Origin of the sequence: Microcoleus harperi Pol14_C6, assembly GCF_036701295.1 — a bacterium.
In the GTDB taxonomy this organism is placed as follows: Bacteria; Cyanobacteriota; Cyanobacteriia; order Cyanobacteriales; family Microcoleaceae; genus Microcoleus.
Genome location: NZ_JAUBQN010000037.1, coordinates 9,967 through 60,904 on the forward strand (window position 1 = coordinate 9,967; position 50,938 = coordinate 60,904).

Annotated in this window: 46 protein-coding genes; 25 read left to right on the forward strand and 21 right to left on the reverse strand. The window is 44.8% G+C overall.

Annotated elements, in window-relative coordinates:
- Positions 1 to 190 precede the first annotated feature (190 nt).
- The gene (locus QUA27_RS21400; protein WP_333070283.1) at positions 191 to 1,168 is read left to right on the forward strand and encodes a class II fructose-bisphosphate aldolase; all 978 of its coding nucleotides are present in this window, start codon (positions 191 to 193) and stop codon (positions 1,166 to 1,168) included.
- 174 nt (positions 1,169 to 1,342) lie between these two features.
- On the opposite strand, the gene QUA27_RS21405 is transcribed toward QUA27_RS21400, so the two are convergent.
- A complete protein-coding gene (locus QUA27_RS21405; protein ID WP_333070286.1) occupies positions 1,343 to 1,933 on the reverse strand; it encodes a Uma2 family endonuclease in 591 nt (196 codons plus the stop codon).
- 291 nt (positions 1,934 to 2,224) lie between these two features.
- Between QUA27_RS21405 and QUA27_RS21410 the strand changes: the two genes are divergently transcribed.
- Positions 2,225 to 4,435 (forward strand): Tex family protein, encoded by a 2,211-nt coding sequence (locus QUA27_RS21410; protein ID WP_333070288.1) that lies wholly within the window; start codon positions 2,225 to 2,227, stop codon positions 4,433 to 4,435.
- A 90-nt stretch (positions 4,436 to 4,525) separates the two neighbouring features.
- Positions 4,526 to 5,098, forward strand: a complete 573-nt coding sequence (locus QUA27_RS21415; protein WP_333070290.1) for a Uma2 family endonuclease — start codon at positions 4,526 to 4,528, stop codon at positions 5,096 to 5,098.
- A 119-nt stretch (positions 5,099 to 5,217) separates the two neighbouring features.
- On the opposite strand, the gene QUA27_RS27640 is transcribed toward QUA27_RS21415, so the two are convergent.
- Complete coding sequence (locus QUA27_RS27640; RefSeq protein WP_510175267.1) at positions 5,218 to 5,403, reverse strand: DUF8622 domain-containing protein; 186 nt, start codon at positions 5,401 to 5,403, stop codon at positions 5,218 to 5,220.
- A gap of 12 nt (positions 5,404 to 5,415) precedes the next feature.
- The gene (locus QUA27_RS21420) at positions 5,416 to 6,495 is read right to left on the reverse strand and encodes a PIN/TRAM domain-containing protein (protein WP_333070291.1); all 1,080 of its coding nucleotides are present in this window, start codon (positions 6,493 to 6,495) and stop codon (positions 5,416 to 5,418) included.
- Between the two features lie 375 nt (positions 6,496 to 6,870).
- Here QUA27_RS21420 and hemW point away from each other — a divergent pair, with 375 nt between their 5' ends.
- The 4 genes from hemW to QUA27_RS21440 all read left to right on the forward strand — a co-directional run bounded on the left by hemW (position 6,871) and on the right by QUA27_RS21440 (position 10,870).
- Positions 6,871 to 8,238, forward strand: a complete 1,368-nt coding sequence (hemW, locus tag QUA27_RS21425) for a radical SAM family heme chaperone HemW (RefSeq protein WP_333070293.1) — start codon at positions 6,871 to 6,873, stop codon at positions 8,236 to 8,238.
- A gap of 225 nt (positions 8,239 to 8,463) precedes the next feature.
- Positions 8,464 to 8,682 (forward strand): hypothetical protein, encoded by a 219-nt coding sequence (locus QUA27_RS21430; RefSeq protein WP_333070294.1) that lies wholly within the window; start codon positions 8,464 to 8,466, stop codon positions 8,680 to 8,682.
- Positions 8,683 to 8,836: 154 nt separating this feature from the next.
- Complete coding sequence (locus QUA27_RS21435; protein ID WP_333070296.1) at positions 8,837 to 9,109, forward strand: DUF1830 domain-containing protein; 273 nt, start codon at positions 8,837 to 8,839, stop codon at positions 9,107 to 9,109.
- Positions 9,110 to 9,304: 195 nt separating this feature from the next.
- Positions 9,305 to 10,870, forward strand: coding sequence for an FAD-dependent oxidoreductase (locus tag QUA27_RS21440; protein WP_333070298.1), 1,566 nt, complete (start codon positions 9,305 to 9,307; stop codon positions 10,868 to 10,870).
- Positions 10,871 to 11,112: 242 nt separating this feature from the next.
- Here QUA27_RS21440 and QUA27_RS21445 read toward each other — a convergent pair whose 3' ends face one another.
- Entirely contained in the window at positions 11,113 to 11,979 is an 867-nt protein-coding gene (locus QUA27_RS21445) for a lipid kinase (protein WP_333070301.1), read from the reverse strand.
- Positions 11,980 to 12,202: 223 nt separating this feature from the next.
- Here QUA27_RS21445 and QUA27_RS21450 point away from each other — a divergent pair, with 223 nt between their 5' ends.
- A complete protein-coding gene (locus QUA27_RS21450) occupies positions 12,203 to 13,495 on the forward strand; it encodes a HEAT repeat domain-containing protein (protein ID WP_333070302.1) in 1,293 nt (430 codons plus the stop codon).
- Between the two features lie 112 nt (positions 13,496 to 13,607).
- Here QUA27_RS21450 and QUA27_RS21455 read toward each other — a convergent pair whose 3' ends face one another.
- Both QUA27_RS21455 and QUA27_RS21460 read right to left on the reverse strand, forming a co-directional pair.
- Positions 13,608 to 17,009: a PAS domain-containing sensor histidine kinase gene (locus QUA27_RS21455; protein ID WP_333070304.1), complete on the reverse strand. Its 3,402-nt coding sequence runs from the start codon at positions 17,007 to 17,009 to the stop codon at positions 13,608 to 13,610.
- Between the two features lie 328 nt (positions 17,010 to 17,337).
- The gene (locus tag QUA27_RS21460) at positions 17,338 to 17,490 is read right to left on the reverse strand and encodes a hypothetical protein (protein ID WP_333070307.1); all 153 of its coding nucleotides are present in this window, start codon (positions 17,488 to 17,490) and stop codon (positions 17,338 to 17,340) included.
- A gap of 132 nt (positions 17,491 to 17,622) precedes the next feature.
- On the opposite strand from QUA27_RS21460, the gene QUA27_RS21465 reads away from it, so the two are divergent.
- The 7 genes from QUA27_RS21465 to QUA27_RS21495 all read left to right on the forward strand — a co-directional run bounded on the left by QUA27_RS21465 (position 17,623) and on the right by QUA27_RS21495 (position 24,413).
- Positions 17,623 to 18,597 carry a LysR family transcriptional regulator gene (locus QUA27_RS21465; RefSeq protein WP_333070308.1) on the forward strand — a complete coding sequence of 325 codons (975 nt, stop codon included), beginning with the start codon at positions 17,623 to 17,625 and terminating at the stop codon, positions 18,595 to 18,597.
- A gap of 93 nt (positions 18,598 to 18,690) precedes the next feature.
- Positions 18,691 to 19,755, forward strand: a complete 1,065-nt coding sequence (locus QUA27_RS21470) for an anthranilate phosphoribosyltransferase family protein (protein ID WP_333070309.1) — start codon at positions 18,691 to 18,693, stop codon at positions 19,753 to 19,755.
- 137 nt (positions 19,756 to 19,892) lie between these two features.
- Positions 19,893 to 20,498, forward strand: a complete 606-nt coding sequence (locus QUA27_RS21475; RefSeq protein WP_333070311.1) for a molybdenum cofactor guanylyltransferase — start codon at positions 19,893 to 19,895, stop codon at positions 20,496 to 20,498.
- 56 nt (positions 20,499 to 20,554) lie between these two features.
- A complete protein-coding gene (locus QUA27_RS21480) occupies positions 20,555 to 21,730 on the forward strand; it encodes an aminotransferase class V-fold PLP-dependent enzyme (protein WP_333070312.1) in 1,176 nt (391 codons plus the stop codon).
- Positions 21,731 to 22,156: 426 nt separating this feature from the next.
- Complete coding sequence (locus QUA27_RS21485; protein WP_333070313.1) at positions 22,157 to 22,504, forward strand: DUF6717 family protein; 348 nt, start codon at positions 22,157 to 22,159, stop codon at positions 22,502 to 22,504.
- A gap of 14 nt (positions 22,505 to 22,518) precedes the next feature.
- Complete coding sequence (locus tag QUA27_RS21490; protein ID WP_333070315.1) at positions 22,519 to 23,868, forward strand: LCP family protein; 1,350 nt, start codon at positions 22,519 to 22,521, stop codon at positions 23,866 to 23,868.
- A 20-nt stretch (positions 23,869 to 23,888) separates the two neighbouring features.
- Complete coding sequence (locus tag QUA27_RS21495; protein WP_333070317.1) at positions 23,889 to 24,413, forward strand: pentapeptide repeat-containing protein; 525 nt, start codon at positions 23,889 to 23,891, stop codon at positions 24,411 to 24,413.
- 160 nt (positions 24,414 to 24,573) lie between these two features.
- On the opposite strand, the gene QUA27_RS21500 is transcribed toward QUA27_RS21495, so the two are convergent.
- The 7 genes from QUA27_RS21500 to QUA27_RS21530 all read right to left on the reverse strand — a co-directional run bounded on the left by QUA27_RS21500 (position 24,574) and on the right by QUA27_RS21530 (position 31,846).
- Positions 24,574 to 24,825: a hypothetical protein gene (locus QUA27_RS21500; RefSeq protein WP_333070320.1), complete on the reverse strand. Its 252-nt coding sequence runs from the start codon at positions 24,823 to 24,825 to the stop codon at positions 24,574 to 24,576.
- 28 nt (positions 24,826 to 24,853) lie between these two features.
- Positions 24,854 to 27,211, reverse strand: a complete 2,358-nt coding sequence (locus QUA27_RS21505) for a GumC family protein (RefSeq protein ID WP_333070322.1) — start codon at positions 27,209 to 27,211, stop codon at positions 24,854 to 24,856.
- A gap of 331 nt (positions 27,212 to 27,542) precedes the next feature.
- The gene (locus QUA27_RS21510; protein WP_333070323.1) at positions 27,543 to 27,686 is read right to left on the reverse strand and encodes a hypothetical protein; all 144 of its coding nucleotides are present in this window, start codon (positions 27,684 to 27,686) and stop codon (positions 27,543 to 27,545) included.
- A gap of 560 nt (positions 27,687 to 28,246) precedes the next feature.
- Positions 28,247 to 29,677, reverse strand: a complete 1,431-nt coding sequence (locus QUA27_RS21515; RefSeq protein WP_333070324.1) for an MFS transporter — start codon at positions 29,675 to 29,677, stop codon at positions 28,247 to 28,249.
- Between the two features lie 212 nt (positions 29,678 to 29,889).
- On the reverse strand, positions 29,890 to 30,447 hold the full coding sequence (locus QUA27_RS21520) for a Uma2 family endonuclease (protein ID WP_333070326.1): 558 nt from the start codon (positions 30,445 to 30,447) through the stop codon (positions 29,890 to 29,892).
- Between the two features lie 56 nt (positions 30,448 to 30,503).
- Positions 30,504 to 31,058 carry a hypothetical protein gene (locus QUA27_RS21525; RefSeq protein WP_333070327.1) on the reverse strand — a complete coding sequence of 185 codons (555 nt, stop codon included), beginning with the start codon at positions 31,056 to 31,058 and terminating at the stop codon, positions 30,504 to 30,506.
- 110 nt (positions 31,059 to 31,168) lie between these two features.
- Positions 31,169 to 31,846 (reverse strand): ATP-dependent Zn protease, encoded by a 678-nt coding sequence (locus tag QUA27_RS21530; protein ID WP_333070328.1) that lies wholly within the window; start codon positions 31,844 to 31,846, stop codon positions 31,169 to 31,171.
- A gap of 241 nt (positions 31,847 to 32,087) precedes the next feature.
- On the opposite strand from QUA27_RS21530, the gene rseP reads away from it, so the two are divergent.
- From rseP to rpsN, 3 genes are all read left to right on the forward strand, one after another.
- Complete coding sequence (gene rseP, locus QUA27_RS21535; RefSeq protein ID WP_333070330.1) at positions 32,088 to 33,188, forward strand: RIP metalloprotease RseP; 1,101 nt, start codon at positions 32,088 to 32,090, stop codon at positions 33,186 to 33,188.
- A gap of 177 nt (positions 33,189 to 33,365) precedes the next feature.
- The gene (nth, locus tag QUA27_RS21540) at positions 33,366 to 34,031 is read left to right on the forward strand and encodes an endonuclease III (RefSeq protein WP_333070331.1); all 666 of its coding nucleotides are present in this window, start codon (positions 33,366 to 33,368) and stop codon (positions 34,029 to 34,031) included.
- Positions 34,032 to 34,291: 260 nt separating this feature from the next.
- On the forward strand, positions 34,292 to 34,594 hold the full coding sequence (gene rpsN, locus QUA27_RS21545; RefSeq protein WP_333055623.1) for a 30S ribosomal protein S14: 303 nt from the start codon (positions 34,292 to 34,294) through the stop codon (positions 34,592 to 34,594).
- A 125-nt stretch (positions 34,595 to 34,719) separates the two neighbouring features.
- On the opposite strand, the gene QUA27_RS21550 is transcribed toward rpsN, so the two are convergent.
- Complete coding sequence (locus QUA27_RS21550; RefSeq protein WP_332980099.1) at positions 34,720 to 35,049, reverse strand: DUF8822 family protein; 330 nt, start codon at positions 35,047 to 35,049, stop codon at positions 34,720 to 34,722.
- A gap of 46 nt (positions 35,050 to 35,095) precedes the next feature.
- On the opposite strand from QUA27_RS21550, the gene aat reads away from it, so the two are divergent.
- From aat to leuS, 3 genes are all read left to right on the forward strand, one after another.
- Positions 35,096 to 35,692, forward strand: coding sequence for a leucyl/phenylalanyl-tRNA--protein transferase (gene aat / locus QUA27_RS21555; protein WP_445251533.1), 597 nt, complete (start codon positions 35,096 to 35,098; stop codon positions 35,690 to 35,692).
- A 69-nt stretch (positions 35,693 to 35,761) separates the two neighbouring features.
- Complete coding sequence (locus QUA27_RS21560; protein WP_333070334.1) at positions 35,762 to 37,174, forward strand: HEAT repeat domain-containing protein; 1,413 nt, start codon at positions 35,762 to 35,764, stop codon at positions 37,172 to 37,174.
- A gap of 644 nt (positions 37,175 to 37,818) precedes the next feature.
- Entirely contained in the window at positions 37,819 to 40,374 is a 2,556-nt protein-coding gene (leuS, locus tag QUA27_RS21565) for a leucine--tRNA ligase (RefSeq protein ID WP_333070337.1), read from the forward strand.
- Positions 40,375 to 40,456: 82 nt separating this feature from the next.
- Here the strand turns inward: leuS and QUA27_RS21570 are convergent, their stop codons facing one another.
- Positions 40,457 to 41,260: a helix-turn-helix domain-containing protein gene (locus QUA27_RS21570; protein ID WP_333070339.1), complete on the reverse strand. Its 804-nt coding sequence runs from the start codon at positions 41,258 to 41,260 to the stop codon at positions 40,457 to 40,459.
- A gap of 171 nt (positions 41,261 to 41,431) precedes the next feature.
- Between QUA27_RS21570 and QUA27_RS21575 the strand changes: the two genes are divergently transcribed.
- Positions 41,432 to 42,436: a DNA-methyltransferase gene (locus QUA27_RS21575; RefSeq protein WP_333070341.1), complete on the forward strand. Its 1,005-nt coding sequence runs from the start codon at positions 41,432 to 41,434 to the stop codon at positions 42,434 to 42,436.
- A 102-nt stretch (positions 42,437 to 42,538) separates the two neighbouring features.
- Here the strand turns inward: QUA27_RS21575 and QUA27_RS21580 are convergent, their stop codons facing one another.
- Entirely contained in the window at positions 42,539 to 43,348 is an 810-nt protein-coding gene (locus tag QUA27_RS21580) for an SAM hydrolase/SAM-dependent halogenase family protein (RefSeq protein WP_333070342.1), read from the reverse strand.
- Positions 43,349 to 43,366: 18 nt separating this feature from the next.
- Between QUA27_RS21580 and QUA27_RS21585 the strand changes: the two genes are divergently transcribed.
- Entirely contained in the window at positions 43,367 to 44,215 is an 849-nt protein-coding gene (locus QUA27_RS21585; protein WP_333070343.1) for a DUF3598 family protein, read from the forward strand.
- 205 nt (positions 44,216 to 44,420) lie between these two features.
- Here the strand turns inward: QUA27_RS21585 and QUA27_RS21590 are convergent, their stop codons facing one another.
- The 3 genes from QUA27_RS21590 to QUA27_RS21600 form a co-directional block, all read right to left on the reverse strand.
- The gene (locus QUA27_RS21590; protein WP_333070346.1) at positions 44,421 to 45,098 is read right to left on the reverse strand and encodes a GIY-YIG nuclease family protein; all 678 of its coding nucleotides are present in this window, start codon (positions 45,096 to 45,098) and stop codon (positions 44,421 to 44,423) included.
- A 143-nt stretch (positions 45,099 to 45,241) separates the two neighbouring features.
- On the reverse strand, positions 45,242 to 46,105 hold the full coding sequence (locus QUA27_RS21595; RefSeq protein WP_333070348.1) for an aldo/keto reductase: 864 nt from the start codon (positions 46,103 to 46,105) through the stop codon (positions 45,242 to 45,244).
- A gap of 221 nt (positions 46,106 to 46,326) precedes the next feature.
- Positions 46,327 to 47,121, reverse strand: a complete 795-nt coding sequence (locus QUA27_RS21600) for an ABC transporter permease (RefSeq protein WP_333070351.1) — start codon at positions 47,119 to 47,121, stop codon at positions 46,327 to 46,329.
- 447 nt (positions 47,122 to 47,568) lie between these two features.
- Between QUA27_RS21600 and QUA27_RS21605 the strand changes: the two genes are divergently transcribed.
- The gene (locus tag QUA27_RS21605; protein WP_333070353.1) at positions 47,569 to 48,642 is read left to right on the forward strand and encodes a radical SAM protein; all 1,074 of its coding nucleotides are present in this window, start codon (positions 47,569 to 47,571) and stop codon (positions 48,640 to 48,642) included.
- Between the two features lie 68 nt (positions 48,643 to 48,710).
- Here the strand turns inward: QUA27_RS21605 and QUA27_RS21610 are convergent, their stop codons facing one another.
- Both QUA27_RS21610 and QUA27_RS21615 read right to left on the reverse strand, forming a co-directional pair.
- On the reverse strand, positions 48,711 to 48,941 hold the full coding sequence (locus QUA27_RS21610; RefSeq protein WP_333070357.1) for a hypothetical protein: 231 nt from the start codon (positions 48,939 to 48,941) through the stop codon (positions 48,711 to 48,713).
- A gap of 6 nt (positions 48,942 to 48,947) precedes the next feature.
- Entirely contained in the window at positions 48,948 to 49,328 is a 381-nt protein-coding gene (locus tag QUA27_RS21615) for a hypothetical protein (RefSeq protein WP_333070359.1), read from the reverse strand.
- Positions 49,329 to 49,644: 316 nt separating this feature from the next.
- On the opposite strand from QUA27_RS21615, the gene QUA27_RS21620 reads away from it, so the two are divergent.
- A partial coding sequence (locus tag QUA27_RS21620) for a tetratricopeptide repeat protein (protein ID WP_333070362.1) occupies positions 49,645 to 50,938 on the forward strand: 1,294 nt, incomplete at its 3' end.

Sequence of the window (50,938 nt, forward strand, 5' to 3'; positions counted from 1 at the left end):
AAGAATTCGCAATTAAAATAAACACAAATTAAGCTGAGCTTGCCCTTAAACTTTGATATAATAATCAACATTCAGAATAAATGCTAGCCGAAGAATTCGCAATTAAAATAAACACAAATTAAGCTGAGCTTGCCCTTAAACTTTGATATAATAATCAACATTCAGAAAAGTTTTTAAAGTTAGGTACTATATGCTCGCCTCAACTAGCGAATTGCTGAACACGGCATTGAGAAATGGTTATGCGATCGGTGCTTTTAACGTCTACAACCTCGAAGGAGTAAAAGCCGTCATCAATGCGGCCGAAGCGCTGCACAGTCCTGCTATACTGCAACTTAACCCCAGCACCCTCCAATACGGAAAATCGCCTTTAGTCGCACTGTGCATAGAAGCGGCCCGCAAATCTCTAGTGCCGATCGCAGTACACTTAGATCACAGCACCTCAGAAAAAGACATTCACCTCGGCCTAGGTGCGGGCATTAAATCAATTATGGCAGACGGTTCTTTTTTACCCTACGAACAAAACTTAATATTTAGCCGGGAAATGACTAAATTAGCCCACGCTAACGGTGCGGCAGTTGAAGCAGAAATCGGCAGAATTAGTGGCAGGGAAGACGGTTTGACAATCGATGAGAAAGCCGCAAGAATGACCGATCCCGTAGCAGCAGTAGAGTTTATCAAAGAAACTAAGGTGGATTTTTTAGCCGTAACAATTGGTAACGTTCACGGCAAATATTTAAGCGAACCAAAACTAGATTTTCCGCGTCTGGCAAAAATCCGGGCTGCTGTTTCAGTGCCGTTAGTGATGCACGGTGCTAGCGGTTTGCCGGCATTAATGATTCATCAATGTATTCAATTGGGAGTATCGAAATTCAATGTGAATACAGAAGTTCGCGAAGCTTATATGGACGTGTTAAAAAGTAGCATTTCTTTGTCTGATCCGGATTTGTTGGAAATAATGGAAAAATCTATCAATGCCATGCGATGGGTCATTTCTGACAAACTGCAACTTTTCGGTTCTGTCGGTAAAGCTTATGTGCATCACTCTCCCTACGCGGATGACTTGACCGCAAAGATTACCAGCAACCAACAAACAAGCCACAACAAATCAAGTTTTGATCAAATGTTAAAGCCTGTGTATAGTGAGGCTTTGAGTCTTATGTTGAAGTAAAAAAAACTAAAGTCCTGACTGCGAAACAGTTTTTAGTCAGGACTTCAGTCCTCTCTAACCGTTTAAAAATCGATCGGGATCGATGCCAGATTCCCGCAGCCGCCGAATTAAAGACTGCAATTGAGCTTCTGCTGACTCTGCCTGCTGCCATTGGTGTTCCGCTTCAGTCAGAATTCAATCGCCATCAACATCATACCAGCGCAACCACAGTCGATCGATTCCCTGGAACTCTCCTTGCCACAAACCCAAGCCCAAACTTAGGTCAGCAATCCACACTCGCGACTGGGGCAATTCTAATTCTTGATAGTGTCCGCCCTTCAATTCAAACACTCGCAATTTGTTAGTATAGCGGCTGAAAACGGCATAAATAGGAACCAGCAAAATTTGCTCGTAAACCTCCCATTTTATAAGCGGCAGATCCTTCGTATAAACCTCCAAAACTTGCCCGTTACCTGCAGTGTTTCCCGACTGAGGTGGCAACTTTTCTTCATCGGTATTGTCGCCTAAATCTTCTTTTTCCGTTCCCGGCGAAAGCAGTTCTACAATTACAAAAGGATTCACGCCTTGCTGCCAAGTAACATAACTCATCCGCAGTTCGGAGCGATCGTAAAGTCGGGGAACTCCCACAACTGCAAACCAATCCGGCCGCTTGTGCCAGAGAGTATGATGCACGTCATAATAAAGGTTCATGTCGGTGCCGCTAAATATCTCAGAAGCTGGATAATTCCGAGGTCGAAACGTCAGGCTCAACAACTGCGGCTGCAAATCGTGAAATTATTCCCGCAAACCAGGTTCCTCCGGGTCTTCGCTCGGTAAATCGTACATCGTCGGCAGCGTTTCTCTGGGCGATCGCGGCGGATCGGTTTGCGGCACAGGATATTTAAAAGGCAACATATAATATTGAGAAATGACTGCATTTATGCTAACATCATTTTAATACTTGCCGGACGAGTGCCAACACCCTGTAAAACGTTTATTTCAAACTTTTCTTCCTCTCATTTGTGAAGTAAATTTCACCTCTAAAATCTCAAATCGACGGATCCGAAATTCTGCACTATGATCGACATTCCTCAACTAATTGCTCAAGAACTTTCCATTAATCTATCTCAAGTCAATAATGCTCTGGAACTTTTCGCAGAGGGAGCAACAATTCCGTTTATTGCCCGCTACCGCAAAGAACGCACGGATTTGCTGAATGAAATTCAGTTGCGGGATATCTCAGATCGCTTCACCTATCTGACGGAAATTGAAGAGCGCAAAAAGTCGATTTTAGATACGATTAGCTCTCAGGGAAAACTCACAGAAGAACTGCAAGCTAAAATCGAATCGTGTTTGCAAAAGAACGAACTCGAAGACCTTTATCTGCCTTACAAACCCAAGCGGCGGACGCGAGCCACAATTGCTAGGGAAAAAGGTTTAGAACCGCTGGCAGAATTTATCAAATCTCTGAACTTACCGACGGCTAAACCAGCAGATTTTGAGGCTGAAGCAGCTAAATACATTTCGGAAGAAAAGGGAGTGAAAACAGCAGAAGAAGCTCTCAAAGGTGCTGCGGATATTTTGGCGGAAGCGGTTTCGGAAAAAGCAGAATTGCGCGCTTATTTACGAGAACTTTTGATGAAAACAGGAGTTTTTGTCTCGAAAATTAAAGATGATTTTCCGGAAGGAAGCACCAAATTTGAAATGTACCGCAATTACCAAGTTGCAGCGAGAAGCGTTCAGTCGCACAATATGTTAGCGCTGTTTCGCGGAGAAACGGAAGGAGTCTTAGATTTGGAACTGGCTTTTGATGAATCCGCAGTGATGGCTTATTTGGAAGGTCAGGAAATTAAAACTAGGATACCGGAAGTTAAAGAGTTTTATCGATCGACCTTGAAGGATGCCTTCAACCGACTGATGAAGACTTCGTTAATTACAGAAGTACGATCGCACAACAAAGCCGTCGCTGATATCGAGTCCATCGCCACTTTTGAAACCAACCTCCGCGAGTTGCTGCTGTCGGCGCCGGCGGGCATGAAACCGACACTGGCGATCGATCCGGGATTTCGCACGGGGTGTAAAGTTTCCGCCCTCGATGAAACCGGGCAATTTTTAGAATATCAAGCAATTTTTCCCCACCAAGCAGCCGCCCAGCGACAGCAAGCTGGTAAAATTGTCAAGCATTTAATTGAAAAATATAAAATTGAATTAATCGCGATCGGCAACGGTACAGCTTCCCGCGAAACAGACGAATTTGTTTCGGAAGTTTTGGCAGAAATGGAAAGAAAACCGATTAAAGTCATGGTGAATGAATCCGGTGCATCGATTTATTCAGCAAGCGAAGTGGCGATCGCCGAATTTCCAGACCTCGACATCACCGTTCGCGGCGCAGTCAGCATCGGGCGGCGCTTGCAAGACCCCCTCGCCGAACTCGTGAAAATCGACCCGAAATCAATAGGAGTCGGTCAATACCAGCACGACGTTGACCAAAAACTGCTCAAAAAGAAACTCGACGAAACAGTCGAAAGCTGCGTTAATTATGTCGGAGTGGACTTAAACACAGCCTCCAAAGAACTGCTGACATTTGTGTCAGGAATGACGGCAACAGTTGCCAAAAATATCGTCACTTACCGCAACGAAAACGGCGCCTTTAAAAATCGCCGTCAACTCCTGAAAGTTCCCAAACTCGGGCCAAAAGCTTTTGAACAAGCAGCCGGGTTTCTTCGCATTCGCGGCGGTGAAAACCCCCTGGACAATACAGCAGTTCATCCCGAAAGTTATCCTGTCGTGCAAGCGATCGCCAAGGATTTAGACTTGCCGCTGACAGGAATAACACAAATATCGGAAAAAATCAAGACTGTAAACATCAAGAAATATGTCACAGAGAAAGTCGGAGAACCAACACTCCGAGACATTATTTCCGAACTAGAAAAACCAGGAAGAGACCCGCGCGCCGAGTTTAAATATGCCACTTTCCAAGCAGGAATCAAAGAAATATCCGACTTGCAAGTTGGGATGGAATTAGAAGGCATAATCACGAATGTAGCTAATTTTGGAGCCTTTGTTGATGTAGGGGTGCACCAAGATGGTTTGGTTCACATTTCTCAATTAGCCGATCGCTTTGTAGATGACCCCAAACAGATTGTTAAAGTTGGACAAGTGGTGAAAGTGCGGGTTTTGGAGGTGAATGAGAAGTTAAAGCGGGTTAGTTTGACGATGAAGCTACAAGAAAAACCGCAACCGCAAAATGGCAATAGCGTCAGGCTTCCGGCCCCGCGCCGGCGTTAAAGCTTTGGGGGAAAGCTGAAAAAGGGCGATGGCGTCCCGCCCCGCAAGCTACGGCTACAATTGTGTAATCCTTACCAACCTCAAAATTATATGGTTGCAAGTAAAAGCGACACCTACCTCTCTCCTGAAGATTATTTAGCAGCCGAGAAAGTCAGTCAGATCAAACACGAGTACAGGCAAGGTGAAATCTATGCAATGGCAGGGGCAAGCAAAGCTCATGTCATCATTTCGGGAAATGTGTTGGCACTGTTGAGAAATCATCTTCGGGGGAGTGGCTGCATACCTTACATGGCAGAGATGAAAGTTCGGATTGAGTCAGCAGATTGTTATTACTATCCCGATGTAGCGGTGAGTTGCGATGAACGGGACAGAAATGCTGATGAAGATTTCATTCGCTACCCGCGCTTAATTGTGGAAGTTTTATCGCCGACAACAGCGGCTTTTGACAGAGGCGATAAATTTGCTGATTACCGCACTTCTGAAAGTTTGCAAGAGTATGTATTAATCAATCAAGAAAGAGTTAGTGTAGAGTGTTTTCGTCGGAATGCAGAGGGTTTGTGGGTGCTTTATCCTTACACTCAAGGACAAGAAGTTCAGTTGGCTAGTGTTAATTTTAGCTGTGCGATCGAGACATTGTATGAAGATGCGATCGAGATTACTTGATTTTAATTACTCCTGAATCACTGATATTGATATGATTGAACCGCGAAGACGCGTTAGGCGAAGCCGCGCGTAAGCGCTAGGACGCGAAGGAACAGAAAAGAAGAAGAAGCTGGTAATGGCTATTTTTTCTTGGTGGCTTTCCAAGTGCCGCCGTAGAAGTAAAAAGGATTGTTTTTACTTACCGATTCCCAACATTTAAGACACAGAAAAAACCACTGCCCCGACTCGTCATACCGGGCACGGTAGAGAGTCGGGGCAGATTGGGAACAACGATCGCAATATTTGATTCTGATTGCCCTGGCCATTGTTACTCAGTTTCAAACAATAACGGACTCTTGAGGGCGGGCAAATATCATGCGGCCGGCGCTTGTTTGCAGGGCGCTGGTGACTACGACTCTGGCTTCGCCGCCGACATAGCTGCTTCCTGCTTCTACGACAACCATTGTGCCGTCATCCAAGTAACCGATTCCCTGAGAGGGTTCTTTGCCTTCTTTGCGGATTTTTAGTTCGATCGTATCTCCCGGCAAATAAGTGGGGCGCACTGCATGAGTCAAATCATTAATATTCAAAACCGGCAGTTTTTGGACAGTAGCTACTTTCGATAAGTTGTAATCGTTGGTGAGCAAAATGCCGTCGATCTCCAAAGCGAACCGAACTAATTTTGCATCGACTGTGGCCAGATCTTCGTAGTCAGCCGAGTGAATTTGAATCCGTTCTGGATATGTTTCTTTGATGCGGTTGAGTACATCTAAGCCGCGGCGCCCGCGCACTCGCTTTTGATCGTTGGCTGAATCAGCTACCAGTTGCAGTTCTTGGAGAACGAATTGCGGGATAATAATTTGACCTTCGAGGAAACCTGTTTCTAACAGGTTTTCAATCCGGCCGTCAATAATGCAGCTAGTATCGACCACTTTGGCAGAGGCTGGTTTGAAAGTCCCTTCGGCTACCAACACCGTGTCTAAGCTTTTGGGGTTGATCAGTCGCAAGAAAGCACGGCCGTGGGTGTCGGTCAAACTGACGCCTGTGAAGCCGAACATGACGCTACCCAAGACGGCGACTAGAGGTTTGATGAAGCCGAACTCGCGGGGAATTGGCAGCAGGAATAGCGGAGCCAGCATTAAGTTCGCTACGAGAAGTCCGATGATTAAGCCGATCGCCCGCGTCAGTAACATCTCCACTGGCATATCGCGAACTTGTTTTTCCAGCCGGCGGTAGGTTGTTTGAGCCACTAATCCCATCACGAAGCCGATTAATGCTCCAAAGGAACCTAGTACAGAACTTAAACCTTGTATGTTTGTAACTTGCTGCAGCAGATTGCTCGGCAGGAGTTCGACTCCGTAATAGCCGATGCCTCCGCCTGCGATTATGAATGAGATTATTATGATTGCGTCTAGCATTAGTTCTAGGTTAATGAATTTATTCCTATTATATCTTTCCAGTGCTGATACTTGTTTTCATGCTTTGGTCGGAAATCGCTATATCTACTCAAGGATTCTCATAAACTTATATTTCGGGGTTGTACCCTCTGAGGGATGTGCGATCGAGCTGAGCGGCATTTACCAGGCCGGGCCGAAAACAGGCAGGAGGGGCGAATAAACCGCCCTGCGGGCTGTTCGGGAATTGTGACGGAGGGAAACTGGTACGAGGTTAAACTACAAGAGCCGATCGTTCGCAGGGCTTTTTTGGTAAGAAAATGTCATAATATACATAATTATTCATGATGGTTTAATTAAAACTTTAGATTTGAAGTTGCGCTTTTGGCATGAAATGTAATGAACCCTATCACAGATTATTTAACATTTGAATTAAAAAAAAGTGTGCAAGCGACAAATCTCAGCATTCCCACTTCGGCTTACCTGCACATACCTTTTTGTCGCCGCCGCTGTTACTACTGCGATTTTCCGGTTTTTGTGGTGGGCGATCGCAAAAATGGCGAAAATTCCGGGACAATTGTGCAATACGTTGCCGTACTCTGTCAAGAAATTCAAGAAACAAAAAATTTAGGCGCATCTCTGAAAACAGTTTTTTTTGGTGGGGGCACACCTTCGCTGCTTTCAGTCAGTCAGTTGAGCAATATTTTGGAGACTCTCGACGGCAAATTTGGCATTGCTGCTGAGGCGGAAATTTCTATAGAAATAGATCCGGGTACGTTTACTTTAGAACAGTTGCGGGGATATGCAGCGGCGGGAGTAAATCGGGTTAGTTTGGGAGTGCAAGCTTTTCAGGATGAATTGCTGCAAGCTTGCGGGCGATCGCACTCGGTAGCAGAAATTTTTGAAGCAGTAGAAATAGTGCGATCGGCTGGTATTGTCAATTTCAGTTTAGACCTGATTTCGGGACTGCCGCACCAAACTTTAGAACAGTGGGAAGCTTCCCTAAAATCGGCGGTGGAAATTAGCCCGACTCATCTGTCGAGTTACGACTTAATTGTTGAGCAGGGAACGGCTTTCGGGCGCTACTTTGAAGCAGGCGCACAGCCACTGCCGGCAGATGACACCGCTGCTCAAATGTACCGTTTAGCAAGGGAAATTCTGACGGGGGCTGGCTACGAACATTACGAAATTTCTAATTACGCTCGATCGGGCTATCAGTGCCGCCACAACCGCGTTTATTGGGAAAATCGCCCTTATTACGGTTTGGGAATGGGGGCGGCGAGTTACGTGGAAGGTCGGAGGTTGACCAGGCCTCGCAAAACTCAAGAATATTATCAGTGGGTGCGATCGATCTCTCGCCTCAATTCCTCTGCTACCGAACAACTTGGGGGGGAAACCCAGCCAGATATTGACCGAGAAATTGAACAAAATTTTCAAGTTTCAGAAAATGACGTTTTGTTAGAAACGCTGATGCTAGGTTTGCGTTTAGCAGAAGGAGTTAGCCTGTCGGCGCTGACTCAAAAGTTTACTCAGCAAACGGTTGATAAAATTTGGCGTTGTTTGCAGCCCTACTGGCGGCAAGGATGGGTGGAAATTATGACGGAGGAGGGGGCGATTTCCTACGGGATAGCTCCGCTTCACGCAACTTTAGGCGAGGGCGCGAAACTGCCGCTGTCGGGCAATTTGAGGTTGAGCGATCCCGAAGGTTTTTTATTTTCTAATACAATTTTAGCCGATTTGTTCAGCAAGTTAGGCGAGGATAATTAGCTCTGTCTGAGGAAGTATATCTCAGGGAAGCGCGAGCTTTGCTAAAGCCGGGGCCGTCAATGCGACAAAAGAATATTTAATTGCTCCCTAACTCGATCATCTCAAAAATAATATATTTTATATCGATCCCTAAACAAAACTTAAAAGGGAACTAAGCCTTGAGATAGACGCCACGACTGCATTCCATCCGTCATACTTAAGACTGAACATTTAAAAAGTAATTTAATGAACACTTTAACTATCGAGCGCAACCAAACCCAAAACCAGCCCTGCCTTGTAATTAGCGAGCGCGGGTGCAATCCGGCTTCCAAGTGTAATTTTTGCGGTCACTACCAACAGGCAAGAGGTTCAGTTGGTCACTGTCAATTGTTTAACGCACCTGTTAGGGGAGGATGGAAATCTTGCACTTTAGCACTGCCGGCTTTTGCACCTTCTTGGGAATAGGTGGAAGGCGCTGATGTTTGTCGGCAAAATTTATTAATTAACCCAAACAATGTAAAAAAAACTATAAAAAATTGTGTTTTAATTTGTAATATGCTATATTTGATAGAGACCAGTCGCCGTATCGTTCGCACAATTGCACAAACAAGTTAAAAAAATGAATTTGACACTAAATCAGGTAATTTCTGAAGGTCATACGCGCATTTTGTGTTGGTATCTCAATAATACTAGCAAAGTGCAAATCGCTCGCATTACAAATATTCCTAATTGGTATTTTGAGAGGACGGTGTTTCCGGGGGAACGTTTTTTGTTTGAAGCGCTGCCGGAAGCTCAGTTAGAAGTTTGCAGGAGTGCGGAGACTGGTGCTATAGTGTGCGAGCGAATTTTGTGCGATCGGCTGCGAGTTGAAGAATTAAGCACGGCTGATTGAAGATAATTCCCCAGACTTACCAACCAGAGGTAGAAACCCGGTTTTTTTTCATAAACCGGGTTTCTCTGTATGATTATTTGTATGATGATAAAAACTCCGTGATTCTCGCCACCGATGCCTCAGCCCTGAAACTGTCGCAAATGTTAATCTAAGCTAAATTATAAAAAATCCACCACTGTTTAATACTAAAACCCGATGTCCCTCACCGAACAAATCCTCTCCCAACTGCCAGGAGACGCCCTCGGAGGTCTGAGAAAAGTCGATCGACTCTGGGAAAACCTCAAACAAAACACCGCACCAGCACCCCAAGCAATCAAACACAGCCAACAACCCCTCGAAACCCTCGACTTCGACATAGTTATCGGCGGCGGAACCCTAGGAATATTAATCGGTACAGCCTTAGCCGTGCGGGGTTGGCGAGTAGCCCTGCTTGAACGCGGCATCCTGCGAGGACGCGATCAAGAATGGAACATTTCTCGCAAAGAATTAGACGCATTCTTAGAACTAAATTTGCTATCAGTTGAAGAGATAGAAAAAGCCATAGCCAGCGAATACAACCCAGCCCGCATCAGCTTTGCCAACACCCCCGACATCTGGGTGCGGGACGTACTCAACATCGGAATCGACCCAGTTTACCTCCTAGAAACCCTCAAGCAGCGATTCCTCCAAGCTGGAGGAAAGCTATTTGAAAATACACCATTTAAAACAGCAACCATTCACCCGAATGGAGTCTTGGTAGAATCTGCAAATACCGATACACAACCTGCCACAAATTTATTTAAGACTCGATTATTATTAGACGCAATGGGACATTTTTCGCCCATTGTCCGCCAAGCAAGACAAGGAAAAAAACCCGACGCCGTATGTTTAGTAGTCGGCAGTTGCGCTCGAGGATACCCCAAAAACGACACTGGGGATATATTTGCATCCTTCACCCCAATGCAAAATCAGTGCCAATATTTTTGGGAAGCATTTCCAGCCAGAGACGGCCGCACAACGTACTTATTTACATACATAGACGCCGACACAGAAAGATTCAGTTTAGAAACATTATTTGAAGAGTATTTGCGCTTGCTTCCCCAATATCAAAACGTCGAACTCGAACAGTTAAAATTCCAAAGAGCACTCTACGGATTTTTCCCCTGCTATCGTCAAAGTCCTCTAAAAACACCTTGGAATCGCATACTTCCAGTCGGAGACAGCAGCGGTAGCCAATCTCCCCTCAGCTTCGGCGGTTTCGGGGCAATGGTGCGCCACCTCAAACGATTGACTCTAGGAATTGAGGAAGCTTTGACAAGCGACAGTCTCGACAAAAATTCCCTCGCACTTTTGCAACCCTACCAGCCGAATCTATCAGTTACCTGGTTGTTTCAGCGTTCGATGAGTGCTGCGATGAATCAAAGAATAGACTCCAATCAAATCAATCAACTTTTGGCGGCAGTCTTTAAGGTAATGGAAGAGTTGGGAGAACCGGTACTCAAACCCTTTCTTCAGGATATCGTGCTGTTTCCGGCTTTGTCAAAAACCTTGTTTAAAACAGCAATTAGCCATCCCGGATTAGTTCTGAGAATTATCCCGCAGGTAGGAATAGCTAATTTGCTAGATTGGATGGTTCATTATGTGAATTTAGGAATTTATACGGGATTGCAGCCTTTAGGGAAAGCCGTAGAACCGCAGGTGAAAAATTTAGCACCAGGACACCAATACTATTTCCACCGATTAATAGAAGCGTGGCAATACGGCGCTGGAGGCGATTATTAAGTTATTAATTGTGGCACGGGCATCTTGCCCGTGGCGAATAATGAACAGGCAAGATGCCTGTTCCACAACATAATATAATTAATTGTGGCACGGGCATCTTGCCCGTGGCGAATATATGAACAGGCAAGATGCCTGTTCCACAACATAATTATATATGAACAGGCAAGATGCCTGTTTCACAACATAATTATATATGAACAGGCAAGATGCCTGTTCCACAACATTATATAATTTATGAGTTATCAAGGAGCTATAACTGCTAAAGCTTGGGGAATTACTCGAAATTTTGCAGGCGTGTGAGTAGTTATTTCACCGTCGGTATTAATCGGACGGCGTTTGCTAGTATTAACCTCAAATTCTTGAGCGTGCAAGGCGCGAACGTTAGGCCAACTTGTATGATTTCCTTGCCTCATAGCTGGCAGCAAAGCAATGATTTCCCACCAGTTTTTTGTTTCCAAACTATATAAATCTAGTCGCCTGTCGTCGATTGTGGCATCCTCGGCAACTGTCATGCCACCGCCGTAGTAGCGGCCGTTGCCAATGGCAATTTGAATAGTTTTCACATTAAAAGTTTGGTCTTTTACATGAATTTTTGCTCGGAACGGTCGCGCGGACAAAATTGTCTGCAAAGCAGTAAAAGCATAGGCGAAAACTCCCCAGCGCTGCTTTACGTCTTTAGTCAGCCGCTGGGTAATTTCCACGCTCAATCCCAAACTTGCCACATTAAAGAAATGCTTGCCGTTCACGCAACCCAAATCTATGAACCGAACTTTACCGCTGGCGATTACTTGACAAGCTGCGGATAAATCAGTAGGAATTTCCAGAGTGCGGGCGAGGTCGTTAGCAGTTCCCATCGGCAAAATACCCAAGGGTAACTTGGTGTCTGTCAAACCTTCTATGGCAGCGTTGAGAGTGCCGTCGCCACCGCCGATTATTACTAATTCAACTTGATTTTGGTAGCGGCGAATTGTGTCGGGAAGTTCGCGGGCGTGCTCCGTAGATTCTACAATTAACTCAAAACCCAGTGCTTCTAATTCTACAGTGGCTTGAGATAATAGCTTTTGCCCTTTTCGGGAGTGCTGGTTTACTAAAAGTAGAGCTTTCTTCATTTGTGGATTTTTAATGGGGAATATTGAGTGTTTTTAATTACCAAAAGTATAGCTTGATGGCTTAACTCGATCGCATTAATGCTGGATTTCGATTTTACCAATTATGCTGGATTGACAAAAATGTCAAAAAATGGATAATTGTAACAAAAGATTGCTAAAAAGTATCTTGCGTTCTCCGCTAGCTGCCCTCTACCTAGCTCCTTAAAGAAGTAAAACTAAAATTATGTCTAATTTTTTAGAAGAAGCGCAAGTCGCGGCCGATCGCCAAAACTGGCCTGGGCTAGTCGAATGCTTGCAGCAACTGACAGCTAAGGGCAGTAAGCCGCAGGAACAACACATTTTAGAGCAAGCTGTCAGTTTAGCAATACAAGCTTTGGAATGGGGCGATTTTCAAGACCGCTGGGAAATTGCTAAAGTATTGCCGAATCTGGGAAATGGCGCGATCGCACCTTTAATTGCCGTACTCGAAGACGAAGACGCAGACACGGAACCCCGGTGGTTCGCCGCCCGCATTCTCGGAAAGTTCGATCGTCCAGAAGTGATTCGAGCTTTAGTAGAATTAGTCAAAAATTCCGACGAAGAATTGAGCCAAATCGCCGCCGAAACCCTAGGGAATTTGGGCCAAACAGCCATAGAATCCCTCGCAACTCTCTTGCAGCAAAAAGACTCGCGACAGTTTGCAACAGCAGCACTCGCCCAAATTAGGCGCACCGAAACTATCGCACCGCTGTTGAGCGTAGTCGCAGACTCTCAAGTTGCGGTGCGGGCAGCCGCAATCGAGTCCCTGAGCAACTTTCACGACTCCCGCATCCCGTCGGTGCTGGTAGCAGCACTCAAAGATCCTGCGACAGCAGTCAGAAAAGAAGCCGTGCGAGCTCTTGGTGTGCGCGCCTATTTAGATGCAGAATTAGATTTAGTTAACTTGCTCAAACCTTTGCTTTCGGACATTCGATTAGAAGTTTGTCAGCAAGCGGCGATCGCGATCGGGCGAGTGAAAAGCGATGCTGCAGCGGCTGCTTTATTTGAATTGCTGCGATCGCCAATAACTCCGGCTGAATTGCAAATCGAAACTGTGCGCGCCCTAAGCTGGATGGAAACTGCAACCGCTTTAGCATATTTGCATCAGACATTAATGGCGCCATTTACTAACATACATTATAGTGTTTTTCAAGAGATAGTAACTGTTTTAGGGCGAGTCGAAAAGCCGGAATTAAAAGCTATTGCTGCTGAAATTCTGATTGATTTGTTAAAAACAGGTCATCCGGCAGTGCAGGAGGCAGTTAGCAAAAAATCTTTAGCTTTAGGTTTAGGAAAATTAGGAGATATGAGAGGGCTAGAGGCTCTTATTTCAATGTTGGGCGACGCAGACAGCAGCGTCAGGCTGCACTGCATGGCAGCGCTCAAACAGCTAGGCGCTGCCCAGGCCAGACAGCAATTAGAAAGTTTAGTTAAGCAAGAGAGCCTCGAACCAAGATTAAAACAAGGAATTGCGATCGCATTGCAGGAATGGCAATAAAACCAATAGAGAGCGGATTTGTGGAAAACATTTAAATTTAGGGTGCGCCATAAGCACCTTACGTAGAACTTAAATATTGAATTGTGAACTCAATAACTGAAAAATCAAAACTTTAGCTCTGCTCAATTGGCAGTCGCACTCCGAAAGTCGAGCCGAGTCCTTCCCCAGGACTTTCGGCCCAGACACTGCCGCCGTGGAGTTCCACGAGATGGCGCACGATCGCCAATCCCAGTCCCAGGCCGCCGTAATTGCGCGTAGAAGTGCTGTCAGCTTGGCGGAAGCGATCGAACACAAAGGGCAAAAACTCCTTGCTGATGCCAATTCCCGTATCTCTGACAACGATCGAAACAGAGTGAACCGGAGACGGCCCAGATAACATGGCGCCACCCGCTGCTCCCGGTTCCCCATCTTCCGATAGCGTGATTTCCACGCGACCCGACGGCGGCGTAAACTTAACAGCATTCGAGAGCAAATTCCACACCACCTGCTGCAAACGAGTAGCATCGCCCCTCACCAAGCTCACCCCTTCGCCACAAAAACTCACCAATTCAACTCCCCTAGCTTCAGCATCAGGGCTGAGCGCCTTCACGGCCGTTTCTACAATCCGTGCCAAATCCACCGGGCACAGCTTCAAACACACTTTGCCACTCACAATCCGGGAAACGTCCAGCAAATCCTCAATCATCTGAGTCTGCAACCGCGCGTTTCGCTCAATAGTCTCCAAACCCACAGCCGTTTTTTCCGGACTCAATTTGCGCTGCCGCAGCATCTGGGCCCAGCCCAAAATCGCGTTCAGAGGCGTCCGCAACTCGTGAGAAAGCGTTCCCAAAAACTGGTCTTTAATCCGGTTGGCCTCGTCTGCTTCCCGGTAAAGCCGCGCATTGTCGATAGCCACCGCCGCATCCCGGGCCAAATCCTCCAGCAAAGCCAAGTCGTCCTCCCCGCAGCGGCGGCCCGACTCCCCGCACAGCAGCGAAATCGCTCCCAGCGTCCGCCCGCGAGCGATCAGCGGCACGCAGATTGCCGACAGAACCTGGGATTGGGATCGCAGCACCAACTGCAGTTCCCTGTCTGGCACAACCGCCTCGATCACCCATTCCGGTATTTCTGGGTAGAGCTTCGACTCACCAGTCCGCAGCACCTTTGCTACTCCGTGCCGTCCATGGGGGTCTAGCGGCATACGCCGATCGATTTGCCACAGCAGAGCGACTTTGCTGGGATCTGAGTGAGCAACTGCTTGCAAGCGGATCGAGCCGTCGGTCTCGAGCAAATGCACACAGCACCAATCCCCCAGCGCCGGTACTGTTAAATCTGCCAAACCTTGCAGCGCCTTCTCGTAATCTAAAGAAGCCGACGACAGCAAAGCCAAGGCTTGAGCGCTAAAATAGGCTGTTTGGGCCGATCGCTGGCGATCGTCAATATCAGTACAAGTCCCGAACCATTTGAGAATTTTCCCCTCAGCGTCCCGCACGGGCAATGCCCTGCCCAGATGCCAGCGGTAAGCTCCGTCAGATGCCCGTTTAAAGCGGTATTCCACCTCGTAAGTCTTCCCTGTCTCCACCGAGGTCTTCCAACTTTCTACAGCATCTTCCACGTCATCTGGATGCAGGGGTAGCTGCCACCCCCAGCCTTGAGTTTCCTCCAGCGTCAAGCCAGTATATTCAAACCAGCGCTGGTTGTAGTAGTCGAGCCAGCCGTCGGCCCTGGCCGTCCAAACTATTTGCGGGATAGCTTCAGCGAGGACGCGGTACAACTGTTCGCTGGCTTCGGCTTGGCGACGGGCGGCCTGTTCCCGCGCCAATGCCCAATTCCTCTGTTCTTCGGCCTCTTTGCGAGCGGTGATGTCGCTAATCACGCCGATCCACTTGCAGGGATTACCTTGTTTGTCAAGCACTGCTTTGCCTCGATCGATCCAGTGGAGCAAGCGGCCGCGCTGGCACTGAACGCGGTATTCCTGAAAAAATGGGGCGGCAGAACTGTCTGGCGCACTCAAATACCGATCGACCGCTGCCAAAACTCGATCGCGGTCGATCGGGTGTACAATACTGTTCCAAGCTGCTCTTGTCCTCGGAAATCCGCCTTTTGCGTACTCCAAATGTTCGTCTACGTGACCGAACCACAGCACGATCCCGGTTTCGATATCCCATTCATAAATTAAATCACTGGCACTTTCTGCCGCAATCCGAAACCGCTCTTCAGACTGTCGCAGCACTTCCAGAAATTTAAAGCGTTCCGTCACGTCCAAAACCAGAGACAGCACCGATATCAACTGTCCAGACTCGCTGTAAAAAGCCGAATTGTACCACTCGCAGTGTACCAACGAACCCCACTTATTATAATTCCTGTTGCGAACTACATTGCAGCGATTTTTGGGGTTTTTTAAACTATAAATTGCCGATTCTACCTCTTCAAAATCCCCCTTATAAATAAATTTCCATTCGCTAAAATGCTTGCCTAAAACTTCTATTTTTTCCCAACCAAAAATCTTTTTGGCTGCCGGCGACCAACCACTAATCCGAAAGTTTTCATCCCACTCAATCACCGCTAGGGGGGTATTTTCAAAATGAGAAGTTAGTTTTTGCAGCGCCTCGCGCAGGGATGCTTCTACTTGCTTGCGCTTAGTAATATCCCCAAAAGAAATAGCAATGCCATCGCCCAATTTAACGGTCATAATCCGAAACCAGCCGACAATGCCTTCGCTGTTGTAATAAATCTCGGTGTCGAGGGAAATTCCTGTTTCTATAACTTCGACGTAACGGTCGAACAAATTGTTATCTTTATGGCCGGGCAGCACTTGCAGCAATCGCTTGCCGATTAATTCTTCAGGGGTACTCTGCTGAATTTTTGCCGCTGCGGGATTGACGTATTCCCATTCAAAATCCACAATTGTGGATTCGTCGCGGATGCTGCGGAACACGTTAAATCCGTCTAGAGATAATTCCTGAAAAACGCGGAAGCGTTCTTCGCTTTCTTGCAACTTGTCTACAGCGTCAAGCAGGAGTTCCTCTACTCGCTCGCGCTGTGTTATTTCTACAAGCAATTGCTGGTTAATTTGCTGGAGTTCGCTTGTGGGGGATGGGAAGGAATTTTTAATAGCAGAGTCGGCTTGCGGTCGATCGACCTTTTGGGTTCGCAGCGCCGTATTTCCTGCAAAAGAGGCCGCTCCAGCCATAGCCAAGAATTGAGAAATCCAGGGTATCAGGGACGCTAAAGCCCACAAAGAGATGATAGCGGTTAAGGCGGCGATCGAACTTGACAGCCATTCGCTGGGATGCACCAGCATCCAAACTTGCATCAAGTGAGTTGTCCCGCCCCAGAAAAACCAGGCTCCCAATAGGAGAAACCCCTTACTCAAAGGCACGTCCGGCTGCTTCCGGGCATAGTATGTCAGAATTGCTGGAATTGAATAATAAGCCAAGGCAATTAACACATCGCTGACCGCGTGCAGTCCCATCAACTGGGCTTGCCACTGGCAACATCCGCCTTGCAGAATAAAATTGTGGTTAAATGACATAATCTTAATAAAATGGCAGCATTTCGGCTTTCCTGTGCGATCGATCCTAGTTGCACTTGTGTTGCTGACCCGCTAATTTCTAGTTTATACACAAAAAAACATAAAACAAGAGTGACTTTAGTCCGGGGAGGAAAGTTCATAGCACGCTTTAACCTGCCTGCAATATTCGTACATTTATTGAGAGGTTTAGGGAGAGTGAGGTACTATAATTCCCAAGGATGTACGAAATTCAATGCTATCTTTTGAATTCACAACTGACGTAAAAACAGATCGATTGAACTCACTTGATGAAGGGATTAGTAGAGTGCCGTTCATGGAAACGGTTTAGCTAGAAGCTGGCAATATTCGATAAACTCATCTTTATTGAATCTATTTTTTGATAAGTTTGCAGATTCAGAAATCCTTTCCACATAGGAGAACCGACTTCTACTTGGAGGCTTAGCAATCCTGCCGAAGCAGATTGATGCTTGGAGCGTAGCATCCCCGCCTCTCGCCCCTGAATGAAAACTAATCTGTACCTGTATCAAAGTCTACTAAATTCTGCTACTAAATCGGTTAATGTCACAGATTATCTTCCAGTAAAATTTCTGAAACCATCTCGAATTAAACCTCCATGCGCTTAGAGCAGCTTCAAGCATTTCTTTCAGTTGCTGAAACTGGTAGCTTTCAGCAAGCGGCCCGGAAGTGCGGCGTTACCCAATCGACTATTAGCCGCCAAGTGCAGGGATTAGAAGCGGAAGTGGGTTTGTCGCTGTTTCACCGCACAGCCCACGCGAAACTGACTGTGGGAGGGGAATGCCTGTTACCTCACGCTCGCAAAATATGTCAGACTTGGCAAAATGCTGCTGAAGAATTGGGAGACTTACGGGCGGGAAAGCAGCCGGAACTGTGCGTGGCTGCGATTCACTCGGTTTGCGCTGCTTATTTGCCGCCTGTGCTGCAAAAGTTTTGCCGCGACTATCCAGACGTGCAGTTGCGGGTGACTTCCCTCGGGAGCGATCGAGCTCTGAAAGTCCTCAAAGACGGTTTGGTGGACATAGCGGTGGTGATGAACAACCGCTATTTTACTCAAGCCCCGGAAATGTTGGTTGAGGTGCTCTACAATGAGCCGATCGAGGTGTTGATGGCCGCTAGTCATCCCCTGGCCGAGTACGATCGAGTGCCTTGGCCGGAATTGATTTGTTACCCGCAAGTGGTGTTTAAGGACGGGTACGGAATGCAGCGGATGGTGCAAGAACAATTTGGACGCATCGGTGCTAAACTTCATGCTGTTTTGGAACTCAACACTCTTGATGCTTTTCGGGGTGTGGTGCGACAGGGAGAATTGATTGCTTTGCTGCCGCATTCAGCTTTGGTAGACGCGAAGGGCGATCGCACTTTAGCAGTGCGGTCGATCGCCCAAGAGCGCTCAAATTCCAAGGTTTCCGCGATCGGTCAATTGGCCGCAGATCCGGCTTGGACTCGCGAAGTGGTGTTGGTGACAACTCACGATCGAATGCAAATTCCGCCGATCGCCCATTTCTGGAATCTTGTACGCGAATTTGTGCCGCCACTTGATGTAATCAAGCTAGAAAAATCAGGCAGTTAATTAGATAATTTTGAATTGAATTTGGGGAATTTTAAATTTAAAACGATTCAAATATTACCAATTACTAACTACCAATTACTAACTTCAAAAGTTATGAGTGACGCATTTAGAGAATTGCTGCGAAAAATTGGCAGCGGAGTACACACAGGAGAAAACTTAACTCGTTCCGAAGCAGCAGCAGCCACGCGGATGATGCTGCTGGGGGAAGCAACACCGGCTCAAATCGGAGCTTTTATGATTGCCCACCGCATTAAACGGCCCACCGGCGAAGAATTAGCCGGAATGCTCGATGCTTATGAAGAATTGGGGCCTGTGCTTGCCCCCCCAAACCGAGAAAAAGGGTTTTCCGTCTCTACCGTCGCCGTGTTTGGCGTTGCTTACGACGGGCGATCGCGCACGGCTCCAATTAGCCCAATAACCGCCCTAATTTTAGCCGCCTCAGGCGTCCCAAGCCTCATGCACGGGGGGGATACCATGCCCACCAAGGAAGGCATTCCCCTGATTGAAATTTGGCGCGGTTTGGGAGTAGACTGGAGAAAACTGAGTTTAGAAAAAGTCCAGCAAGTTTTTGACAGTACGGGTTTAGGTTTTGTTTACCTTCCCAAGCATTTTCCTCAAGCAGCGGCTTTAGTACCCTACCGCCGCGAAATTGGCAAACGACCACCTTTTTCCACAATGGAGTTGATGTGGTGTCCCTGTGCCGGCGACGTTAATGTCATCTCCGGCTACGTCCACCCGCCCACAGAAGGTATGTTTCAAAAAGCCTTTGAGTTGCGGGGAATCAAAAATTATACCACTGTCAAGGGGTTGGAGGGAAGCTGCGATTTGCCGCGCGATCGTACTGCGATTATCGGCATTGCTAAGCCGGACACTGAGTTCGAGCGACTGCTTTTAGCCCACGGAGATTACGGTTTTAGCAGCACCAATCCGGCCTTTGAATCAGCCTCTGAGTTATTCAAACAAATGCAGGAAGTGTTGCTGGGAAAACCCTCGGAAGTGATGCAGTCTGCTATCTGGAACGGCGGATTTTATCTATGGCGCAGCGGAGTTTGTTTGGATATGAGTTCGGGTTTAATTGAGGCAGAAAATTTATTGAGTAGCGGTCAAGTCGTGCAAAAACTTGAGGAAGTTAGCCAAGCCGTTAGCGTTTTGAGTTGAGAATGACAGTTGAAAGTTGACAGTTAACCGTTAAGTACTGACTACTGACTACCAGACATCTCCAATAATTATTGTGGAACAGGCATCTTGCCTGTTCAAAACGGGCAATTCTGACGATGACTACTGACTACTGACTAATGACTAACCATAAAATTGCTGTAATTGTGCTTGCCGGTGGGCAAAGTTCGCGGATGGGGAGGGATAAAGCTCTGCTGGAAATTGAGGGCAAATCCCTATTACAGCGGGTGTGGGAAGTTGCCGCAGTTGTAGAGCCAGCAGTTTATGTTCTGACTGCTTGGCCCGATCGCTATCGATCGACCTTAACCGAAACATCACAATTTCTGGTAGAGTACAATCCAGGCTCCGGGCCATTGGTTGCATTGACTCAGGGATTGACAGAAATTGCCGCCGAGTGGATTTTACTGTTAGCTTGTGATTTGCCTTTGTTGGATGCCCAGATTATTCAGAATTGGGCAAGTCAGTTAACAGAATTTCCCCCATCAACTTTAGCAGTTGTGCCTTATCACAATTCGCGCTGGGAGCCTTTGTGTGGCTTCTACCGCCAACAATCTCTGCCCAGTTTGCAAAGTTTTATTGACAAAGGGGGACGTTCCTTTCAAGTGTGGTTAAATCAAATCTCCGCCATCCCTCTACCTGTAGGGGAACGAGAAGCAGTAATGTTATCTAATTGCAATACATTAGAAGAGTTTGAGCAATTAAAAGGTAAAATGGTTGACAGTTGACAGTTGACAGTTAACTGACTAATGACTAATGACTACTGACTAATGATTAATTACTAATGATTAACGAATATTGGTTGCTCGATCGCAATATAACCTTCCTCAATCACGGCTCTTTTGGGGCTTGTCCGATTCCCGTACTCGAGGCGCAAACCATTTTTCGAGAACAACTGGAAAGAGAACCATTGCGCTTTTTACTGCGGGAATTTGAACCATTGTTGGATAATGCAAGAAATCAGTTAGCAGCATTTATTGGTGCGAGTGAGGATGACTTGGCGTTTGTCCCCAATGCGACGACGGGAGTAAATGCAGTTTTGCGATCGCTCTGTTTTTCTTCGGGCGACGAATTGCTAACTACAAATCAGGAATACAACGCTTGTCGCAACACACTTAATTTTGTAGCCGAGCGTACAGGCGCTAAAGTAATAGTAGCAGAAGTCCCTTTTCCAATTGAGTCACCCGACCAAATTATTGAAGCAATAATTAAGTGCGTTTCACCGCAAACAAAGTTAGCTTTATTAGACCACGTTGTCAGCCAAACAGGTTTAATATTTCCCATCAAACAATTAGTCGGCGAGTTAGCTAACCGTGGCGTCGATGTATTAGTAGACGGAGCTCACGCGCCGGGAATGGTAGCGCTGAATTTAGATGAAATTGGCGCGGCTTACTATACCGGAAATTGCCACAAATGGCTGTGCGCGCCGAAAGGTGCGGGCTTTTTATACGTGCGGCGCGACAAGCAAAATGCCATTCGCCCAACTACGATCAGTCACGGTGCTAACTCGCCCCGCGCTGATAAATCGCGCTTTCAATTAGAATTTGATTGGATGGGAACTGTCGATCCCAGTCCCTATTTGTGCGTGCCTGTAGCTATTGATTTTATGGGTTCTTTGTTGAGCGGCGGCTGGCCGGAATTGAGGGCAAAAAATCATGCTTTAGCCTTGGCGGGGAGAAAAATATTGGCAGACAAGTTAGATGTGCCACTGCCTTGTCCTGATGAAATGGTGGGTTCGATGGCGGTTGTGCAACTGGTAGACTCTCAGTCTGATGTGGTTGCAAAGGGAGGAATTCCGCCTTTGCAAGAGGCACTGTGGGAGATTTTTAAAATAGAAGTCCCGGTGATTCCTTGGCCGGATGCTAGCAAGCAGTTGGTGAGGATTTCGGCTCAGTTGTACAATACTTTGCCACAGTATCAATATTTAGCTAAGGCGCTGGTTGAGCTGACGAAAATTTGAGCTGAAGCTTCCCGAAAACAAACATAACACCCAGCTACGAACAGTTATAGGTTTCTAGTTAGGATGAAGTTTTCATACTTTTAGTGAATACAGAGTATTAGTCCTTACTACCAACATAATAATTGTTATCAAACAAGGCACAATTAGAGGGGAAAATTCGGCAAGTAATAATTTTTAACACTTTTTTAATTTGTTACCATTTACCTCAGCTTATAAAAAATTAAAAAAACTGCTCTCAAGCCCCATAGCCCTAGATTTCTCCAATCCGCCCAAGCCCAATAAAGTTTGTAAATAGCCCGCGAAATTTCTTAAGTTAAAACAGGGTTGTCAAATCGGATAGCGCCCAACTTCCGCGCAACACAATATAATGTATCAACATTTGCATTTTCGCAGACAAAACAAAGGAAAGGAAAAGAGGAAAATACCATGTCCAATGCCATGATGGTAATTTACCCCTATCGCGAACAGTACACCTGGGTTTTTGACGACGAGCGAGTCGGACTTGTGCGAGAACCATTTGTTCAGGGCGTCCCGGAAATGATTAACGCGCTCGTCGCAGACATTCCCAATGCCGCTCAAGGTTTCCGACTTTTATTTTCAGCCAATCCATTTCCCGGATATCAAGCAGAAATGCTGTGGTTGAAAGCAGAATACGGCGGTAACTGGTATCGGTGGGAATCCAAAAATCTCGACGGCTGGCTGTGTCCGGCTATGTTCAAATACTTTCCAGAAGCACCGCCCAAGTTTTACTGCAAAGCTGAAAAACTGCAATAACCAACAGCAAGTCAATGAAAAACTTGTCAATTTTTAAAAGAGACTTTGTTACACCAGTCGATCAAACCTCTCGAAAAAAGCCTAAATTCTTCCTGTATATAGTGGGGCTATTTTTCCTAGTCTTCACCGCCGCCATCTCGGCCACAATGGGGGCAATTACTGCCCTGTTAGCTCCCGTGGAACCTCCAATTATAAATAGAGTATTAGAGGCGACTGGCTTTGACTATCTATCCTCTAACCGCTCTGGATATCGCCTGTCGCGGTCAGTTAATATCTTGATATTGGGAATTGACGCGGTGCCGGAAGCTGCAGCAAATGGCCCTAAGATTTTTGAGGGCCGCAGCGATACAATACTCTTATTTCACCTCGATCCTAGAGATAAATCTATTAGTTTGCTTTCTGTTCCGCGAGATACTAAAGTCGAAGTTCCCGGAATTCGCTTCAGCAAAATTGGCGAAGCCAATGCTAGAGGAGGAGCAGCTTTGGCGACGCGATTGGTTAGCAGTATGCTGAACAATACGAAAATAGAACGATACGTGCGAGTCAGCAGCAATGCGTTTCGGGAATTAGTCGATTTAGTGGGTGGAATTGAGGTATTTGTACCTCGCGCCATGTCGTATACAGATAGCGCCCAAAAGTTAAAAATAAACTTAGCCCAGGGATGGCAAACTCTCAACGGAGAACAAGCAGAACAATTTGCTCGATTTCGCAACGATGGTTTAGGAGATATTGGTCGCATTCAGCGCCAGCAATCTTTAATTCAAGCTATTCGGAACCGCCTCACAAGTCCATCAGTATTGGTGCGCTTGCCACAAATTGTGCGATTGATGCAAAAATATGTGGATACAAACCTAAATTATGAGGAAATATTGACGCTGGCAAATTTTGGTTTGCAATTGGATCGAGAGAATTTGAAAATGGTAATGTTGCCTGGAAGTTCTAGTTCAGAACAATCCGATTTGAGGAGTTATTGGATTGTAGATGCGATGGGGCTGGAGCGCATTATGACACAATATTTCAACCAGAGTGTGCCGGATTTTGCACAAGGACGAGTTCGCAACCCAACCGAGTCTGTTTTGCCCAAAAACCTCAAAATATCTGTCCAAAACGCTTCTAGCAAACCGACAACTGCAAAAAACGTTGGTGAATTTCTCACAAAAAAGGGCTTTTTTAATGTATCTGTAGTGCAGGATTCGCCCCAGAAGGAGCGTCAAAGTCAAATTATTGTTCAGCAAGGCGATTTAGAGGCAGCTAATTTACTGCAAAAAGAATTAGGAGGCGGTAAAATTGAAGCATCTTCTACGGGTGAAATCAATTCTGACTTGACACTTCGCGTTGGCGAAGATTGGGTAAAGCGATTTTAATTAGTCATGAGTCAATTACCATGAGTACAATATCTGTGAAAAGTGTTTTCAGAATTTTCCTGAGCCTGTTTGTAAGTTTAGTGTTGGCTTTGGGGTGGGTGCTGCTGAGTGCTACTCCGGCATTTGCCCTGCCGAAAACAAATATTAATTACACAAATATTAATTTGTCCGATCGCGATTTTTCCAACTCGAATTTAGCGGGGGGAACATTTGTCGCTGCGGAAATGCGGGGAACAAATTTTCAAGGTGCTGATTTAACTAATGCCATTTTGACTAAGGGAGTTTTACTAAATGCCAACTTATCAGGTGCTAACCTCTCCGGTGCTTTGGCAGATAGAGTTACATTCGACGGCGCTAATTTGACGAATGCTAATTTTTCCGAGGCAATTATGACTCGAACTCGGTTTTTTGATGCTGCAATTTCTGGCGCAGATTTTACTGACGCGATTATCGACGCTTATCAAGTAACTATCCTGTGCGAAAAAGCAGATGGTGTCAATCCCGTGACGGGAGTTCCTACCCGCGAAAGTTTGGGATGTCCCTAAATATTGACACTTACATGAATTACACAAAAATGGGTTTTACGCGCTACTTATAGCGGTTACTTTTATCGCGGTAAAGTGCGCAGTGCACACCCTAGATAGAGCTTGCTGAATAAAGAGAAAAACGAGATGTTTTATGGATTTGTCAGCGCGGCTGGGGTGGTCAAATGCAATCATTGCTGGTAGGATGGCTCAAAACCAGTGCATCACCACCTGCGATCGTGTACCGAAAAGTCTCGCGGCGCCCCAAGCCCAGCAGCAGACTTTGAACTCCCCAACGGGTGCGCGTTGGCAGCAGATAATCGTTGGGGGAGCATCTCATATTTGTAAAAACACTTGTTCTGACTCCTTCTTTCTGAGTCTTTCCTACTGGCTCCTGTCTCCTGCTCCCAATTCCTACCTTGGGTGCTTTCATTGAGATTCTCCCTCAGCTTTGTGGGGTATCACTCTTTTTTATGAGCTAGTTTGCGGATACGAGACGATGCTGGTGGCAAATTCAAATATTCATTTTTATCTTCAACAACTGAGGCTCTAGATGCTGGATACTTCTTGCGTTTAGGGGCATGATTTGCAACTGTACCCAAGCATGGTATGCCAAAATTTTCTAATTGACTGAAAACTTTTTGAACTACGGAAAAGGGAACCTGCTTAATTGCTACAACCATCAATATGCCATCTGTGCGCGCAGCTAAAAAATTCGTATCTTTACTGTCAACCAGCGACGGCGTATCGTAGATAACTAAGTCAAATTTTGCCTGAAGTTCTTCCATTAAATACTGCATTCCAGATGATGCCAGCCGTCGGGCAGTACCAGGACCAGGGAGACCAGCAGTTAATACAAAAAGATTATCTGTTAGATGCGATCGTTGGATAATTTCATTGGGTTCGTTTTTATGGTCGAGCAAGTTGCTCAATCCCTTGACATTAGGCAGTTCCAACAGCAAGTGCACGCTGGGCGAATGCAAATTCGCGTCTACTAACAGCACTCGCTGACCCGCCAGCGCTGCCACGTGAGCTAAGTTTAAAGCAACGGTAGATTTTCCTTCGCCAATTGTAGCCGAACCAACTGCCAAAGAGCTAATCGTTCGATTGGAAGAAAGAAAGCGGATATTAGTATAAAGAGAGTCAAAAGCTTCTATAAATTCCGCAGCATTTTTCTTATTACCCTCTTTTCCTTCCAGATAAGCATAGGCATTAGCAATAGAAGGCGGCAATTTTCTAGCATTTTTGTCCAGAGGAATTGCTCCCAATAAAGGTGCTTCAACCGCATCTTTAACGTCATCAGCACAGTAGAAAATATTGCGGAACTTTTCAATAAGGATAGCAGCTCCCAGACCCAAAACTAGCGCTCCAACAACTGCCATCATTAATTTGTTTTTAGCTTTCGAGGCAACTGTAATCAGGTTGCCCTTCTCATCTCGCGGTATGCCTGGTTCAGAAATTATTTCCCAAGGTACTTGGCTTTGAGCTGCTTGGACGCGCAGAGTTTCCCGCTGACTTAAAAGTTGATCGCGGGTGCGGGCGGCTACTTCTAATTGCTGTTGCAGTTCGTTGTAGCGGCGGGCTATGGTGGGGAATTCTGTTGCTTGTCGGTTTAAATTATTTTTAGTTTGGGTGATTGCTTGAAGGCGAGCTTCTAAGACTTCAACTTGGTTAGCAGTATCCACCAATTGTTTAATCAAGCCTATGCGAATAGAATTTTGAAAATTCTGAACTTTAGAATTAGCTTGGGTGCCTACTAAGTTTTGCCCCAAAATTCTATCAGTTTGCTGGTTGAGCAAAGCTACTAAATTTGCCCGCTTGCGCTCTAAAGCTTCCACTATAGGGTTAGCCGATTTAAAACGAGCTGTTTCTACAGCAATCTGACCTTCTACTTCCTTAACCTTGGTCAGCAACTCTTTATATTGAGGTTCTTCGCTTAAAGCTGAAGCGGCAATAGCTTCATTTGGTGTAAAATCTAGTTGTTTTTGCAAGTTAGCGTACAGCGTTTTTTGTTCTTGCAGTAGCCTTTGAGTTTCTAACTCTAAAGTTTCTACTGCCCGAACTTGCTCGATTAATTGTGCGCCTTGTTCTTTAGGATCGGTAATCTTTTGCTGCTGCTGTATCACCTGTAACTCCGATTTCAGGTCGTTTACGCGCTTATTGAGTCCCGGAAGCTGGTCTTCAATAAATTTAACACCTTCACCAATCCGAGTCTTGCGTTCATCAAGACTGTACTTTAAATATTTCTTTTTAGTTTCTTGTAAAACGAACTCAATTAATTTAGGGTCATCCCCCATGAAGCGAACTTGCAAAATTTTAGTGAGCGTCATCTGATCTTCTCCCATCCGCAAAACAATTAATTCTTTTTCAAGAATTTTTTCTGTAACTTTTGGATATCGTTTTTGGACTTGTTTTGCAATAGCAGAAAGCATCTGAGGACTCTTGAGAATTTCAAGTTGAGTTGCGTAGTCCAAACTAAAAAAATCTCGATTAGGTACTCCTCCCCCCTCGCTGCGATTGGCGAGAGCAGCGGGGTCAGCAATTCTTGCCTCCGTTGTCACGGGTTCCACTAGCATCCGAAAATCGCCTTGATATGTTTTCTTGCCTCCCTTGATCTGATAAACAGCTCCAGCGCCCACTAGACCTATAATCCCAATAATGATGAGGGCTTGTCGCTGAAAAGTCCTCAACAACGGTTTTACATTCAATCCTTTCTGAGGCTGCGCGCTTAACTCTTCTCCCTCCTCAACGGAAAATTGCTGCACCTGTCGGCTCTGGTTGCTAATGGGTACGATATGAGCGTCCTGTTCTCTTTCCATGTTGACCTCTTGGATATTGTGTGGGTAAAATCAGCTTTCTTCTGCGAGCCTTCGGGTTGATACTTTGAGCATTGGCTTAAGGATATCACACGAAATTATTGGTTGGTCGAGCCCACTTCCTTCTAATAGTTCTCACTCTTTTCACATAGTATACAAAAATAACTAAATCCCTATGCTATGCCCGCGGCAAAAGTTCTTTTACAACTGCTGGATAGTTATATCAGACTGCATTTGAGTCTGCTGCGTTGTGCTTGTATTTAGGGTTTACGGGCGAGGAAGCCAACTTTTTCAGGTGTCGCTCAGCTTCGCGACAGGGAGCTCAATAACTTTACTAAACTTTTACAATTGACCGTAACACCTCAGCCGCCGCTTGTGCTGGTATTGGTTTTTCTTCTATGCCATTTTTCGGTTCGCAGTCAACGGCAGAAGCATATGTTAACTTACTCCTTAACTGACAGGCTAAAACGTTTGACATTTTCTATGTAGATATAATTAGTAACATTCAGCAAATTTTTGGAACGGCAACTAATCGAATCAATTTCCGAGAAAAATCTGTCTCTTCTCTTAATTATAAACTTTTTGAGTAGCTGGGTGACTGTTGAAGTTGATCGGCTTACTCATCGTCCTTCTTATATCACACACTACTCTCAATAGTGTGCGACCGACATAAAATTTAATAATTTGTTTTTTCAAGATCGATCGACATCTCTAACAACTCAAGCATTGTCGGTTTTTCTACCGGGGCGGATGGTGCTGCGCTATTTATGCTTTTTAGTATAAAAACTAGGTTTTTGGGTTCGGGGGCTATTACTAAAACTATCGCTTTTATTCGCCCTCCGAGCAAGTTATAGCAATCCTTTCGGTAAACGCGCAACAGGTTTTTTTATTAACCGATGCAATAAGAAGATGACACATTGTTAAAGAAAAAAAAGAGTTCGCACCGCATGGGAGGATTGCTATTGATCTCGCTAGGGTTAGCTATTGGTAGTTGTTGTTTTTTGATTTTACTAATTACCAACTACTTTTTATTAGCGCTTACTGCTTTTGTGCTTTTCTTTCTCGAAGTTTCAACAAAATTTCTGCATGAACTTCGCGGGTTATGGGATAAAAATATGTGAGAATCATGCCAGCTATTAAAGCAATTGTGGGCAGCGGTCCGATCGCAACTCGAATGGCAAAGAGTGCAGAATCTGGCTGTACGGGTGCCGGCTGTCCGGGAACGGTAGAGAGAAATCCAGCTCTTTCTAATGCTTGGCCTACCAACCACAAACCCACTGCCAATCCGATTTTTTGCAGCAGTACCATAAACGAATAGAAAACGCCTTCGCGTCTTTCTCCTGTTTGCAGTTCGTCGAGTTCGATCACGTCCGGTATCATCGACCAAGGTATTAGATAAGCCGTGGAAACTCCGACACCTGCCATGACTGCTAATAGGTACATCTGCAATACTTGTCCTGGTTGGAGGAAAAACAGTCCAGCTTGGGCAATAATCCACAAACTCATGCCCATAAAATATACGGCTTTTTTGCCGTATCTCTCGCTGACTTTACTCCAAACAAATAGCATGATTAATGCAGTGCCTTGAACTGCGATCGCAACCAAGCTAAAAACGTACTGTGGCTGTTGCATCCAGTTAACAACAAAGTAGGGAATAATAGTAGCAGTCAACTGCACTCCCAGCCAAGAAAAAAGATAAATTCCAATTACGTACAAAAAAGGGCGATTGCTAAATGCAATCTGCAACTGTTCTTTCAGTGGCAAGGATGTAGAATTATCGAGTTCTGCGTTTTCTAGTAGTTGAGCTGCGACGTGCTTGCGAGTTCCCAAAACGCACCAGTACAAAGGTAAGACAGAGATAACTGCAGAGATTGCACCTAAGACTAAATATTGTTGATTCGGGTTTTTGTCAAATACAGCAAAGATAATTAGAGCTAAGATTAATGAAAAGATGCTGCCGCCAATGGAGAAAGCAAATCGAAAACTATTAAGGCTAGTGCGTTCGTTGTAGTCTTGAGTAAGTTCTGGAGTCAGGGCAGTGTAGGGAAGATTGACAGCCGTGTAGGCGGTGTTGAACAAAATGCTGATCGCAACATAGTACCAAAATAACACTGTGTGATCCGTGCTAGGTACAATCCACTGCAATAAGAAGAATATGCCGAAGGGAATGCCACCATATACGATCCAAGGATATCGGCGACCCCAAGGGTGAGAAGTGCGATCGCTCAAAACCCCCACAATCGGGTCGTTTATGGCATCCCAAACCTTGCCTATCACCAAAATATTGCTGGCTAAGCCAGCAGGTAAACCAGCAACATTGGTAAAGAAAACTAACAGGTAAAATGCCAAAACATTAGCGGTAATTGCCGGGCCGAGATCGCCTGCACCGTAAGCTAATTTTGTCGAGAGGCTGAGTTTTGGTCTTCCGGGGTTGTCGGCGGCTGGTTGAGGCGGGGAAATGTTGCTCATAAACTTTGATTTCGGGATTTTTTGGCAGTCACAGTCTTTCCAGTAGGAGTATAACTCGCGCTACGCCCTAATACTAAGTTTTTTGTAGCGATCGGGACAAGCTTGAAGATTTGGTAATTGGTAATTGATAATTGGTAATTCATAGGTTGGTGGGGGCAGGTTTACGAGATTATTGGTCTTAGGCAATTATTCTTAGTAAAACCTGCCCCTACTTAAGGAAAAAGTTGCGAAATCTGAACTTCTATTTCTGGAAATGCCAGCATTGACAAAACATCATCTTCATTAAATACTGTTTCTTGTAGGTAGTTTGCCTCGCCCGGTTCGCGAAAAACATAAACTTGCAGCGTGTTAACATCAAGTATCCAATAATCAGTAATTCCCGCCTTAGCATAAGCCGGTGCTTTCCGCTTGCGGTCTGTTTCTAAAGTCGTGTCAGCTATTTCTATTAATAAGAAAATATTGTCTGGTGCGGGATGAAAATCTTGGTACAGCCGAGGGTCAATTTGCACTACAGCAATATCCGGTTCTGGTTCTGAATTATAACTTAGAGCGATCGGGTCTTGAATGCGAATTAAAGCAAGTCTTGCCAGCAGATTTCTTAGATAGTCGGCGGCACAGAGATTAGTTGCTGCGTGGGGAGAATTTTTTGCACTTATTGAGATAATTTGCCCGTCTATTAATTCGACTCGTTCATCGGGATTGAGAATGCCTGTTTCGGTCATGCGGCGATATTCCTCTACAGTCCAAAAGCGTAAATCTGTTACAGTCATGGCACAATTTCCTTTGGCGATATTATCTATTATCGATTCACATTCTAGTTATTAAATTAATTGGTCAGCAATCTAGATTTAGCTGTAATTGCTCCCACACACCACAAAATAGCATTAACAATTTCCGATCGCTGAATATCTTCTGCGTCTAAAAAACTTGCAAACTCTTCCTCAATATTCAAATGGTCTGCAAAATCATAAAGTATGCGCTTGTATTCAGTTGGCATCGGTATTAAAGTAGCTTTCACTAAATCGAAAAGCGCGTTCAAACAGTTGAGGATAGTAGCTGACTCGTCAAAATCTTCGGCATCGAGCAAGTACAGCGTTTCTGCAATGTCGCAAATAGCGTCTATTTGTGTGGGTGGCTTTCCCAGTTCGCTGACATCGATATTGCACAATTGGAGAGCGTTAATCGCTAGTTCGGGACGGGTAAAAAATACAAGTTGACCGCCGGCTACTAAGGGTGGCTCTTGTTCTCCATAGACAATGAGAGTATATAGATTTGGTATTTCGGTGCTGGGGTCGATCCGGAAACCGAACAGCCACAACAATTTTTCTGTATTTGGGTTCGCTGTTTGCAGTGTTGTTGGGAAAGTTTTTGGTTCTGACATAAATTTTTAATCCCTATAATACGCTCTTAAACTCGGTTTATACGGAAGGTTTTTTGATAAAAATACAGAGAAACCGGGTTTATAAGGCAAGAGTGCGTAATTTTTTTATCCTATAAATTTTGCTGGATTATGTCGCAGCATTCGGCAACCGTTGCTCTTTCTTCCATTGCTGCTACTAGGGCTTCGTAAGCGGATTTGTGGCTTTCAATCAGGTTTTTTGCTCGCAGCAAACCCCAGTTTTGTTTGAGTTGAATCTCGGAACTTGGACGGCGCAGTTGTGTTAAAATTGCACTAATTTTTGTGCGATCTTCTGCTCCTCCTTGTGCGCTGCCGTAAACAAATTTTTCGGCGACTATTCCGGCCATCCATACGGCGCAGTATTGGTCTAAAAGTTGGGCGGAAAGAGTGCCACTTTGGAGTTGAGATGCTAATTGTTCGTCTTCAAATCGGACGCCACCTTGGGCTGTTTGACCTTGTTTAAATGCTTCCCAAGCGTTGAGGGCGTAGCTGGTTACGGGAATTCCTAACAGGTACGCGACTAGGAAGTGTCCGGCTTCGTGGTGAAGGATACGATCGCGCTTTTGTTTGGAAGTTCCCCCCAGCCAATCTAATAAAATAGTCCCGCCTTGACCTTGCCACTGGAAACTGTCAAGAGTGGCTAGCCCCAACAGGCAAAAAGTGGCGATCGCAGGTACGGCTTCTGGCAAGTTGAATAGGGGGCCCAACAATATTGAAATAGTGATGGCAAAGATAGAAATAGCGATAATATTCAAAGAAGTGTCTTTCATAATTGGGAATCGGTAAGTGAGAATTGGTAATGGGTAATTTGTAATAGGGAATTGGTTTTAGAGGTAAACTCAGGTACGATCGCGCGCTCGGTTTGGCAGCGTCGGGTCGATCGCAGTGGTCCCGCCTTCCGACAAAAACTCCACCTTCCAGTTTGACTGAAAATTGCTGCTCCGAAGCCACCGATATTAAAAAGATATTAAAATAAATCAAAGTCAAGTAAAAGTGTTAGTGGAATCCTTCATGTCAGTTTTGGCAGCGATCGCAGTTTTAGGTATCTTGATTGTCGTTCACGAACTCGGCCACTTCCTGGCGGCGAGACTTCAACACATCCACGTCAACCGCTTCTCCATCGGTTTCGGGCCCATCCTCTGGAAGTACCAAGGCCCGGAAACTGAATACGCCCTCCGCGCCTTTCCCCTGGGAGGTTTCGTGGGTTTCCCGGACGACGATCCAGACAGTACAATTCCCCCAAATGACCCGAATTTGCTCAAAAATCGCCCCGTGCTCGATCGGGCGATCGTCATTAGTGCAGGGGTAATTGCCAACTTAATTTTTGCTTATTTCCTGCTGGTGGTGCAATTGAGCACTGTCGGCGCGGCAGAAATGAACTACCTACCGGGAGTTAAAGTCCCGGAAGTCGCCGCAGAAGTCAGTTCGGCGGCGAAACAAGCGGGAATTCGATCGGGCGACGTTGTTCTGTCTGTTGACGGCAAGGAATTGGGCGCTTCCCGCGAAGCAATCAAATTATTGGTCACTGAAATCCAAGATCATCCCAACCAACCCCTAGCGTTGGAAATTCAGCGCCAAGAACAAAAATTTGTGGTGACAGTCACTCCCGAACAGTCCCCCGACGGCAAAGGTCGCATTGGCGTGCAGCTAACTTCTAACGGCACTGTAGTGCGGCAGAGGGCAGGAATTGTAGAGGCGTTTAGCAAGGCCGCCAAAGAATTTGAGCGAATTGTGCTGCTGACGGTTCAAGGTTTCGGGCAGTTACTTAGCAATTTCAGCCAAACTGCCGACAAGTTGTCCGGGCCGGTGGCGATTGTGGCGATTGGTGCAGGGATTGCTAAATCGGATGCTGCGAGTTTGTTTCAGTATGCCGTGTTAATTAGCGTGAATTTGGCTGTGATTAATATCTTGCCTTTACCTGCTTTGGACGGCGGCCAGCTAGCTTTTTTGTTAATCGAAGGACTGCGGGGTAAACCTTTACCGAACCGTATTCAGGAAAATGTTATGCAGACTGGTTTGGTGTTGTTGCTGGGTTTGGGAATTTTCTTGATTATTCGGGATACAGCTAATTTGGCTGGGTTCGATTTGATGGGCAATTTTCGGCAACAGTAAATTAAGGAATTGGGAATTGGGGAAAATTTAAAAGTATTAATTTTTTCTAATTCTCCGCCTTTTTTATTCTCGTATTTACCCAATGGGTAAGGTGCGCACTGCGCACCCTACATTTAGATTATGTGTGCAGTTTTCCCAATGGGTAAGATGTACAGTGCCAGCCCTTGATTTACATTAATGACTCGAAATAAGTTAAGTTTAAAACAAAGATCGCTCGAAATTCTGATTCGCCTCAAACGCCTGTATCCAGAAGCTCCTTGTACTCTCAACTACGAAACTCCGGTGCAGTTGCTGGTGGCGACGATTCTCTCGGCTCAGTGTACGGACGATCGCGTAAATCTGGTAACGCCGGCTTTGTTTGAGCGTTTTCCCGATGCGGTTGCTTTGGCAAATGCTGATATAGAAGAACTCGAAAGTCTCGTGCGATCGACTGGTTTCTACCGCAATAAGTCTAAAAATATTAAAGGTGCTTGTCAGGCGATCGTCAATAAATTTAACAATCAAGTGCCGCAGCGGATGGAACTGCTGCTAGAATTGCCCGGAGTTGCCCGCAAAACAGCTAATGTCGTTCTCGCTCACGCTTTTGGTATTAATATGGGCGTGACGGTAGACACTCACGTAAAACGTTTGACTCAGCGGTTGGGATTGACCGAACATAGCGATCCTACAAGGATCGAGCGGGATTTGATGATATTGTTGCCGCAGCCGGATTGGGAAAATTGGTCGATTCGGTTGGTTTATCACGGCAGGGCAGTTTGTAATGCGAGAAATCCGGCTTGCAATATTTGCGAACTTGCAGATTTGTGCCCTTCTGCTAATAGTTTGGTGTTGCGCCAAGGTTAAGTACAGGCAAGATGCGTGTACCACAAAAATGTTGAGTTATTGCAGATTTGTACTCTTTTGCTAATAGTTTGGTGTTGCACCAAGGTTAAGTACAGGCAAGATGCCTGTACCACAAAAATGTTGAGTTATTGTGGAACAGGCATCTTGCCTGTTGCTAAAAATCTTGTTAACAAAAGAAATAATTCAAATAAAAGAGATCCGAAATCACCAAAATATAGTAAAATAGTAGATTGTGATTTATCTAAGGATATCAACAGATTATGGCTAAGAAGAGCATGGTCGAGCGCGAGAAAAAGCGCCAGCGACTCGTAGACAAGTACGCCGACAAGCGGGAAGACCTGAAAGACCAGTTTGACCAAGCTACCAATCAGATGGACAAAATGGCGATTCACCGCCAACTGCAACAGCTACCCCGCAGCAGTTCGCGGACTCGCTTGCGGAACCGCTGCTGGGCAACTGGACGGCCCAGAGGTTACTATCGTGACTTCGGACTGTCTCGCAACATGATGCGAGAAATGGCTCACGAAGGTCTTTTGCCCGGTGTTGTGAAGTCTAGCTGGTAGTACGAAGAAAGAAGGAAGAAGGAAGAAGGAAGAAAGAAGAAAAAAACTCACAATTAATCGGCAGGATTAGGTTTGGGGTTGATTTTTGTTTCAGACTTATGAGTTAAATTTTTCTCCTTCTTGCTTCACTGACCACAGCATTTATCGATGCCGAGACTTTCGAGTAACAAGTCGCTGACGGCATTGGCGATCGCAAATTCGCCGTAGAAGCTTTTAGAAAAATCATAGGCCTGCATTTCGGTGACGATCGCAATTACGAGGCTGCCCACGTCATTTTCGCCTTCCATGCGCTGGCGGACATAGATTTGGGCAGCTCTTTTAGCTATTTGCTGGTTGGCTGCTTCTGGGATAAACTCGGAGTCTAGCCATGCCAGCAGCGTTTGTTGAAGCCATTGGCCTTCTTGTTCGGGGTTTTTGGCGGGCGGTAAGGTAATAGGTTCGATGATTTCAGACATGATTATTCCTAATTGCTAATGTTGACTTTGAAAAGTTAACTGAGAAATGACAACTGATAAATATATGCAATATGATATACCGACAATTATACAAGGATACGCGCAAGGCTATTTCTTGATGGCAAATGACGGGGAGGAGAGTTTGGGGTGGTATTCGAGCCGGCAGCGGGCGCTGATTCCCCTGGATGAAAGATTTACCTATCCGAAATCCCTGCGTCGCCAAATCAATCAAAATCGATTTTCGGTGGCTGTGAACCGCGATTTTGGGGCGGTGGTTGAGGGTTGTGCCGATCGCGAAACTACTTGGATTTCTAGGGAACTCAAGAAGATTTACTGGGCTTTGTATGAGGCCGGTTGGGCTTACAGCTTCGAGACTTGGTGCGGGGACGAATTGGCGGGCGGTATTTTAGGATTGTCGATCGGCGGTGCGTTTATTGGGGAGTCGATGTTTTACCGAATTCCCGAAGGTTCTAAGGTGGCGATGGTGAAGTTGGTGGAGAGATTGCGCGATCGATCTTATCTACTTTTCGACGCTCAAATGAACAATCCGCACTTGGAAAGATTCGGCGCTTATACTGTTAAAGAAAAACTGTACAACACTCTTTTGCAAGCAGCTTTGAAGCGCCGCTGCTCGCTATTTTGAAAGCTTTGAGCTAATCAGGACTCAATTTTGCGACTGCCAACCACTTTTATTATGGAGAATTAACCGGATATGATATTATCTCTTTATGCTTGGGAGTTTTTTCGGGAATTTGAAAAACAAAAAACGATTGAATTAGATGACTTGATTCAAGTTTACCGGGAACACTGGCGAGATGAGTCTTGGCATGAAGTGTTAGGTTTAATGGCAGGAATGGTGGATGCTAAATTTACCGATGAAGTCCTGGAATACCTGATTGGTGAAAATGGGGAAGCAGAAAAGTTTAGCAATCTATTTTTGGCGGCGGAGTGTGTTTCCGAAGTCAAGAATAGAAATGATATCGCTGCTATTGCTAGTAAGTTGCGCGAGCGAGTCAAAGAGTTAACTAAATACGAAAATAGCAGTGCTTCTACACCTCAAGAAGATGACAACCTAGTTTGGGAAATTCGCAGACAAGCAGTACCAGCACATCAAGAAGATGACAACCTAGTTTATGAAATTCGCCGACAAGCAGTAGCAGCAATTGCAGCAACTTGGAAAGATGACCCGGAAACCTTACCTTGGCTCAAACAAAGGGCTCAATCTGATGATGATTGGGCTGTGCGAGAAGCAGCAGTTCAAGAATTAGCACGGGGGTGGAAAGATGACCCGGAAACCTTACCTATCCTCAAACAACGGGCTCAATCTGATGATGATTGGGCTGTGCGAGAAGCAGCAGTACAAGAATTAGCACGGGGGTGGAAAGATGACCCGGAAACCTTACCTTGGCTCAAACAACGCACTCAATCAGACGATAATTGGGATGTGCGAGAAGCAGGAGTTCAAGAATTAGCACGGGGGTGGAAAGATGACCCGGAAACCTTACCTTGGCTCAAACAATGCACTCAATTTTACTATAATTCGGATGTGCGACGTGCAGCAGTTCAAGAATTAGCACAGGGGTGGAAATATGACCCGGAAACCTTACTTATCGTCCAACAACTGGCTCAATATGATGATAATGAAGATGTGCGAAAAGCAGCAGTACAAGAATTAGCACGGGGGTGGAAAGATGACCCGGAAACCTTACCTTGGCTCAAACAACTGGCTCAATCAGACGATGATTCGGATGTGCGACGTTCAGCAGTAGAAGAATTAGCACGGGGGTGGAAAGATGACCCGGAAACCTTACCTATCCTCAAACAACGCGCTCAATCAGACGATCATTGGGCTGTGCGACAAGCAGCAGTCCAAGAATTAGCACGGGGGTGGAAAAATGAGCCTGGAATATTTGAATTATTGTGCGAGGTTGCTATCCATAATCCCTTCGATCGCAAGTATGATTGGCAAGATAATCCCCGGCAAACAGCTCTTGCAGCTATGATTGAGTTATATCCCGATCGCCCTCAAACTTTAGAACTTGTGCGCGATCGCGCTCAGAACGATCGCGACCAAAAACTCCGCAACTTTGCCCAGAAAAAATTGGCAGAATTAGAACGCCAATGAGCGATATATTCGATCGCAGGTCGCCATTTTTTATAATTTTAGGGACTTGTCTTTGGGTGGGGGCGGGTTTATGATATTATGGGTTTTAAACATAGATTGTTGGTAAAACCAGCCCCGACAAAATTATCAATTACCAATGATAAATTGCGGGTTGAACAATATCGATGTAGGGGCGGGTTTCACCAACAATAATTGCCGAAAACCCATAATCTCGTAAACCCGCCCCCACCCGATGACAAATTAAAAGGTACATTGCTATGCGCTCCAGATAGCATTTAAGCCGGAATAAATGCTAAGAAACCCGGTCGATCGTAGAAATCTGGTTTCAGGGAATTGGGGTTATTTATGCTTTTAGGACTTACGCATCAAGACCAAAGAAACCGGGTTTTTTGCGGTTTGGCCGACTGTAACGAAGTATGCTGGTAAAAACCCGGTTTCTGACCACCCGTGCGTAAGTCTTATTCTTTTCAGCGCGAACCGGGATATTTGGTCGATCGTCCCCAGCTAAAATTACATATACTACAATATATAATACAGAGATTTGAGCCAAAATCCTTGGAGCTCAGAAAAATCAGAATCGAAGCCCCTTGAATGTGTAAAAATACTGAAGCAAACATTACTAAAGCCTGCACGGAGCAATTGTTGTGGATTCCAGATATAACCCCCAATCCATAGAAGAAAAATGGCAGCAGACATGGGCTGAGCAAAACTTAGACCAGATGCCAGAAGATACCCAAAAGCCTAAATTTTATGCCTTATCCATGTTCCCCTACCCGTCGGGAAACCTGCACATGGGCCACGTCCGCAACTACACAATCATCGATGTAATTGCCAGACTCAAGCGAATGCAAGGTTATCGGGTATTGAATCCGATGGGATGGGATGCTTTTGGTTTGCCCGCAGAAAATGCAGCTATCGAGCGAGGAATTCCCCCTGCACAATGGACTTATCAAAACATTGCCCAAATGAAAGGCTTATTTCGCCGCCTGGGTATTTCTTTCGACTGGACAAAAGAAGTTACAACTTGTTCTCCCGATTATTATCGGTGGACTCAATGGATTTTCTTGCAATTTTTAGAAGCCGGATTAGCATATCAAAAAGAAGCGGCAGTTAATTGGGACCCTATAGACCAAACAGTCTTAGCAAACGAACAAGTAGATAACGAAGGTCGTTCCTGGCGTTCCGGTGCCAAAGTTGAGCGCAAATTATTGCGGCAGTGGTTCCTCAAAATTACCGATTACGCCGAACAGTTATTAAACGACTTAGACAAATTGCCAGATTGGCCAGAAAGAGTCAAATTAATGCAAGCCAACTGGATCGGGAAATCAGTCGGCGCTTACTTAGAATTTCCGATTGTCGGGATGGATGAAAAAATCGCCGTTTTTACTACACGTCCCGATACAGTTTACGGCGTCAGTTACGTTGTTTTAGCACCGGAACATCCACTAACTAAGCGCGTAACAACCGAAGATAGAAAAACCGCCGTAGAAACCTTCATCAAAGAAGTCGCCACCCAAAGCGAGATCGATCGCACAGCCGAAGACAAACCCAAGCGCGGCATCCCCACAGGCGGCAAAGCAATCAATCCTTTCAACGGCCAAGAAATTCCCATTTGGATTGCCGATTATGTGCTTTACGAATACGGCACCGGCGCAGTCATGGGAGTACCCGCCCACGACACGCGAGATTTCAAATTTGCCAATCAATATCAACTGCCAATTAAAGTAGTAATTGTGGATGATGATGAAGTTCCGCTGACAGAAGCTTACACAGAACCAGGAATTATGATTAATTCCGAAAGCTTCAACGGCATGGATTCAGTTAAAGGCAAAGCAGCTATTATTCACCATGCCGAAAATGCAGGTTATGGCAAAGCCCGAATCCAATACCGCTTGAGAGATTGGTTAATTTCTAGACAGCGTTATTGGGGCGCTCCGATTCCCGTAATTCACTGTCCCACCTGCGGCACAGTACCCGTACCCCAATCGGATTTGCCCGTATTATTGCCGGAAAATGTAGAATTTACGGGCAAAGGTTCGCCATTGGCAAAGATGGAAGAATGGGTAAACGTTCCTTGTCCGAGTTGCGGCACTCCCGCGAAGCGAGAAACAGATACGATGGATACTTTTATCGATTCATCGTGGTATTTCTTGCGGTATCCCGATGCTCAAAATCAAGAGCAAGTCTTCGATACGGCGAAGACGAACGATTGGATGCCTGTAGACCAATATGTAGGCGGCATCGAACACGCAATTTTGCACTTACTGTATTCGCGGTTCTTTACCAAGGTTTTGCGCGATCGGGGTTTGATCAATTGTGACGAACCATTTAAACGCCTGTTAACTCAAGGCATGGTACAAGCAATGGCATACAAAAATCCCGTTACTGGCAAATACGTTCCCCCAGCAGATATAGACCCCGCAAATCCAAAAGATCCTGAAACTGGCGAAGCTTTAGAAGTCTTCTATGAGAAGATGTCAAAATCCAAATATAACGGCGTTGACCCCTTGCAAGTTATGGGAAAATATGGGGTAGATACGGCGCGGATGTTTATTTTATTCAAAGCACCGCCCGAGAAGGATTTGGAGTGGGATGACGCTGATGTGGAAGGACAATTTCGCTTTTTAAATCGCGTTTGGCGCGTGGTTACAGAGTTTGCTGCACGCCCCCCTGTCACCCCCGGTCAAGCAGTAGAAAATGCTGAATTAAGTAAAATAGAGAAGGATTTACGGCGGGCAATTCACACTGCAATTAAGGAAGTTAGCGAAGATTTGGAGGGCGATTATCAGTTCAATACTGCTGTTTCGGAAATGATGAAACTCAGCAATGCTTTGAATGATGCTAAGTGTAAAGATTCGCCAATTTATGCAGAAGGAATCAACACTTTGATTCGCTTGTTAGCCCCTTTTGCGCCGCATATTGCTGATGAATTGTGGCACAATACTGGTAACAGTGAATCGGTGCATACGCAAACTTGGCCGACTGTCGATCCATCTGCATTAGTTACCGATGAAATTACGCTGGTAATTCAAGTTATGGGCAAAACTCGCGGCACAATTCAAGTGCCTTCAGGTGCTGATAAAGCTGCTTTGGAAAAGTTTGCTCGCGAGTCGGAATTGGCCAAGCGTCACCTGGAAGGTAAGGAGATTAAAAAGGTAATTGTGGTGCCTGGAAAGTTGGTTAATTTCGTGGTAGCTTGAGGGTAAAAGTCGCTACCTGTATGCAACGTATCGTTTCTACACAAACACAACCTAATCCCCTTTAAACACTATCGGGCAACTATTATTTACTGTAAGAGTAGACAAGTTGCCCTTTTTTTACTAGCTTTAAGGGAATTTTAGGATTGTTTAGCGGCGCGTTTTTTAGCCTTACCTTTTCTTCCCATTCTTTGAATTTAGGTTCCAGCATTTCAGGTGTAAGTTTATAAATCTCTTTGAGAGTTATGCCTTCATACAGTCCAATATACCAAGCTTCTACTCGGCGATATTTGTCAAGTATAATTTCATTCAAATGATGGTGAGTAGTGACCCCACCGCTTCTATTGAGAGCAATATTTATTGTTTTAAGTTCGTATTCTTTTCCTTCAGCATCAATAGCATCGTTTCCTTCACGTCCAGGCGATATCCGTAGCCCTAAAAGGATTAATAACTGTAAAGTCTTTCCCCCGTTATCTTGAAAAATATCCGCAATACCATATTCACTAGCCAGATTTTGCAATTCTTGGATGCTTTTCATCGCATTTTCTAGCCGTTTAGCATCTGAAATGCGTTCTGCTTCCGTGGTAACAGCCTCTTCAACAGGCTCTACAACTGACGGAGAAACTGGTTCAGCTATTAGGGTGCTAATGAGAGCTGTACTCTCGTCGCTTTGGCTAAAACTGATTAAATAAGTAGCAGGTACATCGAGTGCTTCAGCTAGAGCGAAAATAACTTCAAAGGATGGCGATCTTTCACCGCGTTCCAATAAGCTGATATAGTCAGTAGTCTTGTCTATGAGTTCTGCTAACTCCTCCTGTGTCATCCTTTTTTCTCTGCGTAACTGACTTACCTTGGCCGCAAATTGTTGTCTGGCTTCTTTGTAATTCATACCCCTCACAATTCATAAAAACGAACTGAAAGTTCGCTTTTTGAATGGTACGAAGAATTTATCCCCAAAACAACGTACTGAAAGTACGGATTTAGTGCAACTAAAAGTACGGATTTAAATATAATGACAGTAGGCTGTGTCTGTTGTACCTTAAACTAATCTAGATTAAACATGAGTAACCTTTTGCCCGCCCCAATTTACACCACCCAATACGGTCAATCTTATTTGGGAGATTCTCTTCATCTCCTGAATAGTCTTGCTAGCAATTCTGTAGATTTGGTGATTACATCCCCTCCTTTTGCATTGCAACGCCAAAAGAGTTATGGAAATGAAGATCAAGATTTATATGTCGATTGGCTGCTGGGCTTTGCTCCTGAAATTAAAAGAGTTCTCAAGGATACTGGAAGTTTTGTTATGGATCTTGGAGGTGCTTATCAAAAAGGAATACCTGTACGATCGCTGTATAATTACCGCGTGCTTATTAGGTTATGCGACGAGTATGGATTTAAACTTGCTCAAGAGTTTTTCTGGTTTAATCCTTCCAAACTTCCATCTCCTATAGAGTGGGTGAATAAAAAGAAAATTCGGGCTAAAGATTCTGTGAATACTGTTTGGTGGCTTTCTAAAACGAATCAGCCTCAAGCGAATATTAGTAAAGTCAAAGTAGAGTATTCTGAGAGAATGAAAAAACTTTTGAAAAATGCTGATGAATTTTACACGCCCAAAGAACGTCCTTCCGGTCACAATATTAGCGATCGATTTGCCAAAGATAATGGAGGTGCTATTCCATCTAATTTGCTAGAGATTTCTAATTCGGAAAGTAATTCTCAATACTTGCGTTGGTGCAAAGAGTTTAATGTTAAGGCGCATCCGGCACGTTTTCCCAAAAGATTACCGTCATTTTTTATAAATTTTCTTACTGAACCGGGAGACTTGGTAGTAGATATTTTTTCTGGTTCTAATACTACGGGTCATGCAGCCGAAGAATTATCAAGAAACTGGATAAGTTTTGAAAAGGAAAAACAATATGTTGCTGCATCAATATTTAGATTTTTGCCTCAAGAATATTTTGGGCAAGCGGATACAATATACAACCAATTGTTAACTCAGGAAGCATCAGGATTGATTTTACCTCAAAATAGGATACTTTTTGAAGTTAATAATCATTGTTTTTAATAGGGCTAAATAGTCAAAATTTTATTTCAGATATGAAACTGTCTATTGAAATCGCTTCTACACGAACAAATTACCAGCAGAGAGGGACTGAAAGAGATGATTTCAATTGTTAGTTTCAAAAAGTAATTGCACGATCGCTCCGCATTCCAATTTTAAGACTGATTGAGCGCTGCCGCCATTAACGGCAATTTCTACCCAACCGTCTGAACCAGTTATGGCAATTAAATCGCCCGGTTCGGTGTCGCTGTAGGTTTTACCGCTGGGGATGCGAATTGCATCAGAACTCTTGCTAATTGTCAATGACCAATTGTTACCTATAATGCAATTATTGGGGATATTAGTAATTAGATTGCCGAAGCGATCGACATATTGAACACAGCCTTCTATACCTGTGGCTGTAACGGCACAATTTGGTATCTCTAACTGCACTAAACTTGCAGGGTGGATCGTCTCCCCCAACTTTTCCAATGCTACCCCGTTCGCCAAGTGAGCACCCGCTGCAGCGAAAATATCGCGACCGTGAAAAGTGCTGCTGGGTTGAGGTGTGCGCCAGTATTTGGGGTTGGTGAGTTCGACACAGGCGATCGCACTTTCCCGACTCAACACCCCGCTAAACAACCCGTTATCCGGCCCGACAAGAAAGCAATTAGCACATTGAATCGCAACTCCGCGTCTCTTGCTTCCCACCCCCGGATCGACGACAGCAACGTGTACGGTTTCCGGCGGAAAATAAGCAAAAGCAGTCATCAAACAAAACCTCGCCGCCGCAATATTTTGAGATGGTATTTGGTGCGTAATGTCAATGACTTTTAACTGCGGGTTAATTTGGGCGATCGCACCTTTCATCACTCCCACATAAACATCGCTTAATCCAAAATCCGTCAGCAGAGTTATAATTCTATTTTTAGACATATATCCACAGGTAAAAATATGGTATCACAATGGGAAAACTTTCTGCAAAACTTGGGAGAATGGCGCGGTTCATTCACTCAGATATCGCCGCGAGGAGAGGTACTTAAAGATACTCCTAGCATTATTTCTCTCGAAGGTTTCAATGACAACAAAAATGTGCGATTGAAACTCCGTCGCTTTTCCCCAAATCCTAGCGGTGTCGGCGAACCGGAAGTGAGCGAACTTGTTCGAGAATATCAAAGTTTGGGACGAGATATCCTATTTTTTGAGAATGGAGCTTTTTCTCAGGGTACTATTCAACTAGCGCCTTATTCTGAGTGCGGTGCCGAGTTTGGTTTTATCTACAATTATCGCCGGTTGCGCTTCGTTCAGCTCTACAATACCGACGGCAATTTATCAAACCTTACCTTAATTCGGGAAAAACAGCCGGATAAAAATGTCCCCGAACGTCCGCCTTTAACTGTTGAGGCTTTGGTGGGAGAATGGCAGGGCGAGGCGGTGACAATGTATCCAGATTTGCGTTCTCCAGACTTTTATTCTACCAAACTGCAATTGCATTTGGAAAGTAGCGATCGCCTAAATCAAAAAATTACTTTTGGCAGTAATGCTACTGTTATCACTTCTAGCGCCAGCATTGACGGTTCCGTCCTGCACTTTAACGAAAGTGTTTCGCCCGTACAAGTTTTACTGCTTCCTGACGGCGGTTCTTGCACTTTACCTGTCAAGATTGAATCCAGAAAACCTCTATTTTTCGAGGCCGGTTGGTTGGTAGAACCTGACTTGCGGTTTCGGATGATTCGCAGTTACAATGAGCGGGGTGAATGGGTAAGTTTAACTTTAGTTAAAGAACGAAAAATTAGTCATTAATCCCAATCAGTTGTTGAGGATTAATATTGAGTCTTTTGGGCGGGCTGGAAGCCCACCCCACAATAAACTTGATGTATTGTGGAACGGCCATGTTGCGGACGGGCTATGAGTAACGCCCCACAATAAACTTGATATATTGTGGAACGGGCATCTTGCCCGTTCTAAAAATAGTACAAGATATCAGCACTACAAACATTTTTCAGATTTAGGAACCGGATTTTGTTTCCTGGGTTTGCGACTGAATCACGGCACTCCAGTCATCATTGTTAACAGCCGCTTCCAAATCCTTAGCGCGTTCGCCGTCACTTTGGGTGGCTGTTTCTAATTCTTTGGTAAGAGTAGAATCTGCCATTGCTTTGCGTAATTTTAGCTTCTTTTCCTCATAAGCTTTTTGTTCCTCAGCAGACATAGCAGCGCGCGCAGCTTGGCCTACTGTACTCGCCCACATTTCGCTTTCAGCACCGTTTCCAGGCGGAATGCTGCCAATTTCTGCTATCCAAGCATCCCGCAAACTTTCCATTTCTTCCCGCTTCGGGAATTTGAAAGTTTGCACGCGCAGGAAAGCACAATTTTCTGCGCCATTTTGGGCGATGTGACCGTTGAGTGAAAGCAGGATATTTCGCGAATAACCGATAAACTGAGTGTTGCGGGAAGTGTCCATTACAGCGTAAACGCCGGCGACTTTCGCGTTAGTTGCCAAATCGCGCCATGTATCGATCGACATTACTTGCGTGCCGTCATTTTCTAATTCAGAAATAGCGGCTGCTGCGCTGTGTTCTGAGTCGGAACTGTATAAAAAGTTGTGCAGTCCTTCATGGGCGACAGGTACGTTTTGATGTTCAATTGCTACGTCTCGATCGGCATTCACTTGATTAGCTTCCATAAAACCCAATTCCTCAAAAAATGTCAACTTTACTCATTCAATCCCACTTTCAGGGGCGGGCTTTCTGGCCCACCCCACAATAAAGTTCTGTTTGTGGAACAGGCCGAAAAGCCTGTTCTATTGTTTTTTTTGCCCTTATATACTTAACTTGCGGCAATTTGTTGCAATTCCTCGTCAGTTAATTTAACTTCGAGCGCCCGCACAGAGTCCTCAATACTCGATACTTTGGTCGCACCGGGAATCGGAACGATGCAGGGCGATTGAGCCATCAACCAAGCTAATACTATACAGTAAACTGAAACGTTTTTTTCTGCGGCTAATTTGGCGATCGCGGGTATATCTTGCAAGCTGGTGACGCGGCGGCTTCCTCCCAAAGGACTCCAGGGAAAAAATGTCAGTTTTTCGGTTTCGCAATATTCCAGAACGCCGTCTGATTCCGGCTGTCTGTGCCACGGATTGTACTGATTCTGTACAGAGACAATTTCTACTGTATCGCGGGCACGTTTGATCTGCTCTACAGAAAAGTTGGACACTCCAATAAATCGAATCATTCCTGCTTCTACTGCTTCTTTTGCGGGTGCTAGGGCTGCTTCGATGGTATAAGCGGGATCTGGCGAGTGATATTGCCAAAGGTCGATCGGTTTCTCGCCGCCCAATGCTTCAAAACTTTCGCGAATTGTCTGGCGCAAATGATGGGGATTGCCGTTGCGCGTCCATGCACCTTGAGGCCGCATTAAGCCGCCTTTAGTGGCGACAGTAACGGCCCGAGTATCTCCCGTGTACTGTTCCAAAGCTTTGGCAATCAGTTGCTCGTTGTGGTGTTTGTCGGATTCATCTTGGCAGTAGGAATCTGCGGTGTCAATTAGGGTGACACCCAAATCGAGGGCGCGGTGAATTACCGCAATTGATTGCGATTCTGGCGGCCGGCTGCTTAAGGACATTGGCATACCTCCAAGACCGATCGCGCTGATAGTAAAATTACTGTTACCCAGTTTTTTTCTTTTCATTGGTTTGCCTGCGTTTGCGTGGTTTATTCCCAGTTTACCTTTCAAGGATAAATTGAAGTCTTAAATTTATTTAACTATCTAAGTAAGTAGAAAAAAAAATTAGATAAGCTGTTGGGTCTTTAAAATATATATTTCAATTCCCTATTCCCCACGTGTCAAATCTTCTCCCTCTCAAACATAAGAGACAATCTAGATGTGCAGCAGCTTACCTACCTACTTAACTAGCTGGAAGCGCTGGTGTAAAACCGGAGTGCAAATTGCCAGAAGTAGCGGGAGAAAAATAACAGCCCGATCGCCAATATTCCCGCCCCTGCCATCCAAACGATTTCACCTCTCCCTAGCATGGCTTCTGCTGGCACAGTCGTCAAGAAGGCAACGGGAACTACGAAAGTGAAGAAAAATCGATAAGCTGCGGGATAAGCTGCCATTGGAAATCTACCCGCTTCTAACAATCCTTTGAGGACTTCCGTAACATTGTAAATTTTGACAAACCAAATGCTGGTGGCCCCTAACATAAACCATATACTGTAAAGAGTAATAGTTCCGAATAACAGCGGTATTGCTGTTAAAAAATAGTTGCCGATTTCTACTCCCAACTTGTTAGCGGCATACAGCAGCAATACGGTGCCGAAGATTAAATCTGGGATTCCCCAAGGCGAAACTGTGTTTGCAGATAGCCAGAATTGGGAACTGATGGGTTTGAGGAGTACGAAATCGAGAGTACCTTGCTGCACTCGATCGACAATACGGCTGAGATTAGGTGCTAGAAACGTTGACGAAAACCCCTGCAAAATCGTGAAAATACCGAGTACAACTAAAGCCTCTTCCCATGAATAGCCGGCAAACGTGTAGTCGGTACGGTAGAACAAAAACAGCCCAAACAAGCTGCCGGCAAGATTCCCGAGGCTGCTGAGGGTCGCGAGGACAAAGTTGATTCGGTATTCTAGTTCCGCTGCGATCGCCGCACCCCAGAACAATTTCAGTACGTGCAAATATCGTCCCATGTTTGTCGCCATTTTTTGCCGTGTAAATACTTAAATTCCCCTATTTTAAAGGTTGTATGAAGTTAACTGCTGTAGGGGCTGCTAATTTTACTATAACTTTAAATTATTGATACCGCTTACTTAAGGAGTTTTACTCACAAATAGTATTAAGTTATTTAACAAAATTTAAATTAATATTTGTAATATTAATTTAAGTCAATATTAAACCCATATATTTTGGCAATTATTAAGCATGATTCATATTTTAACACAAAAGAGCGCTTAATTGATTGGAAATACTAATATGTTACAACTCTTAAAATTATAAATATTTCAAAAACATCTAGCCATACCCAAACGGAACACTTAGGATGGGGCATACGTACTCAAAAGCAATACGTAATCAGCAATGCGTAATTATACGTACACAAGAGGGTGCGAGAAATTGACTTAACTAACAACACGTAAGGAAAAAAAGACATGGATGCTTTAACATTATCGAGACTGGGCGTTAAGCACACCAAGAGTGCAGTGGCCGAATCGCTGCGGATCAATACAGGATACGACGTGACGAGCCCAGTAACTTTTTACGGAATCGTCAATGAGCGTTGCAATGTTAAATGCCGACAGTGCGAATATTGGCGACTTAAAGAATATAAAGACGAAATGACGATCGAAGAATGGCAAAATGCCCTCTTGAGCGTCAAAGAATTTGTGGGCGAATTTTCAATCAACTTTAGTGGCGGCGAACCTTATATTAAAAAAGGTTTTCTAGACTTACTGGTCTTTGCGAATAAAAATGGCATTCACGCCGGCGTCACCACCAACGGCTATTGCATGACCAGGGAAAATGCAGCCAAAACTGTCGCTGCTCGTCCTTTTAATGTGAATATCTCCGTTGACGGGCCGAATGCAGAACTGCACGATTATTTGCGGGGTCAACCGGGATTATTCGACAGACTTTCTAAAGGAATCGGTTATCTGCGCGAAGAACAAGAAAAACAGAACGTCCTGTTTCCGATCAACATCAAACCGACAATGAACCGACTCAATTTCCGCCACCTCCCGGAAATAGTCACTTGGGCTCAGGGAATTGGGGCGACGACGGTGAACTTCCAACCAGTCAACCGCTGGACGCCAGAAACATACGAGGAATTGTGGATTGAAAAAGAAGACATGGAGGAATTTTCACAGGTAATCGAGCGCCTAATTGAAATGAAGAACCACGGTGCTCCGATTATGAACAGCGATGAAGTGTTGCGATTGATGATTCCTCACTTTGCGGAAGAAAAAGCTCCTGATTCAACTCGTCCTTGTCGCGTTGGACTGCGGAATTACTGGATTGATACGCGCGGCGATGTGAAATTGTGCGATGAGTTTCCCGTGATTGGTAATGTAAAAAATGCCAGCGCCCGCGAGATTTGGTATGGCGAAAAAGCTCAGGAAGTCCGCCGCGATACTTTGAATTGTGGCAAGCTTTGTCTGATTACTTGTGTCTCGCAAAAGACGATTTTAGACAAGGTAAAAATGGGGATGAAGTTATTAAAAAATTGAGGTTCGAGCTGTGTTAGTATTGCTTGTGTTCATGGTGTCCGGGTTTTATCAGAAACCCGGTTTTTTGTTTATTTGTCTTTGTTCTTGCTGTTGATTTCCATTTGTTCTCGATTGCGCTCTTTCTGCTCTTGTTCCTTTTGCTTGTATAAGTCTATTTGTTGGCGATCGCGCTGACGTGCCCTCTCTTCCTGTTCCAGGTTCAATTCCACCTGTTCTATTTCCACCATCCCGCGAATTGTGGATCTTGTCGGCTGCAACAAATCTTGATTAGCAATCAGGGAGTTTAAGTATTTTTCCATTTGACTTTAATATTTGCGATCGCACAAACTTCGGAACTTCTGCAAAAACACCAGATTGTCGCCTTTCATGGACAAACATTTAATTTTAGCATAACTTTCGATATAATTTTCCGCATTAATATCAACGGTCTTGCTGTATTCTAGCAAATCGCGCAATTCCTGAGCATAATCAAATACTTGGCTTATGATTTCAGCTAACAATTTCTTTAACTTCGCGAGTTTAATTTCTCGATTTGGTTCCGCTTCTATTTGACTGAATTCGGGCAGCTTTCTTTCTAATCGGCTGGCTATTTGCTGCACTCGGCGATCGACCTTTCTATGCCAAAAGGGAACTCGACCTTCGATGCTAAAAGTGCGATCGCCCGTCGCCCGTGAAAAAGTCGTCAAGGGATCTCGTACAATCCGATGCTAAAAGTGCGATCGCCCGTCGCCCGTGAAAAAGTCGTCAAGGGATCTCAACCTTTCGATGTCAAAAAGAGCGATCGCTGGAAATTCCTTCTCTCTCAAGTGTCATTGTGCCCTTAGATTGGCTAAAATAATCCTCATATCGTCTAGAAAAGCTTTATGCCAGAAGTTGCACGATTTTACGGAATCATCATCAAAATTTTATTCCTAAACTAGACGAGTTTAGTGTTTTAGCTGATGTTTCGTATGAGTGTTGCTATTATTAAAGTATCTTCACTATTAACGGGGACATAGTATTATGATTAATGAGCGCCTCGAAACCTTAATAAACCAAGCTGAAAAACTCATACAGACAGGTGATTATAAGGGAGCGATCGGCATATTCCAGCAAGCTTTGGAAATCGATCCCAATAATACAGAATTTTTGATAAAGTATGGTGGAGTATTGGGGAAAAATAAGCAATATCAAGAAGCATTTGAAATTTTTGAAAAAGCTAGGGTTATCGACCCCAAAAATGTAAAAATCCTAAGCTCCTATGCTGAGGTATTAAAGGCTCGACGTAAGCGAAATAAACTGTTGGAAGTTTTGCATATTCTAGTAAAAATTGAGCCAGACAACCCAAAAAGCCTCAATATTTATGCCAATGCTTTGAGTTCAAATAATCAGCATGAGAAAGCTTGGTCATTCTTTGAACGAGCGCTACAAATTCAACCTAATAATCGGATAACATTATGTAGTTATGCCAATGCTTTGAGTTCAAATAATCAGCATGAGAAAGCTTGGCTATTCTTTGAACGAGCGCTACAGATTGAACCTAATAATGTGACAACGCTAAATAGTTATGCCAAAGGTTTGATTTCAAATAATCAGCATGAGAAAGCTTTGCTATTCTTTGAACGAGCGCTACAGATTGAACCTAATAATGTGACAACACTATTTAGTTATATCAAAGCTTTGATTTCAAATAATCAGCATGAGAAAGCTTGGCCGTTGTTTGAGCGAGCGCTACAGATTGCACCTAATAATGTGACAACATTATTTAGTTATATCAAAGCTTTGATTTCAAATAATCAGCATGAGAAAGCTTGGCCGTTGTTTGAGCGAGCGCTACAGATTGCACCTAATAATGTGACAACGCTAAATAGTTATGCCAAAGCTTTGATTTCAAATAATCAGCATGAGAAAGCTTTGCTATTCTTTGAACGAGCGCTACAGATTGAACCTAATAATGTGACAACGCTAAATAGTTATGCCAATGCTTTGATTTCAAATAATCAGCATGAGAAAGCTTGGCAGTTGTTTGAGCGAGTGCTACAGATTGAACCTAATAATGTGACAACGCTAAATAGTTATGCCAATGCTTTGATTTCAAATAATCAGCATGAGAAAGCTTGGCAGTTGTTTGAGCGAGTGCTACAGATTGAACCTAATAATGTGACAACGCTAAATAGTTATGCCAATGCTTTGATTTCAAATAATCAGCATGAGAAAGCTTGGCAGTTGTTTGAGCGAGCGCTACAGATTGAACCTAATAATGTGACAACGCTAAATAGTTATGCCAATGCTTTGATTTCAAATAATCAGCATGAGA

Coding starts and splice junctions, on each gene's coding strand:
- QUA27_RS21400 (WP_333070283.1), top strand. CDS start 191: ATGCTCGCCTCAACTAGCGAATTGCTGAACACGGCATTGAGAAATGGT.
- QUA27_RS21410 (WP_333070288.1), top strand. CDS start 2,225: ATGATCGACATTCCTCAACTAATTGCTCAAGAACTTTCCATTAATCTA.
- QUA27_RS21415 (WP_333070290.1), top strand. CDS start 4,526: ATGGTTGCAAGTAAAAGCGACACCTACCTCTCTCCTGAAGATTATTTA.
- QUA27_RS27640 (WP_510175267.1), bottom strand. CDS start 5,403: ATGGCCAGGGCAATCAGAATCAAATATTGCGATCGTTGTTCCCAATCT.
- QUA27_RS21420 (WP_333070291.1), bottom strand. CDS start 6,495: ATGCTAGACGCAATCATAATAATCTCATTCATAATCGCAGGCGGAGGC.
- hemW (WP_333070293.1), top strand. CDS start 6,871: ATGAACCCTATCACAGATTATTTAACATTTGAATTAAAAAAAAGTGTG.
- QUA27_RS21430 (WP_333070294.1), top strand. CDS start 8,464: ATGAACACTTTAACTATCGAGCGCAACCAAACCCAAAACCAGCCCTGC.
- QUA27_RS21435 (WP_333070296.1), top strand. CDS start 8,837: ATGAATTTGACACTAAATCAGGTAATTTCTGAAGGTCATACGCGCATT.
- QUA27_RS21440 (WP_333070298.1), top strand. CDS start 9,305: ATGTCCCTCACCGAACAAATCCTCTCCCAACTGCCAGGAGACGCCCTC.
- QUA27_RS21445 (WP_333070301.1), bottom strand. CDS start 11,979: ATGAAGAAAGCTCTACTTTTAGTAAACCAGCACTCCCGAAAAGGGCAA.
- QUA27_RS21450 (WP_333070302.1), top strand. CDS start 12,203: ATGTCTAATTTTTTAGAAGAAGCGCAAGTCGCGGCCGATCGCCAAAAC.
- QUA27_RS21455 (WP_333070304.1), bottom strand. CDS start 17,009: ATGTCATTTAACCACAATTTTATTCTGCAAGGCGGATGTTGCCAGTGG.
- QUA27_RS21460 (WP_333070307.1), bottom strand. CDS start 17,490: ATGCTACGCTCCAAGCATCAATCTGCTTCGGCAGGATTGCTAAGCCTC.
- QUA27_RS21465 (WP_333070308.1), top strand. CDS start 17,623: ATGCGCTTAGAGCAGCTTCAAGCATTTCTTTCAGTTGCTGAAACTGGT.
- QUA27_RS21470 (WP_333070309.1), top strand. CDS start 18,691: ATGAGTGACGCATTTAGAGAATTGCTGCGAAAAATTGGCAGCGGAGTA.
- QUA27_RS21475 (WP_333070311.1), top strand. CDS start 19,893: ATGACTAACCATAAAATTGCTGTAATTGTGCTTGCCGGTGGGCAAAGT.
- QUA27_RS21480 (WP_333070312.1), top strand. CDS start 20,555: ATGATTAACGAATATTGGTTGCTCGATCGCAATATAACCTTCCTCAAT.
- QUA27_RS21485 (WP_333070313.1), top strand. CDS start 22,157: ATGTCCAATGCCATGATGGTAATTTACCCCTATCGCGAACAGTACACC.
- QUA27_RS21490 (WP_333070315.1), top strand. CDS start 22,519: ATGAAAAACTTGTCAATTTTTAAAAGAGACTTTGTTACACCAGTCGAT.
- QUA27_RS21495 (WP_333070317.1), top strand. CDS start 23,889: ATGAGTACAATATCTGTGAAAAGTGTTTTCAGAATTTTCCTGAGCCTG.
- QUA27_RS21500 (WP_333070320.1), bottom strand. CDS start 24,825: ATGAAAGCACCCAAGGTAGGAATTGGGAGCAGGAGACAGGAGCCAGTA.
- QUA27_RS21505 (WP_333070322.1), bottom strand. CDS start 27,211: ATGGAAAGAGAACAGGACGCTCATATCGTACCCATTAGCAACCAGAGC.
- QUA27_RS21510 (WP_333070323.1), bottom strand. CDS start 27,686: ATGTCAAACGTTTTAGCCTGTCAGTTAAGGAGTAAGTTAACATATGCT.
- QUA27_RS21515 (WP_333070324.1), bottom strand. CDS start 29,677: ATGAGCAACATTTCCCCGCCTCAACCAGCCGCCGACAACCCCGGAAGA.
- QUA27_RS21520 (WP_333070326.1), bottom strand. CDS start 30,447: ATGACTGTAACAGATTTACGCTTTTGGACTGTAGAGGAATATCGCCGC.
- QUA27_RS21525 (WP_333070327.1), bottom strand. CDS start 31,058: ATGTCAGAACCAAAAACTTTCCCAACAACACTGCAAACAGCGAACCCA.
- QUA27_RS21530 (WP_333070328.1), bottom strand. CDS start 31,846: ATGAAAGACACTTCTTTGAATATTATCGCTATTTCTATCTTTGCCATC.
- rseP (WP_333070330.1), top strand. CDS start 32,088: ATGTCAGTTTTGGCAGCGATCGCAGTTTTAGGTATCTTGATTGTCGTT.
- nth (WP_333070331.1), top strand. CDS start 33,366: ATGACTCGAAATAAGTTAAGTTTAAAACAAAGATCGCTCGAAATTCTG.
- rpsN (WP_333055623.1), top strand. CDS start 34,292: ATGGCTAAGAAGAGCATGGTCGAGCGCGAGAAAAAGCGCCAGCGACTC.
- QUA27_RS21550 (WP_332980099.1), bottom strand. CDS start 35,049: ATGTCTGAAATCATCGAACCTATTACCTTACCGCCCGCCAAAAACCCC.
- aat (WP_445251533.1), top strand. CDS start 35,096: ATGACAACTGATAAATATATGCAATATGATATACCGACAATTATACAA.
- QUA27_RS21560 (WP_333070334.1), top strand. CDS start 35,762: ATGATATTATCTCTTTATGCTTGGGAGTTTTTTCGGGAATTTGAAAAA.
- QUA27_RS21570 (WP_333070339.1), bottom strand. CDS start 41,260: ATGAATTACAAAGAAGCCAGACAACAATTTGCGGCCAAGGTAAGTCAG.
- QUA27_RS21575 (WP_333070341.1), top strand. CDS start 41,432: ATGAGTAACCTTTTGCCCGCCCCAATTTACACCACCCAATACGGTCAA.
- QUA27_RS21580 (WP_333070342.1), bottom strand. CDS start 43,348: ATGTCTAAAAATAGAATTATAACTCTGCTGACGGATTTTGGATTAAGC.
- QUA27_RS21585 (WP_333070343.1), top strand. CDS start 43,367: ATGGTATCACAATGGGAAAACTTTCTGCAAAACTTGGGAGAATGGCGC.
- QUA27_RS21590 (WP_333070346.1), bottom strand. CDS start 45,098: ATGGAAGCTAATCAAGTGAATGCCGATCGAGACGTAGCAATTGAACAT.
- QUA27_RS21595 (WP_333070348.1), bottom strand. CDS start 46,105: ATGAAAAGAAAAAAACTGGGTAACAGTAATTTTACTATCAGCGCGATC.
- QUA27_RS21600 (WP_333070351.1), bottom strand. CDS start 47,121: ATGGCGACAAACATGGGACGATATTTGCACGTACTGAAATTGTTCTGG.
- QUA27_RS21605 (WP_333070353.1), top strand. CDS start 47,569: ATGGATGCTTTAACATTATCGAGACTGGGCGTTAAGCACACCAAGAGT.
- QUA27_RS21610 (WP_333070357.1), bottom strand. CDS start 48,941: ATGGAAAAATACTTAAACTCCCTGATTGCTAATCAAGATTTGTTGCAG.